This window comes from Rhizocola hellebori (assembly GCF_016862955.1).
In the GTDB taxonomy this organism is placed as follows: domain Bacteria; phylum Actinomycetota; class Actinomycetes; order Mycobacteriales; family Micromonosporaceae; genus Rhizocola; species Rhizocola hellebori.
In genome coordinates this window covers 1-54,641 of the sequence record NZ_BONY01000062.1, presented here as the reverse complement: position 1 = coordinate 54,641, position 54,641 = coordinate 1, and the positions used below count along the sequence as shown (strand labels likewise).

At 67.6% G+C, this 54,641-nt stretch carries 50 protein-coding genes and 1 pseudogene; 22 read left to right on the top strand and 29 right to left on the bottom strand.

Translation table 11 applies throughout. From position 1 onward, the window contains the following. Positions 1 to 18: 18 nt before the first annotated feature. Positions 19 to 582, bottom strand: a complete 564-nt coding sequence (locus Rhe02_RS35900; RefSeq protein WP_203912907.1) for a superoxide dismutase family protein — start codon at positions 580 to 582, stop codon at positions 19 to 21. A 190-nt stretch (positions 583 to 772) separates the two neighbouring features. Here Rhe02_RS35900 and Rhe02_RS35895 point away from each other — a divergent pair, with 190 nt between their 5' ends. Genes Rhe02_RS35895 through Rhe02_RS35885 form a run of 3 tightly spaced genes read left to right on the top strand, consistent with a single transcriptional unit; the run spans position 773 to position 3,769 of the window. Then, positions 773 to 1,450, top strand: coding sequence for a response regulator (locus Rhe02_RS35895; RefSeq protein WP_203912906.1), 678 nt, complete (start codon positions 773 to 775; stop codon positions 1,448 to 1,450). A 1-nt stretch (position 1,451) separates the two neighbouring features. Beyond that, on the top strand, positions 1,452 to 2,885 hold the full coding sequence (locus Rhe02_RS35890) for an ATP-binding protein (protein ID WP_203912905.1): 1,434 nt from the start codon (positions 1,452 to 1,454) through the stop codon (positions 2,883 to 2,885). Beyond that, a complete protein-coding gene (locus Rhe02_RS35885) occupies positions 2,882 to 3,769 on the top strand; it encodes a Gmad2 immunoglobulin-like domain-containing protein (RefSeq protein WP_203912904.1) in 888 nt (295 codons plus the stop codon). The genes Rhe02_RS35890 and Rhe02_RS35885 overlap by 4 nt, the downstream gene beginning before the upstream one ends. Here the strand turns inward: Rhe02_RS35885 and Rhe02_RS35880 are convergent. Next, entirely contained in the window at positions 3,697 to 4,536 is an 840-nt protein-coding gene (locus Rhe02_RS35880; RefSeq protein ID WP_203912903.1) for an AraC family transcriptional regulator, read from the bottom strand. The genes Rhe02_RS35885 and Rhe02_RS35880 overlap by 73 nt on opposite strands. A gap of 103 nt (positions 4,537 to 4,639) precedes the next feature. Between Rhe02_RS35880 and Rhe02_RS35875 the strand changes: the two genes are divergently transcribed. Continuing rightward, positions 4,640 to 5,905 carry an alpha-L-fucosidase gene (locus Rhe02_RS35875; RefSeq protein WP_203912902.1) on the top strand — a complete coding sequence of 422 codons (1,266 nt, stop codon included), beginning with the start codon at positions 4,640 to 4,642 and terminating at the stop codon, positions 5,903 to 5,905. Here Rhe02_RS35875 and Rhe02_RS35870 read toward each other — a convergent pair whose 3' ends face one another. Beyond that, positions 5,906 to 7,366 carry a PhoX family protein gene (locus Rhe02_RS35870; protein WP_203912901.1) on the bottom strand — a complete coding sequence of 487 codons (1,461 nt, stop codon included), beginning with the start codon at positions 7,364 to 7,366 and terminating at the stop codon, positions 5,906 to 5,908. It abuts the gene before it with no gap. Between the two features lie 128 nt (positions 7,367 to 7,494). On the opposite strand from Rhe02_RS35870, the gene Rhe02_RS35865 reads away from it, so the two are divergent. The 5 genes from Rhe02_RS35865 (at position 7,495) to Rhe02_RS35845 (ending at position 12,094) form a co-directional block, all read left to right on the top strand. Then, positions 7,495 to 8,289: a class I SAM-dependent methyltransferase gene (locus Rhe02_RS35865; protein WP_239124271.1), complete on the top strand. Its 795-nt coding sequence runs from the start codon at positions 7,495 to 7,497 to the stop codon at positions 8,287 to 8,289. Between the two features lie 11 nt (positions 8,290 to 8,300). Next, positions 8,301 to 9,020 (top strand): M23 family metallopeptidase, encoded by a 720-nt coding sequence (locus tag Rhe02_RS35860; protein ID WP_203912900.1) that lies wholly within the window; start codon positions 8,301 to 8,303, stop codon positions 9,018 to 9,020. An 81-nt stretch (positions 9,021 to 9,101) separates the two neighbouring features. Further along, positions 9,102 to 9,887 carry a hypothetical protein gene (locus tag Rhe02_RS35855; protein ID WP_203912899.1) on the top strand — a complete coding sequence of 262 codons (786 nt, stop codon included), beginning with the start codon at positions 9,102 to 9,104 and terminating at the stop codon, positions 9,885 to 9,887. A gap of 9 nt (positions 9,888 to 9,896) precedes the next feature. After that, positions 9,897 to 11,510 (top strand): Hsp70 family protein, encoded by a 1,614-nt coding sequence (locus Rhe02_RS35850; protein ID WP_373320760.1) that lies wholly within the window; start codon positions 9,897 to 9,899, stop codon positions 11,508 to 11,510. Beyond that, positions 11,507 to 12,094 (top strand): hypothetical protein, encoded by a 588-nt coding sequence (locus Rhe02_RS35845; protein WP_203912897.1) that lies wholly within the window; start codon positions 11,507 to 11,509, stop codon positions 12,092 to 12,094. The genes Rhe02_RS35850 and Rhe02_RS35845 overlap by 4 nt, the downstream gene beginning before the upstream one ends. Here Rhe02_RS35845 and Rhe02_RS35840 read toward each other — a convergent pair. The 4 genes from Rhe02_RS35840 to Rhe02_RS35825 are packed head-to-tail and all read right to left on the bottom strand — an operon-like array spanning position 12,091 to position 16,496. Next, positions 12,091 to 13,851 (bottom strand): aldehyde ferredoxin oxidoreductase C-terminal domain-containing protein, encoded by a 1,761-nt coding sequence (locus Rhe02_RS35840; RefSeq protein WP_203912896.1) that lies wholly within the window; start codon positions 13,849 to 13,851, stop codon positions 12,091 to 12,093. The two genes, Rhe02_RS35845 and Rhe02_RS35840, sit on opposite strands and share 4 nt — an antisense overlap. After that, complete coding sequence (locus tag Rhe02_RS35835; RefSeq protein ID WP_203912895.1) at positions 13,848 to 14,354, bottom strand: LutC/YkgG family protein; 507 nt, start codon at positions 14,352 to 14,354, stop codon at positions 13,848 to 13,850. Before Rhe02_RS35835 ends, Rhe02_RS35840 begins: the two co-directional genes overlap by 4 nt. Further along, positions 14,347 to 15,834, bottom strand: coding sequence for a lactate utilization protein B (locus Rhe02_RS35830; RefSeq protein ID WP_373320759.1), 1,488 nt, complete (start codon positions 15,832 to 15,834; stop codon positions 14,347 to 14,349). Before Rhe02_RS35830 ends, Rhe02_RS35835 begins: the two co-directional genes overlap by 8 nt. Then, positions 15,831 to 16,496, bottom strand: a complete 666-nt coding sequence (locus Rhe02_RS35825) for a (Fe-S)-binding protein (protein WP_203912894.1) — start codon at positions 16,494 to 16,496, stop codon at positions 15,831 to 15,833. Before Rhe02_RS35825 ends, Rhe02_RS35830 begins: the two co-directional genes overlap by 4 nt. A 115-nt stretch (positions 16,497 to 16,611) precedes the next feature. Here Rhe02_RS35825 and Rhe02_RS35820 point away from each other — a divergent pair, with 115 nt between their 5' ends. Then, entirely contained in the window at positions 16,612 to 16,857 is a 246-nt protein-coding gene (locus Rhe02_RS35820) for a hypothetical protein (RefSeq protein WP_203912893.1), read from the top strand. Between the two features lie 49 nt (positions 16,858 to 16,906). Here the strand turns inward: Rhe02_RS35820 and Rhe02_RS35815 are convergent, their stop codons facing one another. Both Rhe02_RS35815 and Rhe02_RS35810 read right to left on the bottom strand, forming a co-directional pair. Continuing rightward, on the bottom strand, positions 16,907 to 17,320 hold the full coding sequence (locus tag Rhe02_RS35815; protein WP_203912892.1) for a VOC family protein: 414 nt from the start codon (positions 17,318 to 17,320) through the stop codon (positions 16,907 to 16,909). Between the two features lie 58 nt (positions 17,321 to 17,378). Next, positions 17,379 to 19,046, bottom strand: coding sequence for an NAD-binding protein (locus tag Rhe02_RS35810; protein WP_203912891.1), 1,668 nt, complete (start codon positions 19,044 to 19,046; stop codon positions 17,379 to 17,381). A 159-nt stretch (positions 19,047 to 19,205) separates the two neighbouring features. Between Rhe02_RS35810 and Rhe02_RS35805 the strand changes: the two genes are divergently transcribed. After that, entirely contained in the window at positions 19,206 to 20,135 is a 930-nt protein-coding gene (locus tag Rhe02_RS35805; protein WP_203912890.1) for an anti-sigma factor RsbA family regulatory protein, read from the top strand. Positions 20,136 to 20,168: 33 nt separating this feature from the next. On the opposite strand, the gene Rhe02_RS35800 is transcribed toward Rhe02_RS35805, so the two are convergent. Next, positions 20,169 to 22,694, bottom strand: a complete 2,526-nt coding sequence (locus tag Rhe02_RS35800) for a DUF2637 domain-containing protein (RefSeq protein WP_203912889.1) — start codon at positions 22,692 to 22,694, stop codon at positions 20,169 to 20,171. A gap of 82 nt (positions 22,695 to 22,776) precedes the next feature. Between Rhe02_RS35800 and Rhe02_RS35795 the strand changes: the two genes are divergently transcribed. Both Rhe02_RS35795 and Rhe02_RS35790 read left to right on the top strand, forming a co-directional pair. Next, a complete protein-coding gene (locus Rhe02_RS35795; RefSeq protein ID WP_203912888.1) occupies positions 22,777 to 23,574 on the top strand; it encodes a maleylpyruvate isomerase family mycothiol-dependent enzyme in 798 nt (265 codons plus the stop codon). 99 nt (positions 23,575 to 23,673) lie between these two features. Next, positions 23,674 to 24,291, top strand: a complete 618-nt coding sequence (locus Rhe02_RS35790; RefSeq protein ID WP_203912887.1) for a hypothetical protein — start codon at positions 23,674 to 23,676, stop codon at positions 24,289 to 24,291. Between the two features lie 14 nt (positions 24,292 to 24,305). On the opposite strand, the gene Rhe02_RS35785 is transcribed toward Rhe02_RS35790, so the two are convergent. From Rhe02_RS35785 to Rhe02_RS35765, 5 genes are read right to left on the bottom strand one after another with little or no spacing between them, the layout of a single operon-like run. Next, the gene (locus tag Rhe02_RS35785; RefSeq protein WP_203912886.1) at positions 24,306 to 24,716 is read right to left on the bottom strand and encodes a PPOX class F420-dependent oxidoreductase; all 411 of its coding nucleotides are present in this window, start codon (positions 24,714 to 24,716) and stop codon (positions 24,306 to 24,308) included. Positions 24,717 to 24,759: 43 nt separating this feature from the next. Continuing rightward, positions 24,760 to 25,131, bottom strand: coding sequence for a hypothetical protein (locus Rhe02_RS35780; protein ID WP_203912885.1), 372 nt, complete (start codon positions 25,129 to 25,131; stop codon positions 24,760 to 24,762). Between the two features lie 6 nt (positions 25,132 to 25,137). After that, positions 25,138 to 25,542, bottom strand: a complete 405-nt coding sequence (locus tag Rhe02_RS35775) for a roadblock/LC7 domain-containing protein (protein ID WP_203912884.1) — start codon at positions 25,540 to 25,542, stop codon at positions 25,138 to 25,140. Positions 25,543 to 25,580: 38 nt separating this feature from the next. Continuing rightward, positions 25,581 to 26,531, bottom strand: a complete 951-nt coding sequence (locus Rhe02_RS35770) for a hypothetical protein (RefSeq protein WP_203912883.1) — start codon at positions 26,529 to 26,531, stop codon at positions 25,581 to 25,583. A 10-nt stretch (positions 26,532 to 26,541) separates the two neighbouring features. Further along, entirely contained in the window at positions 26,542 to 26,925 is a 384-nt protein-coding gene (locus Rhe02_RS35765) for a hypothetical protein (protein WP_203912882.1), read from the bottom strand. 123 nt (positions 26,926 to 27,048) lie between these two features. On the opposite strand from Rhe02_RS35765, the gene Rhe02_RS35760 reads away from it, so the two are divergent. From Rhe02_RS35760 to Rhe02_RS35750, 3 genes are read left to right on the top strand one after another with little or no spacing between them, the layout of a single operon-like run. Continuing rightward, positions 27,049 to 27,585, top strand: coding sequence for a hypothetical protein (locus tag Rhe02_RS35760; protein ID WP_203912881.1), 537 nt, complete (start codon positions 27,049 to 27,051; stop codon positions 27,583 to 27,585). Continuing rightward, complete coding sequence (locus tag Rhe02_RS35755; RefSeq protein ID WP_239124270.1) at positions 27,582 to 28,124, top strand: NUDIX hydrolase; 543 nt, start codon at positions 27,582 to 27,584, stop codon at positions 28,122 to 28,124. The genes Rhe02_RS35760 and Rhe02_RS35755 overlap by 4 nt, the downstream gene beginning before the upstream one ends. 9 nt (positions 28,125 to 28,133) lie before the next feature. Then, positions 28,134 to 29,030 (top strand): aldo/keto reductase, encoded by an 897-nt coding sequence (locus tag Rhe02_RS35750; RefSeq protein ID WP_203912880.1) that lies wholly within the window; start codon positions 28,134 to 28,136, stop codon positions 29,028 to 29,030. Between the two features lie 59 nt (positions 29,031 to 29,089). Here Rhe02_RS35750 and Rhe02_RS50180 read toward each other — a convergent pair whose 3' ends face one another. Continuing rightward, positions 29,090 to 31,177 (bottom strand): M4 family metallopeptidase, encoded by a 2,088-nt coding sequence (locus tag Rhe02_RS50180; RefSeq protein WP_239124269.1) that lies wholly within the window; start codon positions 31,175 to 31,177, stop codon positions 29,090 to 29,092. 253 nt (positions 31,178 to 31,430) lie between these two features. Here Rhe02_RS50180 and Rhe02_RS35740 point away from each other — a divergent pair, with 253 nt between their 5' ends. After that, positions 31,431 to 31,928, top strand: coding sequence for a hypothetical protein (locus Rhe02_RS35740; protein ID WP_203912879.1), 498 nt, complete (start codon positions 31,431 to 31,433; stop codon positions 31,926 to 31,928). On the opposite strand, the gene Rhe02_RS35735 is transcribed toward Rhe02_RS35740, so the two are convergent. From Rhe02_RS35735 to Rhe02_RS35710, 6 genes are all read right to left on the bottom strand, one after another. After that, positions 31,915 to 32,640, bottom strand: coding sequence for a FadR/GntR family transcriptional regulator (locus Rhe02_RS35735; RefSeq protein ID WP_203912878.1), 726 nt, complete (start codon positions 32,638 to 32,640; stop codon positions 31,915 to 31,917). The two genes, Rhe02_RS35740 and Rhe02_RS35735, sit on opposite strands and share 14 nt — an antisense overlap. A gap of 48 nt (positions 32,641 to 32,688) precedes the next feature. Next, positions 32,689 to 33,552, bottom strand: a complete 864-nt coding sequence (locus Rhe02_RS35730; RefSeq protein WP_203912877.1) for a sugar phosphate isomerase/epimerase family protein — start codon at positions 33,550 to 33,552, stop codon at positions 32,689 to 32,691. 76 nt (positions 33,553 to 33,628) lie between these two features. After that, complete coding sequence (locus tag Rhe02_RS35725) at positions 33,629 to 34,813, bottom strand: substrate-binding domain-containing protein (protein ID WP_203912876.1); 1,185 nt, start codon at positions 34,811 to 34,813, stop codon at positions 33,629 to 33,631. Between the two features lie 34 nt (positions 34,814 to 34,847). Next, the gene (locus tag Rhe02_RS35720; protein WP_203912875.1) at positions 34,848 to 35,834 is read right to left on the bottom strand and encodes an ABC transporter permease; all 987 of its coding nucleotides are present in this window, start codon (positions 35,832 to 35,834) and stop codon (positions 34,848 to 34,850) included. Beyond that, positions 35,831 to 36,805 (bottom strand): ABC transporter permease, encoded by a 975-nt coding sequence (locus Rhe02_RS35715; protein WP_203912874.1) that lies wholly within the window; start codon positions 36,803 to 36,805, stop codon positions 35,831 to 35,833. The genes Rhe02_RS35720 and Rhe02_RS35715 overlap by 4 nt, the downstream gene beginning before the upstream one ends. Continuing rightward, complete coding sequence (locus Rhe02_RS35710; RefSeq protein WP_239124268.1) at positions 36,802 to 38,280, bottom strand: sugar ABC transporter ATP-binding protein; 1,479 nt, start codon at positions 38,278 to 38,280, stop codon at positions 36,802 to 36,804. The genes Rhe02_RS35715 and Rhe02_RS35710 overlap by 4 nt, the downstream gene beginning before the upstream one ends. Positions 38,281 to 38,615: 335 nt before the next feature. Here Rhe02_RS35710 and Rhe02_RS35705 point away from each other — a divergent pair, with 335 nt between their 5' ends. Together Rhe02_RS35705 and Rhe02_RS35700 are read left to right on the top strand one after the other, a co-directional pair. Beyond that, positions 38,616 to 42,173, top strand: coding sequence for a ThuA domain-containing protein (locus Rhe02_RS35705; protein WP_203912873.1), 3,558 nt, complete (start codon positions 38,616 to 38,618; stop codon positions 42,171 to 42,173). A gap of 101 nt (positions 42,174 to 42,274) precedes the next feature. After that, complete coding sequence (locus tag Rhe02_RS35700) at positions 42,275 to 42,949, top strand: SHOCT domain-containing protein (protein WP_203912872.1); 675 nt, start codon at positions 42,275 to 42,277, stop codon at positions 42,947 to 42,949. 246 nt (positions 42,950 to 43,195) lie between these two features. Here the strand turns inward: Rhe02_RS35700 and Rhe02_RS35695 are convergent, their stop codons facing one another. The 4 genes from Rhe02_RS35695 to Rhe02_RS35680 all read right to left on the bottom strand — a co-directional run bounded on the left by Rhe02_RS35695 (position 43,196) and on the right by Rhe02_RS35680 (position 49,515). Continuing rightward, entirely contained in the window at positions 43,196 to 44,485 is a 1,290-nt protein-coding gene (locus Rhe02_RS35695) for an IolE/MocC family protein (protein ID WP_203912871.1), read from the bottom strand. A gap of 19 nt (positions 44,486 to 44,504) precedes the next feature. Then, positions 44,505 to 47,816 (bottom strand): ThuA domain-containing protein, encoded by a 3,312-nt coding sequence (locus Rhe02_RS35690; RefSeq protein WP_203912870.1) that lies wholly within the window; start codon positions 47,814 to 47,816, stop codon positions 44,505 to 44,507. 253 nt (positions 47,817 to 48,069) lie between these two features. Further along, positions 48,070 to 48,924, bottom strand: a complete 855-nt coding sequence (locus Rhe02_RS35685; protein WP_203912869.1) for a P-loop NTPase — start codon at positions 48,922 to 48,924, stop codon at positions 48,070 to 48,072. Between the two features lie 39 nt (positions 48,925 to 48,963). After that, complete coding sequence (locus tag Rhe02_RS35680; protein ID WP_203912868.1) at positions 48,964 to 49,515, bottom strand: G5 domain-containing protein; 552 nt, start codon at positions 49,513 to 49,515, stop codon at positions 48,964 to 48,966. 152 nt (positions 49,516 to 49,667) lie between these two features. On the opposite strand from Rhe02_RS35680, the gene Rhe02_RS35675 reads away from it, so the two are divergent. From Rhe02_RS35675 to Rhe02_RS35665, 3 genes are read left to right on the top strand one after another with little or no spacing between them, the layout of a single operon-like run. After that, positions 49,668 to 50,669 carry a Bug family tripartite tricarboxylate transporter substrate binding protein gene (locus tag Rhe02_RS35675; RefSeq protein WP_203912867.1) on the top strand — a complete coding sequence of 334 codons (1,002 nt, stop codon included), beginning with the start codon at positions 49,668 to 49,670 and terminating at the stop codon, positions 50,667 to 50,669. Next, positions 50,666 to 51,181, top strand: coding sequence for a tripartite tricarboxylate transporter TctB family protein (locus Rhe02_RS35670; protein ID WP_203912866.1), 516 nt, complete (start codon positions 50,666 to 50,668; stop codon positions 51,179 to 51,181). The genes Rhe02_RS35675 and Rhe02_RS35670 overlap by 4 nt, the downstream gene beginning before the upstream one ends. Before the next feature lie 3 nt (positions 51,182 to 51,184). Then, complete coding sequence (locus Rhe02_RS35665) at positions 51,185 to 52,684, top strand: tripartite tricarboxylate transporter permease (protein WP_203912865.1); 1,500 nt, start codon at positions 51,185 to 51,187, stop codon at positions 52,682 to 52,684. A 197-nt stretch (positions 52,685 to 52,881) separates the two neighbouring features. Here the strand turns inward: Rhe02_RS35665 and Rhe02_RS51065 are convergent. The 3 genes and pseudogenes from Rhe02_RS51065 to Rhe02_RS35650 all read right to left on the bottom strand — a co-directional run. Then, a pseudogene (locus Rhe02_RS51065) lies at positions 52,882 to 53,097 on the bottom strand (SDR family NAD(P)-dependent oxidoreductase); the annotation flags it as partial. A 205-nt stretch (positions 53,098 to 53,302) separates the two neighbouring features. Beyond that, complete coding sequence (locus tag Rhe02_RS35655) at positions 53,303 to 53,734, bottom strand: S26 family signal peptidase (protein ID WP_203912864.1); 432 nt, start codon at positions 53,732 to 53,734, stop codon at positions 53,303 to 53,305. 108 nt (positions 53,735 to 53,842) lie between these two features. Then, positions 53,843 to 54,577, bottom strand: a complete 735-nt coding sequence (locus Rhe02_RS35650; protein WP_203912863.1) for a DUF4240 domain-containing protein — start codon at positions 54,575 to 54,577, stop codon at positions 53,843 to 53,845. Positions 54,578 to 54,641 lie beyond the last annotated feature (64 nt).

Here is a 54,641-nt window from a genome sequence, read left to right as displayed (position 1 = left end):
GCCAGCATGACAGTCTGGTTACCGCTTGATGATGCCGCAGGCGATGCGGCCGCCGGCGTCGCCGGTGCCGAGGGTCGCTGCGTCGGGGCCGGGGATTCCGGCGGCCGAGTAGCGGGTCGGGATGTTTGCGTAGTTGTCCGGCAGTGCGTGGATGATGATTGCCGAGCCGTCGGCGTCGAAGATGTCCGCGAAGGTGACCGAGTCGGTCTCCGTCACGGAGGTCGCCCTGCCGTCGGCTGCGACCTTGAGCAGGGGCAGGTCGCCGGCGTGCTGGCCGTGTCCTACCCCGGCCGGGTTGAGGTGCCCGCCGGCCGTGGTGAAGGGCGCTTCGCAGAGGCCGACCGCGTGGATGTGGAAGCCATGGAAGCCGGCGGTGAGACCGGACAACCTGCCCGCCACGACGATCTTTCCGCCAGACGATTGAAGGACAACGGTCCCGAGTGATGTGCCGTTCACATCGCGGACCGTTGCGGTCGCCCCCCTGCTGTCGTCGTAAGCGACGGCCGAAGCCGGGACGACCGCTACTGCCAGGCCGGTAACAGCCAGTCCTGCCAGCATCCGATGGATTCGTGGAATGCGCATAATTGCCTCCCAGGCAAGGGTTTGCGCGCGCCGCCGAGGGCCGGGCGGCGTATCAGAGCCATTGTCATACGTTGATGTCTTGGGGGCAAGCAATCCACCAAGAACAGGTCTAATTGGATTCATTCCATCATCAACGCAAAACGTACAAGGTCTGTTACTAATCGCATTGGCGTGTCACGCTGACGCTGCCATGGAAGGCCGAGTGCTGATAGTCGAAGACGACGCGTCGATCCGCGAGGTCATCGCCCTGGGTCTGACGCGGGCCGGGTTGCGTGTCAGCACAGCCACCAACGGAACAGACGCCCTCGCCGCGTGGCGCGCCCACGACTACGACCTGGTCGTGCTCGACGTCATGCTGCCCGGACGCGACGGACTTGAGGTGTGCCAAGAGATCCGGCGGACCAGCCAGCAGCCCATTCTGATGGTCACGGCGCTGTCGGACACCATCGATGTCGTGGTGGGGCTGGAGGCGGGCGCCGACGACTATCTGCGCAAGCCGTTTGAGATGCCCGAGTTGGTGGCGCGGGTGCGCGCCCTGCTGCGCCGCGGGTCGGCCCCGGCCGAGCAGGAAATCGTGGCCGTGGGCGAGCTGCGGCTCGATCCGCTGCGGTTCACCGCACACAAATCCGGCCGGGAGCTCGTGCTGACCGCGACCGAATTCCGTCTCCTGCTTGAGCTTGCCCGCCGTCCGGGGCTGGTGTTCACGCGTGAGGTGTTGCTGGAACGGGTCTGGAACTACCCATTCCTGGGCGACTCACGGCTGGTGGACGTGGCGGTGCAACGGTTGCGCGCCAAGGTGGAGGACGATCCGGCCAGCCCGCGTCTCATCAGGACAGTGCGCGGCGCCGGCTACAAACTGGCGCTGTGAGATGGCCGGCCGCGCGGTTCAGCCCGGCCGCCTGCGCCGGCGGCTGACCGTCGCCTTTGTGGCGGTGGCGGGTTTCTCCATGGCGGCGCTGGCCACCGGCTCGTACGCGATGGTCAGCCGCGCCCGCTTCGCCGACTCGCTTTCGCGCGCCGCCACCGATGTGCGCTATCAACTCGTTCTGGCGCACCAGTTTCTGCCCCTCGACCAGACCCGTACGGCCAACCTGCTGGACAGTTTCGAAGGCAGCGGCCGCCATGTCGTGCTCGTCACCGCGCAGAGCGTGACCGCGTCGAACGTGGCCTTCCGCGCCGAGCCCGGCGATAGGACGCGTTCGCTGGCCGCCACGGGCCAGGTCGCCTTCGAGCGGACCGGCCGCCAGCTGGTGGTGGGCGGCCAGATCCCGGGCTCGACCGATCAGCTCTATGTGGTCTATGCCGAGGAACGTATCTACGAGGACCTTGCCCAGCTGCGCACGGCCATGCTGGCGAGCTGGGCCGCGGCCGTGCTGCTCGCCGCCCTGGTGGGGCGGGCGCTTGCGCGGCGCACGCTCGAGCCGGTGGGCCGGGCCAGCGAGGCGGCCCACGCCATCGCCGAAGGACTGCTCGCGACACGGCTGCCGGTGCGCAACCGGGACGAATTCGGGGCGTGGGCGGAGTCGTTCAACCGGATGGCCGAGGCGCTGGAGGCGAAGATTGCCGCGCTGGCCAGCGCCCAGGCGCGCGAGCGGCGCTTCACCGCCGATGTGGCACACGAGTTGCGGACCCCGGTGACGGCTCTGGTGGCGGCGGCGTCGATGCTTCGCGAACACCTGCAAGCCCTGCCCGACACGGCGCGACGCCCCGCCGAGATCGTGGTGTCGGACGTGGTGCGGCTACGGCATCTGGTCGACGAGTTGCTCGAAATCTCCCGTTTGGACGCCGGTCAGGAGCTGGTCAGCGCCCGGCCCACCGAGCTGGTGGCGCTGCTGCGCGCGATCGTGGCCAGCCGCGGATGGCAGGCCCAGGCGAAGGTGGAGGGCGAGGCGGTGACCGTGCACACCGACCCGCGCCGGCTGGAACGTGTCCTGGCCAACCTCGTCGCCAACGCGGTGGAACACGGCGGCGCCGGGGTGCACGTTCGGGTCGGTCCGGGCCCGAGCGTGCAGGTCAGCGATCGCGGGCCGGGCATCCCCGCCGAGCACCTGCCTCGCCTTTTCGAGCGCTTCTACAAGTCCGATCCCGCGCGGGGCGGCTCGGGCAGCGGGCTCGGCCTGGCCATCGCGCTGGAGAACGCCCGTCTCCTGCAAGCGGATCTGCGCGTGGAAAGCGAGGTTGGGGTGGGCACCCGCTTCCAGCTCACGCTGCCTGTTACCTACCGGTTACCCGACGGTGAAGCCACTGTGGGGTCGGCCGGGCACGGTGAGGCTCACGACACCTTCGAGGAGGGACCATCATGAGACGCCTCACCGCTATCACCGCCGCGTTGCTCGCCGTCGCCGCGGCAGGATGCGGCCCCACCGGTTCCGGCTCGCTGGGGGCCGGACCGACCGGTGAGCCACCCTCCCCCGCCGTCTCCGCGCAAACGTCGCCGTCGCCGTCGGCTCAGCCGTCGTCCACACCGGACGGGACGAGCAGCACCACCGTCACCATCCAGACCTGGTTCGCACGGAGCAACAGAGTCGTTCCCACGCAACGGATCCGGCCGGCGACCCAGGCAACCTCACGGCTGGCCCTCACCGAGCTGCTGGCCGGGCCGACCTCGGTCGAGGCCGGCTTGGGGATGAGCAACGCCATCCCCGCCGAGACCACCTTCGACGTCAGGGGGATCGCCGACGGGGTGGCCATCGTCAGCTTCTCGTCCGGGTTCTTCGCCGGTGGGAAGGACATCGCGCGGCTGCGCCGGGCACAGGTCGTCTTCACCCTCACCCAGTTTCCCAGCGTGCGCCAGGTGGGATTCCTGATGGGCGGCAACCCGACCGGGGAACCCTTCGGCCGCGCCGATTTCGCCGACCTGCTGCCGCAGATCGTCGTGATGAGCCCTGTGATCGGCCAGCGGGTCTCCAGCCCGATCACCATTTCCGGTACGGCCGATGTCAGGGAGGCCACCGTAAGTGTTCGCCTGCTCGATGCCTCCGGCATGGAGATCGCTACCAAATTCGCCACTGCCACCTGTGGCAACGGCTGCCGTGGCGATTATTCGCTGCAGTTGCCCTACTCGGTACCCAAAAAACAGCCATGCACGGATCAGCAGGGCAGGCTGCAGGTATTTCAGGTGTCCGGTGAGGACGGCTCACGGATCAGCATCGTCGAGATTCCCCTGACACTCGTTGTCTGCGGGTAGTTTCGCACGGCGCGCGGTGACGCGCCCAGCTCGCGACGGCAGGACTTGTTGAACGCCTGCAGATCCGGGATGCCGACCGACGCGGCGATCGCGGGAATCGGCAGCGTCGTGCGGCGCAGCAGGTGTTCAGCGCGGGCGAGACGGCGACGGCGCAGGTAGGCGACCACGGTTGAGCCGGTGTCGGCGCGAAACAGGCGGGTCAGCTGGTTGTGCGAGACGTCGGCGTGCCGGGCGATCTGCGGCACGGTGACCGGCTCGGCGAGCCTTGCCTCGATGAAGTCCATGGCTCGCACCACGGCCAGGTGACGTCCGCCGGGGCTGGGGCGGGGAAGCTGGGCTATCCGCCACAACGCGGCCCACACCTCGGCCGCGGCCTGCTCGGGACGGCTCGGCGCGGCGGCCACCGCCCGGCGCAGCAGCTCCGCCAGCGGCTCGGCCTGCTCGCCCGCGTCTTGCATCACCGGAACGGTCTGCGCGCCACCGGCCGGGTCGAGCCGCAGGTGCACGAAGAGGTGCTCGGAACGGCCCAGGTAGCGAAAGCTCACTGTCTCGCCCGGCGGGACGAGACTGATGTGCCCCGGCCGGATCGGATGGTGCAGGCCGCCGAGGGTCAGCTCCCCGGAGTAGGCGTAGAGGTGAAGCTGCCAGAGGTCGGGCAGCAGAAAGGTGTCGTGCAGGCCGGTCGTGCCATGCAGGGCGGCGCCGGCGTTGGCCACCCGGGGTGGCCGGTGCAGGCGCACCGACACCTTCCCCTCGGGCAGCAGCATGGTGAAAAGTTACCAGTAAAGGTGAGCAGAACCCACGCGTTGGCTGGGAGCTTGGCTTTAGCCTGATCCAGCCAGGACCAGCACGCCCGCAGAGGAGAACCCCATGCCCATGCAGCCCTGGTTTCCCAGCGCCAAACTTGGCATCTTCCTGCACTACGGCATCTACGCCGTCGACGGCGTCCCCGAGTCGTGGGCGTTCTACAACGGCGACGTCCCGCACGACCGCTATATGGCACAGCTGTCCGGGTTCACCGCCGCGAAGTACGACCCGGGGGCCTGGGCCGATCTGTTCGCCCGCTCCGGTGCGCGCTATGCCGTGCTGACCGCGCGGCACCATGACGGTTTCGCGTTGTGGGACACCGAATATGGCGACTTGAACGTGCGGCACACCCCGGCCGGGCGCGACCTGCTGGCGTCCTATGTGGAGGCACTGCGCGAGCGCGGGCTCAAGGTGGGCTTCTACTATTCCCACTCCGACTGGAACCATCCCGAATACGCCAGCGTGCGCAGCCTGGGTCAGGCCGGCTGGGTCAACGAAAACCGTTATGTGACACCGCTGGAGGGGCAGGAGGATCCGGCGGCTTGGCAGCGGTACCTGCGCTACCGGGACGGTCAGGTCGGCGAGCTGGTCGACCGGTACCACCCCGACCTGCTCTGGTTCGACGGCGAATGGGAGCGCAGCGAGGAGCAGTGGCAGCTCGAGCCGCTGGCGCGGCGCATTCTCGACGCCAACCCGGAGACGATCCTCAACGCCCGCATGCTTTCCTACGGCGACTACGCCACGCCCGAGCAGGGAGTGCCGATGACCCCGCCATCAGGCCCCTGGGAGCTGTGCCTGACCGTCAACGACTCGTGGGGCTATCAGCACGGCGATGACAACCACAAGTCGGTTCGGCAGCTGGTGCGCTACTTCACCGAAACCATTGGGGCAGGTGGAAATCTGCTGCTCGACGTCGGCCCGATGGCCGATGGCACCATCACCGCGCCGCAGACGCAGCGGCTGGAGGCCCTCGGCGGCTGGATAGCCAAGCACGCCGAGGCGGTCTACGACACGCAGGCCGGCCTGCCGCCCGGTCACCACTACGGGCCGAGCACCGTCTCGGCCGACCGGCGCACCCTCTACCTGATCTGTTTCGACATCCCGCGCGAGAGCATCGGCCTGCGCGGGCTGCGCAACAAGGTGCTGCGGGCGCGCGTGGTCGGCAGCGGCGCCGAGCTGGCGCACCGGGTGACCGGTGGACACGGCGAGGTGCCGGGCGTGCTGTGGATAGACGCGCCCGGCCCCGCCGATATCGACGAATCCGCCATCGTCATCGCCGTGGAGCTCGATGGCGAGATGGACCTCTATCGCGGGACCGGGCGCGAATGATCACACGCCGAGGCGCCGCCACGGACCCCAGATGGCGAAAGACATTCCCGCACTTGCCTGGATGTTGACGAAGAGCGTCTTGCCGTCCGGGCTGAAGGTCGAGCCCGCGAACTCGTCATTGGACCGGTCGGCTCCGGTGCTGCTGCGCAAGCGGTTCAGCGCGATGTCGAACAGCTCCCCATCGGTGGTCAGCCCGCGCACGAAGTTGTCGTTGACGTTGTCCTCGCACAGCACGAGCGTGCCGCGCGGGCTGGTGGTGATGTTGTCCGGGAAGTCCAGCACCGCCGCGCTCGGCGACTGGAAAATCAGCTCCAGCACCTGCGACCGGGTGTGGTAGGCCCACACCTGGCCGGTGCCGTTGCCGTAGCCGTTGGCGATCGGGCCAGGCCCGTCCTCGGCAGCGCCGCCGCCCTGGGTGGAGCAGAAATAGACGACGCCGTCGTGGTAGGTGGCGCCCTCCAGACGGGAGAAGTGCGCTGCCCCCTGCGCCCGGCCCTGGTTGCCCACATAGGTCAGTGCGGTGTCGTTGGTGGTCAGCGCGGGAGTCCCGGGCACGTAGGGGAAGGTGGGCGCCGGGTCGTCGATGTCGACCCACTTCACGCGGTATCTGGCCCCCGGCGTCTGCTGCGCCGCCAGCTCCGCGTTGGGTGTGCCCCGCACGGCGAGCATCTGCAGCCGGCCGCCGTCGGCCAGGCGCCCGGTGTGGCAGGGGTTGCGCGGCGGCAGGTAGCGGTAGAACCCGGAGGCGAATCCGAAGTTGTCCTCGGTCTCGTAGATCGCCCCGTCGTGCGGGTCACACGCGACCGACTCGTGGGCGAAGCGGCCGGCGGCCGTGATCGGCTGGCGGTTGGACTGCCCACCGGCCGGCACCTCGAAGATGAACCCGTGCCGCTGCAGCAGCGGCGTGTTCGGCACGCCGGTGAAGTCGGCGGCCACATCCGGGCCGTTGACCGTCTCCTCGCAAGAAATCCAGCTGTCCCATGGCATCGGGCCACCGGAGCAGTTCATCTGGGTACCGTTGAGGCTGGTGTAGGAACGGATGACCTCACCCATGCCGGTGACCTGGATGGTGGTCGTGCCACCACGGGCCATGGCGTCATAGGGCACGCCCGGGCCGAAAGCCGCCCCGGGTCCGTTGATTTCGTGGTTTCGCACCAGGATGATGCTGCCGCGCGGCCCGCGGAAGGCGGCCATGCCGTCGTGCCTTCCCGGCAGGATGGTCCCGTCGTTGAGCAGGATCTGTGTTTCGGTGTCGTGAAACGACCGGTACTGGAAGTGGGGCGGAAGCCAGAGCCGCACCTGGCCGTCGCGCATGTCGGGCACCGGCTCCAGCGGCGGGCGCTCGATCCTGTCGACCTCTGCCGCATTTGCCGCTCTGGCCACAAGTCCGGCAAACGGCCCGCCCACAATCGCGCCCGCGGCCGCGCCCCGCAGCAATGTTCGTCTATCTACTATGGTCATACGATCCTCCTTGATCCAGGCCACTTCGCCCCCCGGGGTCACGCTAGCGTTCATCCGACAGTCCAGCGAGGTAGCCAGGACCTGCGGCGTGTTGGCCTCTACCGGGTCGATGGCCGTATTCTCGCTGTGTGCTGAAGGACGTGTGGGCGGTCGGCGATGCCTACGAGGCCTATGTCGGCCGGTGGAGCCGCCGGGTGGCGGTGGGTTTCCTTTCCTGGCTGCAGTTGCCGACACGGGGCCGGTGGGCCGACATCGGGTGCGGCACCGGCGCGCTGTCGGCGGCCATCCTCACCCAGGCCGACCCGGTCGAGCTGGTCGGTGTGGATCCGTCGGAGCAGTTCCTGATGGACGCCCGCGCCAGGATCCTCGACCCGAGGGTCCGCTTCCGGGCCGGTGATGCGCAGGCGCTTCCCTTGGAGGACAGGCAATTCACCGCGGTGGTGAGCGGGCTGGCCATCAACTTCGTGCCCGATCCGGCCCGCGCTGTGGCCGAGTTCGCCCGCGTCGCCGCGCCCGAGGGGGTGGCCGCCGCCTACGTGTGGGACTACGCCGAGGGCATGCAGATGATGCGCTACTTCTGGGACGCCGCAACGGCAATCGACCCGGCCGCGGGCGAGCTCGACGAGCTGCGCCGGTTCGCGATGTGCCGCCCGGAGCCGCTGCGTGCGCTGTGGACACAGGCCGGGCTGCAGGAGGTGGCGGTGGAGGGAATCGAGGTGCCCACGGTCTTCAAGGATTTCGACGACTACTGGGGCCCGTTCCTCGGCGGCCAGGGGCCGGCGCCCGCCTATGTCAAGACGCTGACCGACGAGCATCGCGACACCTTGCGCGAACAGCTGCGGGCCAGCCTGCCCTGGGCCGAGGACGGATCGATCTCGCTGACCGCACGGGCGTGGGCTGTCAAGGGGATCAATCCCGGCTAACGTAGGTCGGCGTGACGAGACTTTCGGGGACCTCGCGAGCACTGCTGGTCGCGATCCTAGCCTTCGCCCTGGTCGCGGCGGTGACCTTCCTGGTGCTGCGCAGCCGGGCCGGCCAACCCTCCGCCGCGCCCACCCAGCAGCCGACCACGTCGGCGACGCCCGCCCCCGCGACGTCGAGCTCGCCCACCGCCGAGGCGAGCACCCCGGCCCCGATCCGCTATGTATTTCCCGTGGCGGGCAAGGCCAGCTACGACCCGGACCACCACGACTATCCGGCCAGCGACATCATCGCCGCGTGCGGCCTGGGGTTTGTCGCGCCGATCGACGGCGTCATCCTCGAGGTCACCCGGGTCGACAGCTACGACGCGAAGATCAACGATGGCGCCACCCGCGGCGGGCGCAGCATCTCCCTGCTGGGCATCGACGGCGTCCGCTACTACGGCGCCCACCTGGACGTCATCGAGACCGGCATCAATCCGGGCGTGAAAGTCGAGCACGGCCAGCGCCTGGCCACCATCGGCAAGACCGGCAACACCACCGTGTGCCATCTGCATTTCGGCATATCTCCGCCGTGCGCGCGGTCGGCTGACTGGTGGACCCGGCGCGGCGTGATCTGGCCCGCCCCCTACCTGGACGCCTGGCGGCGCAACGAAACCCGTTCTCCAGCAACGGAAATCGCCGCGTGGCAAGCCAGCAACGGCTGCCCGGCCACCCCGCAGACCGATCCATAGATCCACTTCGCACAAGCAGACAGCGACAAGTGTCGAATCAACTGCCTACCCGGCGGGCGGTTCGGCTCATAGCATCGTGACGTGACGATGACCGACCTTTACCGCACCTTCTCGCGGGACCCGCTGGCGGTCTTCCTTCACGTGATCGAAAGAGCGGGCACCCCTGTCACCTTCGAAAACATCATGGCCCACCTGGTCGGCAGCGGCTTGCCGGACTATGTGGTCAGCTCGCGCTGGAGCCGATATGAGCGAGCCATCAAGGATGATCCACATATCTATTTCGTACCCGAGACAAGAACCTACGCGTGGGGATCCCCTCCGGTTCTGCCCGACGCAGAACAGGCCGTGAAGCTGCTGGCCTCCGGAAAGGCGCAGATCAACCCCGATCGCAAGGTGCTGGGCGACATCATCCTGGCCGCATTGCAGCTGGGGATCCCGCCCGAGCCCGTCGTCATCCACGCCGAACCGGTCATCATCCACGCCGAGCCCGTGGTCATCCAGGCCGAGCCGGTGGTGATCCAGGCCGACCCCGCCGAGCAGGCCGAGCGGCAGAAGATCTTCGAGGATCGACTCAAGGCCGACAGCGCCCGCGCCTACGCCAAGGTGGCGATGGAGCTGGAGGAGCTGATCGCCAGCGGGGCCAGCGCCCGGGTGCTTCTGCAACGGATACACGCTGCCGCCCAAGCACACGGCCTCAAACCTATCGAGAGCGCGGGCGCAACGATAAAATTCGATCGCCTTCGGCACGAGTCCGTCGTCGCCACCACGCAGGAAGGAACCGAGGTGCTGGTGATCAGGCCGGGTTACTTCTGGCAGATCGGCAGCGAGGAGATTCTGGTGGCCAAGGCCGTGGTTATCGAGCAGTAGCGAGGCGAGATGGTCGAGCAAGGCGGATCAACGGTAGCTATCGATTTTGGCACGACCACGTCCTTTGTGGCTCGGCGGACAGGTTCAGGCCCGGCCATGGTCGTGCCACTCTCGCCCGGCACGCCCTGGCTGAGCTCGGTCGCCGCGCTGAAAGGAAACGATCTTGTTGTCGGTGACGAGGACGGATTTCCCGCCGAACAGCTGGTGAGATCGGTCAAGCGGGCGATCACCGAGAGGTGGCAGACGATTCCGGTGGGGCCACCCGACAGCGGGGTCGAAGTCGAGGTCGACGAGGTCATCGCCGCCATCTTCACCGAGATCCGCAAGCGGGCGGGCAACTCGCTCAACGGTGGCGAGATCCGGCTCGGGTGCCCCGCGATGTGGGACGGCGCGCAGCGCAAACGCCTAATCCGAATAGCCAAGAGCGTGGGGCTGTCGGTGACCGACGCGACGCTCATCGACGAGCCGGTCGCGGCCGGGCTGGCCTGGATCGCCGATCATCAGCTGACCGGCGACGACCCCATCTCGGGCCGGGTGCTCGTTTTCGACATGGGTGGAGGCACGCTCGACGTGGCGGTGCTCGACATCGCCAGCGAAAGCGTGAAAGAGGTCTCGGTGCTGTCGAGCCGCGGCAACCCGCTGGCGGGCGATCAGCTTGACGAGGCCATCACCGCGGACCTGATCGGTGAGATCGAGGGCGCCGGGGTCGACTTCGCGGCGCTTCGGCAACCGGCGCAGGCCCGAGCGCTCATCGCCCGGATGGCGCGCGAGACGAAGATCGCTCTGTCCACGCAGGAGCTGCACACCCTCGTGTTGCCGATGCTGGTTTTCGGCCGCTATGTAGAGATCGACTACACCCGGCAGCGGGTGGAGACCGCTTTCCATCCGCTGATGGTCCAAGCCGAGAAACTGGTCGAGGAGGCGCTGGTCGAGGCGCAGCTCAAGGAGCGTTTCCGCGACGTGCCTGGCTTCCTGCCCCGGGTCACCACCAACGACCTCGACTACATCATGCTGGTCGGTGGCATGAGCCAGATTCCCTATGTGAGGCAACGGCTTGCGGCCCGCTTCCCCGAGGTCGCCTTCGTGCGGCGCGAGCAGGCCGACCCGGTCGAAGCGGTGGCCAAGGGCCTGACCGACAACACCGGCTATGAGCACATCAACCTGCACCGGCCCGCCTTCGACTTCGTACTCGAGTGGGACGGCGGCTCGCAGCGCCGGCTGCTCTACGAGGCCTACACACCGCTTTACCGGGAGTGGCAGGCGGCTTCCGGCCGGGCCCGCCTCAACTACGAGCGGCGCGGCCGGGGAATGCGGTTGCCGCGTCAGGGCCGCGGCCATCTGCGGGTGGTCTCGCCCTCGGGCAAGCCGGTGCGGCTGGCCGTCGACGGCGCGGCGATCGACAAGCTGCCGGTCCGGTTTGGATTGCACGAGCTCGTATTCAAGATCTACTGTGATGGGCAGCTGCTGCTCACCGATGGCACCGGCAAGCAGACCGCGATGCGGGTCGATCGCTGGCCCATCATCAAGAACCGCGATGACGCCTCGCTGGAGCTCAAAAAGCTTAAGCGGAAGCCCATGGATGCCCCGCCCATCTGGTTCGTAGGAAACGGTGCCCAGGCATGAGCTCGTACCACGAAATACTGGTTCTGCGCAGCGACAGCGGCTGGGCGAAGCTGCCCTACCTGGACGTCATCGCGGCCGATCCGACCCGTCGGGTGACCGAGCTTCTCGACGGCTGGATGCTGTTGGTCGTGGCCGACTCCGCGCCGGACGCCGATTGGCTGCCGGCCCTGGCGCAGGCCACCGGCGCACCGGTGATGTGGTGCACCATCACCGCGCTGGAGTCCACCTATGTGCGCGGGCTGACCAAGGCTGGGGCGTGGGCGGGCTGGCTCAACTCCGGCGATGTGGAAGAGGAGCTGGGCGCGGCGATGTTGCAGGAGCTCGATGTGGACGAGCTCTTCGAGCAGGGCGGCCAGGAGGCCATCGACGAGGCGATGGAAAGGCTTGGGGCCCAAGCGGTCGACGAGATCGTGACATCGGCCCCGGTCCTCACCGCTTCCCTGGTGAGCTGGGCCCACGAGGCCGGCCTCGCGCCGGATGCCGAAAAGGTGCAGGCCCTGCTGGAAGAGGGCGACAGCTTCGGGTCGCGGCATCTCAGCAACCTGTTCACGCTGCTGGGCCTCACCCGGGAAAGGGTCCTCTAGCCGCGCCAAAGTTGTTGCAGCGCCAGCACAGCAGCCTCGAATTCGGTGCGATCCAATACCGCGCCCGCGAAGACGCCCGCCTGGACCGGCTCGTCGAAGAAGCGGTCGGGCAGGCGCCCGGCCGCCACACCCAGCAGGTCATTGATTTGTTGTTGCTGGGCAAGGCGTTCGCGGCCCAGCGCCAACACCTGCTGCGGCGCGATGGCCACGCCGGTGACCGCCTCGACTAGCGCGCACACGCCGTCCAGCGAAAGCGGGCGGGTCGGGGTGCTGGCATAGGGGCACACCAGCAGGGCGTCGAGCCCGCTCCACAGATCGGCCAGCACCACCGTGCGCGCAAAGTCCAATTGGGACGCAGGGTTGGGCACGGTGAGCCCGATCCGGCGGCTTTCCTCGTAACAGAACTCCAGGCCGTAAACCGGGTCGAAGTCCAGATCGTGCTCGATGGCGTCATAACGCGGGCCGATCGGGTTCGCCGCATACATCAGCCCCAGCCCGCGCTGCACCCGAGGGTCGAACGGGGGCAGCTCCACACCGCGGCTCACCATCGCCGCCTCCGGCCTGCCGTGCCGTTGCGCCAGCGCCGCCGCCCCCTGCCCGAACGGATGTCCCGGCTGCGCCGCCAGCTCGATCGCCTCCAGCAACCACCGCTCAGGCTGCCCGCCACCCGTTTCCCCTGCCACCGCCCCGAATTCTGCGCCTGCCACCACTGCGGCGGCGTGCTGGCCGGGCGGAGCTAGCTGCCCGGTTTCGAGCAGATAGCCGAGGGTGCCGCCGAGGGAGACCGGGTCCAGGCCGAGCTCCTGGCAGCGTGCGTTGGCCGCGAGGATCGCCGCCAGGTCGCCGATGCCCAGGTTCGGGCCGAGCATGGCGACGGCCTCCTGATGCAGGCCCGCCCCGGCGTATCCCTTGATGCAGTCGTTGGGGCAACCCGGGCAGCCTCCCGCGCTCCAGGTGAGGCTGGGCGCGAAATGGGCCGGGGCCAGGCCCGGCCACTCGGCCGGCGCGGTGCCGGTGTCCGCGAAGTTGCGCACGCTCGCGCGGCCCGGCTCGGTGACCTCGCCCGGCCACGCGCCGAAACCGGGCACGGCATGCTGCCAGCCGGCCAAGCCGTGCGAGGGCATCTGGGCGGCGTAGGCCGAGGTCAGGGCCGACAACGCGGCCGGGTCTGCGGGCGGGGGTGGCTCACCCGGTACACAGACGATGGCTTTGATGTTTCGGGCCCCGAGGATCGCACCGAATCCCAAGCGCGGCAGAGGGAACGACCGGCAGGTGACGACGTTGGCGTAGCGGGCGCCGGCCTCACCCGCGGGGCCGATGACGGCTACCGCCGCGTCGGGGCCGTGGCGGTCGAGCAGAATGCCGGTGGCTTCACCGGTGCCCAGGCCCCAAAGCTCCGTGGCGGGATGAATGCTGGCGCGACCGGAGTCGACCACCACATAGGACGGTGAGCCGGCCGCACCGGTCAGGCCGACACCCACCACCCCGCTGGCGCGAAGCCCTGCGGCGAAAGGACCCTCGGCACGTGTCTCGGCCACCGCGCCGGACAGCGGCGAGACGCCGACGGCAGCGCAGCGGGCCAGCCCCACCCCGCCCAGACCCGCCACCACACTCGTGACAAACGCCACCGGAACCGGCTCAGCGTGCGCCAACGCTTTCCGCAAATGGTGCAGCGCAAGCAGTGGACCACCCCAGCCGGTCACCGGCTCGGTCGCCTGCCGCCCGCTGGACAGGTCCAGGTGAAGGTAGACGCTCATTTATCAATGACACAGACGATGTCAAGCCGGCGCGGGCCGTGCACGCCCTCCACGCGGTTGAGCTCGATGTCGCTGGTCGCCGACGGGCCGGAAATCATGGTGAGGGGCCGGGTGGGATCGGGCAAGGCGGTGAACATGTCCGGGACGTCGGCGACGATCTGGTGGGCGAAGACCACGCACACATGGTGGTCGGGGACAAGGGTCAGCAGCCGCCTTCCCTGCCCGGGACCGCCGTCAAGGACCAGAGTGCCGGTCTGCGCGATGGCGACCGCGCAACCGGTCAGCACCGAAAGCTGCGGGCGGTCGAGGTCTGCCGGGCTGAGGCCGTCATCGACGATCGTCGCCAGCCCGGCCACCCACTCGGGCGGAACTCCCTGCGGCAACACCACTTCTTTGCCTAACAGTCCACTTAGGACTCCCGGCAGCTCGGCTTGCGAGCAGAGGCGGACGTCGGCCCGGTAGTCACCGGCGCGCTCGGCGAAGCGGTGCAACAGCTCACTCATGGGTGCGCCGCCACCAGTCACGGAAGGACTCCTGCGCGGGCAGGGGCGCATCGCGATGAGCCGTCCAAGCCGACAGCGGCCAAGGCGCGCGGCGAAGCGTGTGCCCGCGGCGCCGGGTCATCAGGCGCAACGGCGCGCTGCCGGCCCGGGCCGCGCGCAGCGCCGCCTTCCACCTTCGCCTGTCCCGCATGACCCAGCTCAGCGCCGACATGAGCTGCCGCTCGGCCAGCGGTTTGGGCCCGGTCTGGCGCAGGTGCACCAGGATCTCCGGGATGTTTATCTTGACCGGGCAGACGTCGTAGCAGGCGCCGCAAAGCGTTGACGCGTAAGGCAACGACCGGTTGTGCCCGGCCTGCTGACCGGTCAGCTGCGGCGACAGGATCGCCCCGATCGGCCCGGGATAGACCGAGCCGTAGGCATGGCCGCCCACACGCTCGTACACCGGGCAGACATTGAGACAGGCCGAGCAGCGGATGCAGCGCAAGGCCTGCTTGCCCACCGGATCGGCGGCGACCGCGCCGCGCCCATTGTCCAGCAACACAATGTGCAGCTGCTGCGGGCCGTCGCCGGGCGTGACGCCGGTGAATATTGACGTGTAAGGGTTCATCCGCTCCCCCGTCGAGGAGCGCGGAAGCAGCCGAAGGAAATCCCCAAGATCAGCCATATGGGGTACCAGCTTCTCGATGCCCACGACCGCGATAAGTGTCCGCGGCAGGGTCAGGCACATCCGCCCGTTGCCCTCGGACTCCACGATGACCAGCGAGCCCGTTTCGGCCACCGCGAAGTTGGCGCCGCAGACCCCGACCTGGGCGCTGAGGAACTGCTCGCGCAGGTAGCGGCGCGCCGCACCGGCGAGCTGGGCTGGATCGTCGCTGTCGGCGGCGAAGCCGGGCATGCGAAGGGCGAACAGGTCGCGGATCTGCGACCGGTTGTAATGGATGGCCGGCACCAGAATGTGCGAGGGCTTGTCGTGCGCCAGCTGAACGATGAGCTCGGCCAGATCGGTCTCGATGGCGGCTATCCCGGCCGCCTCCAGCACCTCGTTGAGCCCGATCTCCTGGGTGGTCATCGACTTGACCTTCACCACCCGGTCGGCCTGCTCCGCCTGGACCAGTCCCAGCACGATGTCGTTGGCCTGCTGGGCATCCGCGGCGTGGTGCACGGTGGCACCGGCGGCCGTGGCGGCGGAAGCGAAGCGCGCCAGCAACTCCGGCAGCCTCGCGATGACGTCGTCCTTGACCGCCGCCGCCCGGTCGCGCAGCGCCTCCCAGTCGTCGACCTCGGCCACCACCGCTGCCCGCTTGTCGCGGATGGTCCGGGTGGCATGCCCCAGGTTGGCGCGAAGCTGCGTGTCCTTGAGCTTTCTCGCCGCCGCGTCGGCGAACGGCTCCGGCGCCGTAATCGGCGCGGCCAGCGGCCCGGTGGCGTGCCTTGGCATGCCGAGCGCGACCACGCGCCGGGGCTGGGCCGAGCCGGTCATGACGCGAGGATTTCGGCGTAGTGGATGGGTTTGGGGGCGCCGGGGCGGCGGGCCAGCCCGCCACCGATGTGCGCCAGGCACGAGTTGTCCGCCGCCGCAAGGTATTCCGCGCCCGTCTCGGCGGCGTTGGCGCACTTGTCGTCGAGCATCGCCCCGGAGACACCGGAGTTTTTCAGCGCGAAGGTGCCGCCGAAACCGCAGCACTGGTCGGCATCGGGCAACTCCACCAGCTCCAGCCCTTCCACAGCGCGCAGCAGCCGCAACGGCTTGTCGCCCAGGCGCAGCAGCCGGAGCCCGTGGCAGGTGGGGTGATAGGTGACCCGATGGGCGAAGCGCGCCCCGACCTCGGTCACGCCGAGCACGTCGACCAGCAGCTCGGACAGCTCATAGACGGGAAGCGCGGTGTGCGCGCGCAGGTGCGCGACACAGGACCCGGAGGGCGAGACGATCGCGTCGGCCCCGCCGAAGACGCTCGAGGTGAGCTGCTCCAGCTGACGAGCCGCCACCGCGTAGCCGCTGTTGGCGTGCATCTGCCCGCAGCAGGTCTGCTCCTGCGGGAAATGCACCTGGTGGCCCAACCGCTCCAGGAGGGTTACCGTAGCGATGCCCGCTTTGGGGAACATGGCGTCGTTGAGACACGTGATGAACAGCGCTATTCGCACTCATCCTCCCCTCCGACGCCCGATGATCCTAGATCCTATAGGAACCGCGTCGTTTCGGGTATGGCCGGCCGGGGGTAAAGCAGGCGCACTCACCTGTCATAAGGAGATGCAGTTCATGAACCAGCCGGTGCCAACCCGTGGCGACGGGCATGACGAGATTCTTGCCCTCGACACCAACAACGACGGCAAGCCCGACCTGTGGGCGATTGACACGGACGGCGACGGCAAAGCCGACCTCTTCCAGTCAGACGCCGACGGTGACGGCCGGATAGATGTGACGATGGTCGACCTCAACCAGGACGGCACCATGGATATCACGGTCGAGGGCGACGGCGGCCATCCGCCGGTGCTCGAAGACTGAGCAGACAAAAGGCGGGTGGGCGCGCCACGCGCCCACCCGCCCAGCGGTCTCATTTGGCCGCGGAGATGTTCACCATCCACGCCACCCCGAACTTGTCGGTGACCATGCCGAAGGTGTCGCCCCATGGCGCCTTCTCCAGCGGCATCACGACGGTGCCACCGGCCGAGAGCTTCTTGTAGTAGCCCGACAGGTCCTTTTCGTTGTCGCCACTGAGCGACATGCTCATCGTGTTGCCGGGCTTGTGGTCCATGCCGTTGGGTGTGTCGGCTGCCATGAAGACGATGCCGTTGTCCGCCTCCAGCTGGGCATGCATGATCTTGTCGTCCTCGGCCGGATCCTGGGAGGCCTGATATTCCTTGAAAGTATTCATGTCGAGCTTGCCGCCGAAGACACTCTTGTAGAATTCCATGGCTTCACGGGCGTTGTCCTTGAAGCTGAGATAAGGATTCAGTCTGGTTGGCATATGTCGACCATATCAATGCGGTCATCGGCCAAGCGGTGAAAACCAGCCTCACTCAGCCTCACGTGCGCGCCGATCGGCTGACAAGGTTGCTGAGACCATCGCGACTGGCCACCACGGTCAGCATGTCGCGGGCCCCGATGCGCCTGCCCGCGGCCGGCCGCCACAGCGGGCGGGGCTCACCGAACTCGGTCAACGCGATGACCCGCAACATGCCCGGAGTGTCGACCTCGCCGATAGTCTTTCCCTCCAACGCCGATCCCGGCACGACCGAAGCCTCGGCCAGCAGGAGCACACGCCGGCCCACCGAGAAGGTGCCGATCACCTCGCGGTCCATCAAAGCCTCCGCGAACGCGGGTGCGGCGAGGTAAGAGACGCTGCGCGACAGGGGAAGGTTGAAGGTGCGCCGGACCCGTGCGGCCAGGTCTCCGTCGAAAAGGCGCAGCACCACATGCAGCCGCTCCTGCAGATTGCGGCCGTGCAGTGCTGTCTCCAAATTGGACACATCGGCCCGCTCCACCGCCATCAGCGCTCGGCAGCGCTCCACACCGGCCATGCGCAGCGTGCTCTCCCGGCTTGGCTCGCCGATGATGAGCGGGATCTCCAGCTCGCGCGCCAGGGACACCCCGCGCGCCTGCTCGCTGGCGGCGATGGCCACCACCTTGATGCCCCGGTCGTGCAGCAGCCGCAACACGCGTGTGCCCACGCCGCCCAGTCCAACCACGACAACGTGATTGACGTGTGGCTGCTGCAACCTCACCTGAGCCACCGCAAGCCGGGCGCGCACCGAGCCCTCCACGATCACCGCGGTGATCAGCGGGATGAAGGCCAGCCCGGCGATGCCGAGCACCAGCTGAAGCGCCTGCTGCCAGGTCGTGTACCCGGCATTGGGCTGAGGACCGGTCAGCACCGTGGCCGCCGCCGAGTAGAAGCCCTCCCACCCCGGCAGGCCAAGGCTCATCCCCAGGGCCACCCCGGCGGCCGCGATGATGCCCAGCACCACCGTCACGGCTATCCGGGTCTTGCGGGAGGCCACCGCGCTCACGAAGGTGAGCATCAGGCCGAACCACGAGGCGCGTTTGGGCTTGGTGGCCCCGATGCGCTGAGTGGACTCCAAATTGGACTTCTCGTCGCCCTCGGCCAGGACCAGATCGGCGATGTCGTCGCTGGCCGGAAGAATCGACGGCCCCTCCTGGCCATCGGTGACCGCTAGACCGCACACCACCCTGTTCGGCGCCACATCGGCGCGCCGCGCCACGATCAGGGTGCGCCGTCCGACCCGGACCGGGTTGGCCGCCACCTCCCCCAGCGCCGAGGCGACCAGGGCCGGCGCGGCGATTTCGGCGTCGGAGAGCACCTTGCAGTCGCCCAGCAGCGTCTCGATGTTGTGGCCCAGGTTGGTGTTGTACATCCGCACCACGAGCCGCAGGCCCGGCGCGACATCGCGCGCCTGAAGCGCCACATGGATATTGCCGACATCGTCCTGAACGGTCAGCGCCAGCCCGGCCGCGGTGGCCAGGTTCGCCTGGCCCAGGGCGGCCTCGTCGAGGCGATCCACCACCACCGTCCGCACCCCGGGTAGGTCTTCGAAGTCCAGCGCGGTCAAGCGTTGCTGGCGGGTCATCAGCACCACCACCGGCGAGCCGTAGCGACTCGACAGCTGTTCGGCCAGCCGGTAGGTCAGGCCGTCGGCGCCGTTGATCACGAAGTGGTTGCTAGGGGCCGTCACGCCCCGGATGGTATCGACGGCCGCCACGCGAAATCGGTGGCAAGTTGGGGAACATTGGGCGAACCAACGGTGCTCGCGGGTTCGGCTCAATAGCACAGCAGTGGTAGTTTTGACCTAAATCAGAAATTTTGTCGCCGGGAGGGGGATCGGTGCAGCGATATGGGCCAGGCCGCTGAACTCACCCACGACGCTTTCCTCTACGGCAGCGACGAAGAATTCGTCAGCACGATGACACCTCTGCTCCAGGACGGCCTGGAGCAGGGCCATGCCGCGATCGCCGCGGTCACCCGGCACAACATCGGCCTGCTGCGCGAAAGCCTCGGCCGGCAGCGCGATCTGGTCACCTTTATCGACCGTGACGACTGGTACAGGCGTCCGGCCACCACCGTCGCGGGCTGGGAAAGGCTCCTGGCACAGGCCCTCGCGCGTGGTCACAGCCACGTCCACATCATCGGCGAGGTGGCCTTTGGCGAACGTCACACCACCTGGACCCGTTACGAGGCCGCGCTCAACGACGTCTTCGCCGGCAGCCCGGCCTGGATCACCTGCCCGTACGACATGCGCGCCCTTCCGCATTCGGTGATCGCCGACGCGGGCCGCACCCATCCCGTCGTCCTTGGCCGGCAGCGTTCGCCCAGCCATTCGTACCAGCGGCCAGAGGAGCTGTTGCGAGCCATGAGCGAGCCGATGCCGCCGGTGATCGGCGAGCCGGTGGTCGCAGCGGAACTCACCAGCGCGGCAAGCGTCGCCGCCGCCCGTGGCCTGCTACGGAATTTGGCTGTGCGCCAAGGCTTCCCGGCGGAACGGGTGGAGGAGGCCGTGATGGTCGTCAGCGAGATCGCGGGAAACAGCCTGCGCCACGGCGCGGGCGAAAGATGGCTGCGGGTCTGGGTGACCGGCGGCTCGGTGGTCTGCGAGGTCACCGACGAGGGCGACGGAGTCGACGACCTGCTCGTCAGCTACCGCCCGCCCAGCCCCACCGCCGACGGCAGCCGCGGTCTGTGGCTGGCCAACCAGCTCAGCGACGCGCTGGCCATCGCCCGCGAAGCCGACATCACCCGCGTTCGCTTCGTCATCCATCCTCAGTGACCCCGCATCGCGTCCACAGTGGACAGCGGCGGATCAGGTTTTGAGCAGCTCGGCCTGGCCCAGCGCGATCTCGTTGGCGAGCACCTCACCCACCCGTTCCGAGCCCAACCCGACGATCGGCCAGCGCTGTCCGCACCCGCAGCTGGCGTCGACCGGCCGTCGCTTGTGCTGGCCGGAGAACATCAGGCTCTCTTCCGTGCCGCACTCGGGACACGCCACCGCGCGATGGTTGATCACGACCTGCTGCAGGGTCAGCACCGCGAACGGATATTCGAGCTTCTGCCCGAACGGACGCGCGGCCTGAGGCGCCGGCCGCGGCCCGTCCAGGTAACCCCGGCTGCCTTGCTCGATCTGGGCGACCCAGGCCCGCACCAGCTGCGCGACCTCATCCCGGTTGGCGGGCACCGCCAGCGCGCGCAACGCCACGTTTGTCAATCGCACCACACTCAGATCATCGCCCGGACGCACATGGGCGTCGAGGATCTGCGGCACCCGCTCGGGCAGCACAGCCCGGCTGCTAGCCGCCCCGAACAGCAGGGGCACCCCGGCCCCATCCGCGCCCAGCCCCGCCAGAGCGCCATCGGCCGCCTCCCCGATGCGCTGCCACCCCGACTTGGGCACCTCCAGCCGCCACCGCTCATGCAACGCATCCCCCGCCGCCACATCCGTCTCAGCCCTCGCCGCACCCTCACGCTCAGCCGAAGCCGCCTGCTCAGCAGCCACCGCACGCTCAGCCGCAGCTTGCGCCGCCGCAACACCCGCCGCTTCCCGCTCAGCCTCAGCCACACGCTCGGCCTCAGCCACGCGCTCAGCCGCCGCCTCCCGCTCAGCCGCCGCCACACGCTCAGCCTCAGCCGCCCGCTCAGCAGCCACCGCACGCTCAGCCGCAGCTTGCGCCGCCACGACAGCCGCCGCCTCCCGCTCAGCCTCAGCCGCCCGCTCCGCCGAATCCGCTGCGTGCGCCGCGACAACAGCCGCCGCCTCCCGCTCGGCCGAAGCGGCATCCGCTTCGGGCGCGGGTGGCTCAGGCGGCAATGCAGGCGCGGCCTTGGCGCGCCTCTTGCCACGTTCGGTCGCCGGCGGGTCCGCTGGTGCCACCGGTGCCTCGGCCAGCATCGCGGCAGCCGCCGTCGCGGCGGCGGCCAGATCGGCACCGCCAGCCTTCGCGCTGCGCCGTTTTCCCTTCACCGGCTCGGCAGCCGCCGGGACCACATCAGCCACGGCCGATGGCCCCTCCCCTGGCATCATCTCCGGCCGCACCGAAGCTATCTGCGCCGGCTCCACGACGACCGGCTCGACCACCGCCCGCGAAGCGGCCGCGGGTGAGGCAGCTGCGACGACGTCCTTGCCCCGTCGCCGTCGCGGCGTGGTCGCCTGATCCAGCGCATCCGCCGGCTCGGTCTCCGCCGCCTGCGCCATGGCAGACACCGGCTCAGAATCTGCGGCAGGCATCGCTTCCGCGCCCGCCCGATTCACCGACGTGGGCAGGGTCACCGCATCGCCTACGGCGACAGTGTCACGCCGCGCGGTCGCGGCAGCGGAGTCGCGACGCAGAGCCGCAACAGAGTCACGGCCCGGAGTCCCCGCGGCAGAGTCGCGACGCTGAGTCCCGGCAGTGTCGCGAAGCGGGATGGTGGCGGGGATTGCTTCGACGGGGTGGGCTGGAGGGCGCTGGGACAGGGGTGGCAGGGGTGGCAGAGGTGGCAGCGGTATCGCCGACGGATCGGCGGGGTCTGCGCGTCTGGCGGCCTTGACCTGCATCCGGGCCTGGAGCTCGACCAGCCGTGCCTGCTGTTCTTCGCGCACCCGGCTGGCGCCGCCGAGGCGATAGAGGCGGCGTTCCTCACGCACCTGCTCGAGGTGTTCCAAAGCGTTGCGGATGCTCGGCCGTAACGGTTCGCGGGGCGGGTTGACTATCCACGCCCGGCGGGCCGCGAAGGTGGAAAACGGGGCATAGAACCATCGCTGGCCGAAACGCGGATAGCGCGTGCGCAGCGCGGTTTCTTCGTCGTAGGCGGCCATGAACTGCTCGAGGAGCTCGTGGAACATCGCCATGCCGGTGAAGGAGAGGAATGCCAGGTAGATCCCGGCCCACAGCGACCATTCCTCGTGCCCGTGCACGAAGTTGAGGATCGCGCTCATCGTCGCCGCGGCCAGCACGATCTTGTAGGCGCGACCTGGATGCCGGCCACGTTTGACCGCCACGAACGCCCACGCGCCGAAGCTGACCGAGATGCCGTCGAGACTCAGCGGTACGAGGGTGTTTGTCCAATGGGTCCAGTTCATCACTCGCGCGGCGAAACCGGTCAGGCCGATGAAGGAGACACCCATGACCGCGAGCCACACCAGCACCGACGGCACCAGAGCCGCGAGGAACAGCGCGGTGTCGGCGGCCTTCTGCCGTTTCGAGGTGAGCAGCTCCGGGTGGGCCAGCCGCTTTCCGCGCCGATGCCCGGCAGCGCGCGCCAGCGGCACCCCGATCACCAGGCTGATCGTCAGCACACCGACCACAAGCACCATGACCCAGGTCGGTACCTGCCAGTCCGCGAAAGTGTCCATTCCGTACTTCACCCCTGGAATAGCAGATCGGTAGTTCAGGTTGCTCCCCGGGAGAATAACCGTCAGCAGGGAGACACCATCTATGACCGCCACCGCGGACGCCAACATCGCCGCTCTGAGATCCGGCTTCGACCAACTCGCCACCTTTGTCCGCGGATTGAGTGATGAGCAACTCACCGGGCCCTCGGGAGCGTCCGAGTGGGACATCTCTCAGGTGCTGAGCCACCTGGGCAGCGGTTCTGTCATCAACCTGGCCGTGCTGGAAGCGGCTTTGGCCGGAAACCCGAACCCGGGCAACGACTTCAACAAGCAGGTGTGGGCCCGCTGGGATGCCATGGCGCCCGCCGAGCGAGCGCAAGGTTTCCTGGAGCACAACGAGATTCTCACCACCCGCTATGAGTCGCTCGACCCGGATACCCGAGCCAACCTGTTGGTGGACATGGGTTTCCTTCCCGCGCCCGTCGATGTGGCCACGGTTACCTCGTTTCGGCTCAGCGAGTTCACGCTGCACTCGTGGGATGTGAGGGTGGGTCTGGACCCTTCCGCCACGCTGCTCCCGCAGGCCACGACGCTGCTGGTGGAGTCCTCGCTGTCGCGCCTGGGCTGGCTGGCCAAGCCGGAAGCGTTGCAAGGCAAGCAGTCCACCCTGCGGCTGCAGACCAGTGAGCCCGACCTCACCATGGCGCTGCACCTGGGCGACCAGGTCACCGTTTCGCCCGGTGCGCCGGAGCGCTCCGACGGGGTGCTCACGCTGCCCGCGGAATCCTTGCTGCGCCTCATCTCGGGCCGCCTTTCCGCCGAGCGCACGCCGTCTTCCGTCGTGCTCGACGGCGGTCCGGTGGACCTGGCTGACCTGCGGCGGGTGTTTCCTGGCTTCTGAAAATCGGTAGCCGATTTGCCTTGTATGAGGGAAATGCCGAGGTAAGGTTGCGGTCCGAAGATCGGGTTGAAAAATCGCCATCGGGGGAGCGCGATGTTCATGAGATCAATGCAAGTGGTGCCGATGGTCGCCTTGTTGGCGGCCACGGCCATGGCAGCGCCAGCACACGCTGCCGTTTCGCGAGACCCTAGCCGGGAAGACCTGCAGCAGCTCCTGCTGGACACGCAGGATCTGCCTGAGGCCACCGGAAAGACCTGGAGAGCGGGCGCCCTCGTCACCACCGGACCTACGGGCCCGGCCGGTACCACCGAGAGCAGCGGCTGCGCCGCGTTGGACAACGCCGTCCTGGCTCAGAACACCGGATTGACCGATTCGGGTGTTCAAGCCTTCTACGCGGAATCAGGCGATTTTTTGGAACAAACGGTCGTTTACGACCCTGCGGCCAGCGAACACCTAAGGGAACTAAGCGGGGCAATCATGCAGTGCCCGGCCATGAAGTTCTCTGACGGACCTGCTGTCACCCTCAAGCCGTTCGACCTCGGCCCGGCGGTGGCCGGTTTCCGGTCCTTCGTCGGCGACCAGAGCCAGTCGGCAGTCCTGCTCGCCCAACACGGCGACCACATCGTCGAGTTCGTGATGAGCGACGGCGGTTACACCGACGCTCAGCTCCAGAGCCTGCTTCGGGCCGCCTTTGCTCAGATCGACCATCCCAACTAGACAGTCTTTCACCCTCAGCCGTGAAAGTCGGGTCCCACCCGAGTCACGTCCACCTGGACCAGGAGCCGTTGGTCGCGCACCATCGCTTGCCGGTATTCATCCCAGTCGGGATGTTCGCCGGAGATCGAGCGGTAGTACTCGACCAGCGGCTCCAGTGCGTCCGGCAGCGCAAGCAGCGTCGCCGTCCCGTCCACCTGGATCCAGTCTCCGAAGAAGCGATCGGTGAACACGCAAAGCGACACCCTGGGATCGCGGCGAAGGTTGCGGACTTTCACCGAGGTTTCGCGGGTACTGACGATCAGCTGGCCCGCCTCGTTGACCCCGACGGTCACCGGGGAAAGCTGCGGCTGGCCGTCTCGGCGGTAGGTGTGCATGACGGCATGGTGATGGCCCCGCGCGAAGTCGCTCGCTTTTGACAACTGCATGCCCGCATCCTTTCAGACGCGGGCGTAGCACAGTGGTCTCGGCTCACATCTGCAGATCCTCCTCGATGGACTTGAGCTTGTGGCGGGCCATCGCGAGGTTCGCCCGCGTCCGGATCAGCACCAGGTACAAGAAAAGGCCCTGGGTGTTGCGGCTGGTCAACGGGCGGATGACGTGATACTGGCTGCCCAGCGTGATGAGGATGTCCTCGATGGAGTCCTTAAATTTCAACATTTCCAGGGTACGAAGTTTCGCCCTGACCACGTCGGTGTTGCCGGCCGCGGCGATCGACAGGTCGAAGTCCTTCGTGCTGCCCTGGGTGCCCAGAGCCATTCCGCTCATGTAGTCGACCAGGGCCACGCCGATGGCGCCCTCGATCTGCATGGCCTCTTGCAGTGAGTTTTCCATGTCTGCCATAGCTTTTCATTCTCCTAGCTGGGTGAGAGGTGAAGACGGCAACAGCTCGCCGATCCTGGCCGCCACCGGTCGTGCCTCGTGGTGGAGGCGGCCCACATTGAGTTCCGGCCCAGCGATCACGCTGAGCAAGGCGGACGGTCCCGCCGCAAATGTCGCCACGTAGCCGTCGGTGCCGGTGGTGACGGTGTCACGGAAGCCGCCCGAGTTGACCGCGGCCACCATCTGCTGACCGAGGCCGAGCTGGGCCGCCGACATGGCGGCCATGGTCTCTGGCTCGACATCCGGCGTGTCCTGGGCGATGAGAAGCCCGTCGATGCTCGCCACCAGCACGCCCAGGATGTGTGGCAGGCGCACCCGCAGCTCGCGGAGTTCCTCGACGACGGGACCCTCGGTGATCAATTGACTGGTCATTCTCCTTGTCTTCCATCGGGTGATGATGCCGAGCCTGATCACAGGGCACCTATCCCGTTGATCAGGCGGTGCAGGACGTGCTCGGGAACCCAGTTCTCGGCGGTCTGCCCCGCCTGGCTCGCCGGCTGGCGCTTCACTTCGCGGCGCGGCAACGCCGGCAGCTCTTCGGCGCTGTCGGCGGTTTCGGCGGCGAGACGAACCCGGGCGGGCATCGCCGGCGGTTCCTCGGCGGGAGCGGGCCGCGCCATGACCGGTGGCGGCTCGGCGGCGCGGGCGCGCACCGCGGCGAGCGACTCGGCCGCGGCGGAGCCGCCGGGCCGGCCCGGTTCGACCAGTCCCGCGCGCACCAGCCGGCGGACCTCGAGCATGACGGTGTAGGTATCCCGGCCGAGCAGACGCGCAAGGTCGACCGGGCTGCGCCGGCGATCGGCGTTGGCCACCACCTCCCACTGCAGCGCGGTGAGCGCGACGATCTGTGAGCGCAGCCGCCGATGCGGCAGCACCGCCGCGGTGTCGCTGGACGGGTCGTGCCACGCTTCGGCCAGGAACCGCTTGCGCCGATCCACCTCCTGGCAGACGGTGCGCAACTCGAAGCTGCACAGCTGGCCGACCGGCTGGCGGGCGCCCGGCTCGAATTGCACCGGGGTCGCCAGATCGAAAAGGAAGAAGGCCGCGTCGTAGAGGGCAAGCACCCCCGCCGCTTCGATCTCCGCCTGGGTTATCAGTCCACTTTGGACTAATTCGGCGCCTATCCGATGGTGGTTGCGGCCCACGTTGGCAGCGGCCCGCCAGGCCTCCCCGGGCAATCGACCGGAGGCGGTGAGCAGCCGCTCCACGCCACACGCGGCGGGACATTCGGCGTAGGCGATCCTTCCATCCGACAGGTAGACTGTGCCGCCCGGATTTTCCAGCAGGCGCAACGCGCCGGTGACACCGGCCGCGCACCATGGCTCCAGCGCGTCACGCAACAACGGGGCAGGCGGAGTCATCTGGACGCGGTCAGTTCACCGAGAACTGCGCGGCTATGGAATTCACCCGCCGCTGGGTGACCGCAAGATTGCCGATCCCGCGATCGAGCCAGACGTAGAGCATCATCCGCGTCTGGGTGCCACCGGCCAGCGGATGCAGCAGATGGAACCCATTGCCTGCGGTGATGACGATCTGCTCCACATGCGCCGGGTTGCCGACCGTGGCCAGCGCGGCCGCCTTCATCGTGGTGTGCATCATGGTCGTGACACCGGCGCTGTAGGACTCCTGGTGGCTGGCCGGGCCGCGCCCGGCCGCCCCAAGCGTCGACCCGCTGGCATAGTCGATGATGCTGGCGCCCAGTACGCCGTGCAGTGCCATCAGATGATCGAGGCATTTGCCTATACCCAGCATCATTTCTCCTTGAAGCTCCCGCGCAGCCTCCACCCGGTGACTGGCACGGTACGGATCGCCGCCGCCCTCAAATCGCACACCGTGTCCGTCATGGCGGCCTCAGTTCTGCGGCGCTTACGATGAGCCGTGGAGATTCTCAACATCTCGATCGCGGCGCTTGCGGTCATCCTGTCGCTGGTCACCGTCCTCATCGGACGACGTCAGCGACAGCTCGATGCCCTGATGAAAGTGCAGGACCTCCTGCTCGGCACCGACGTCCAGGAGGGCCGGCGCCTGCTCTATCAGGCCACCCGCGAGGGTGAGCTCCCCGCCGATCAGGCTCGCTTCGACCTGGCCAATCGGGCGCTGGCCAACTTCAACACGGTGGCCATCCTGGTGCGCCGCCGGGTGGTGCCGCGAAACTGGCTGCTCGAAGACTGGCACCACACGCTGCGGCAGATGCGCGTCGGTTACGACTCGGTGGTCGCCTACTGGCGGCGCAACGCCGGCTCGCCGAACTACTGGTTCGATCTGGGCTGGCTGATCTCGGCCGCGGAGGCCTATCAGAGCAAGCTGGCGTGCTGCACCGGGCAGGCCGACGACCCGGGGCCGGAGGCGATCGTCCTGCTCGGCGGGCCGCCTGCCGCGTCCCGGGTGCCGGTAACCGCGAGCGGTGCCGAATGACGCCCGACGAAGCCATGCGCTGGAAGGTTTTCGGCGAGCGGCCGGTCTACTCCGACGAGTGGATGCGGCTGGTGCAGGTCGACGTTCAGGTGGGCACGCAACGGTTCTGGCACGATGTGGTGCGCCTGCCCGCCGTCGCGGTGGGAGTGATCCTCGACCAGCAGGAGCGGGTGCTGTTGTTGCGCCGGCACCGGTTCGCGGTGGATCAGATCGGCTGGGAGCTTCCCGGTGGCCTGCGCGAGCTGGGTGAGACCGGGGCGCAGACGGTGGCCCGCGAGGCCGTGGAGGAGACCGGCTGGCGGCCGATCGGGGAGTTCGAGCTGCTTTCCCGGTACCAGCCGATGCCAGGAATGATCGATTGTCTGCACGAGATCTATCTGGTGCGCGGGGCCGAACTGGTCGGCACACCAAGCGATCCGCACGAGGTGGGTGAGGTCGCCTGGGTCGAGCTGAGCGAGGTGCCCCGGCTCATCGCGGAGGGCGCCTTCCTCGGCTCCGGCCCACTGGTGGGGCTGCTGGCGGTGCTCGCTCGCCGCTAAGCTCGCCGGATGCGTTCCGATGAGATCACCGCGGCAGCCGCGGGCACCTGGACCCTGGGCGACCTCACCGTTAACCGCATGGGCTTCGGCTCGATGCGGCTGACCGCCAACCCCAATCGTGAGCTGGCGATCACCGTGCTGCGGCGCGCGGTGGAGCTGGGCGTGAACCACATCGACACCGCGGCGTTCTACTTCTCCCCCGGCGGAATCCTGGACGTGGGTTCCGGGCAGACGCGCTATGCGACGGAGCTGATCCGTGACGCGCTTACCCCCTACCCGTCCGACCTGGTCATCACCACCAAGGTGGGCCCGGGTTTCGCCGATGACGGCACCTTTTCCATGGCCTCCACCGAGGCGCAGCTGCGTGCCCAGGTGCAGGAGAACCTGCGGCGGCTGCGCCGCGATCACCTCGACGTGGTGAACCTGCGGATAGTCAAACGCCCGGTGCCCGACTCGATCGCCGAGCGCTTCGGGGCGCTGGTGAAGATGCGCGACGAGGGGCTCATCAGGCATCTTGGCCTGTCCAACGTCCGTGTGGATCACCTCGATGAGGCCCAGCAGATCGCGCCGGTGGTCTGCGTTCAAAACGGTTACGCCATCGACACCAATCGCGGCGACGATGGTTTGCTCAAGATCTGCGGTGAACGCGGGGTGGCCTTCGTCCCGTTCTTCGCCATCGCCGGCCCGCAACGCGAGGCGGGCCCGGCCGAGTCGCACAGCGACCCGGTGCAGGAGATCGCGCGCGCCCGCGGCGTTACCCCACAACAGGTTCGCCTCGCCTGGACGCTGCACCAGGGCCGGCACGTGCTGGCCATCCCCGGCACCGGCAACCCGGCCCATCTCGCGGAGAACATCGCGGCCGGCGCGCTGAGCCTGTCCCCCACCGAGCTGGCGCAGCTGGCCTGACCAATCACGATCTCGGGCCGGGCGAGTGCGCTCGCCCGGCCCGAAAACTGGTGCAGAACTTAGCTTTGCGTGATGGTGACGTTGTCGACGCCGGCCTCGATGAGGCTACCCGTCGCCGCGTCCGCCGCCTCGAACCGGATCCTGATGGTCTGGCCGGCGAAGCTGCTGATGTTGACACTGCCCGCCGTCCAGGCACCGGCCCGGTTGGCCGCGGAACCAGCCTGTGTGAACACGACCGTCGGGGTGGTCCCGACGACAACGCTCACCCTGAAGAAGTCAGCGCTGCTGGCGTTGTTCAGGTGGGCCAGGTACCACGAGTAGTTCAGTGTCAGCGTTCCGGTGGCAGGCAAGGCGATCGTCGGCGACTGGATGGACGTGGTGCCACCGTCGACGTCGAAGTCACCGGCCGCGGCGCCAGCCGCTGCCCCTGTCACGAGATCATTGGTGCCGCTGACCGTGGTGCCCAGCTGCAGGCCCACGCCACCGCTGGTGGTGGCGGCCGGGTCGCCGCGCTCCCACGCGCCGGTGGTCGCCGTGTCGCCGCCGGCGGTCGCCCAGCCGGTCGCCGTCTCGAACGTGTCCGAGTAGATCGTCGTGCCGCCGCCGCCACCGCCGCAGGTGGGCTCGCCCGCCTGGACCGGTACCGAAATGGCGTTCCACGCGGCCTTGGTCTGGGTGCACTGCGCCGAGTTGGCGCCGAACAGGTTGACCGCGGCGTTCAGCGAAGCGAGCCGCACGTTGGCGTAGCGCCACGTGGAGGTCTTGGCCAGCATCGCGTTGTAGTAGATCCGTCCGGCATCCTGGATGCCGACACCGGTTACCGTGCTGCTGTTGCAGGTCGGGCTGACCGGGCCACCGGCCGGGTTGCTGCCGCGGGCCAGCAGATAGAACCAGTGGTTGATCGGGCCGGCCGCCGCGTGTACCTCGGTGTTGGGGATCGCGGTGGACCAGCAGTTGGGGTCGCCCTCGGCCGACGGGTTGAACATGTTGCGGATCTCGCCGCTGCCGACCAGGTTGACCTCTTCGCCGACGAGGAAGTCCGGCGGGTCGTTCACGTTGTTGGCGTAGGCCTCGGTCAGCGCGCCGAAGATGTCACCAGTTCCCTCGTTGAGGCCGCCGTTCTCGTTGCCCGAGCCCGCGCCACCTGGCGTGGTCTGGAAGATGGCGTGACCGAACTCGTGTGCCACCACGTCGATCGAGGTGGCTTGCTGAGTGTTGGCCGAGTTGTGGCCGAAGCTGGTGTTGCTGCCGTTCCAGAACGCGTTGGCGTCGTTGAGGCCGACGCGGATGGGGAAGCCGCTGCCGCTGCCGTTGATGCCGTTGCGGCCGAGCCACGCGCCGAGCATGTCCCATTCCCGCTGCACGGCGTAAAGCGCGTCTACACAAGCGGTTTCGAGGTTGGTGCCGGAGCCGTTGCCCCAGCTGTCATCTGTCCCGGTGAACGTGGTGCCGTTCTGGCCGCCACACCGGATGCCGGGACGGGTGCCGTCCTGCATCGACCAGGAGGTGCCCGAGCCGGAGGTGTTGATGTTCACGGTGCCGACGTAGAAACTGACGCCGGTGCCGTCGCGAACGAGGTCAACACTGTCGGCGATCTTGCCGGTCATCGCGTCGACGTAGACGCTGGGCACGCTCTCCGCGCCGTTGGCCTTGGTGCCGGTCAGCTTGACCTCCCAGGCCAGACGCGGGGTTCCCCACGCCAGCACGACAAGGGTGGGGGTGCTGGCCGTTTGCACGGTGGCCAGCTGCGTCCGCGCCGTGGCGGCGGCTTGCGCCGCGCTGATGCTGGGCGTGGTACCCACGGAGATGACCTGGTCCTGAGCGGCCGTCGTGTTGAGCACCTTGCCCGACGCGTCGGTCGTGATGACGGCGTCGCCACCGACCACCTGCAGACCGCGGTACGTGCGTTGGTACGACACGTAGTTGAGCCCGTGCGTCCCGGTGGTGACCGCTTCGCGGATCATCACGTCGTCCGGGCTCTTGAACAGCGCGGCCGTGTTGCTGGCGGCGAAGGCATCCGCGGCCGCCGTGACGCTTATGTCACCGGCGGGCGCGGGGACGGCCACGGCCTGGGGGGTTGCCAGGACGGCGCCGATCACTGCCGCTGTTAATACGGCCAGTGACGCAATAGGGGTTCTGCGATTCACGAACCCACTTCCTTCCAAGGAGGGGAGGCATCGTTATATCGATGCTCGTCACACTTTTGCAGGTCGGAGCCCCCTCGTCAATCCACGGATGCCGATGGATTAACTAACCACGATGATGAGCTTATTGTTCGAGCCCTGTAAATATCTTGTCCATTGTGGACCCGGGCTTGATATATTGCCGATCGTCGTTTTCCGGCGGTGCGCGCCAAGGCTCGACTTTGCCCCTAAACCCTAAATAGAAAGGGAAACGACGATGAAAATCTCACGTCTCTGGCTGGTTCTGGCCGCCACGATCGGCATGCTCGCCCTCCCCGCGACCGCTCACGCGGACGTCACCATCAGCCAGGCATTCGCCGCCGACTCCGGCGACTCATGCCGTTACGGGCTCACCAAGGGCACGCTCACCTGGCGTCTCGTCTCACCCCCGACGCACGCCGTCGCGGTTTCGGTCGCCGGCCGCCTGGCCGATCGCCCGCTGCCCGCCGATCCCGGCGCCATCTGCCCCGACGATCGCCGCTTCAGCATCGCGAACTTCGCCGTCTACGCCGGAACGGTTGTCGTGGACAGGCAGGCCCGCCGGGTGGACAACGGCGTGGTGAGCTTCCAGTTCATCCTCGGCAGCTCATCGACGGTCGCCCGCATCGATCGGCTCGTGGTCCAGGTGTGCCGCCAGGCCGCCAATGGCAGCACCGTTCCCCCGGCCTACTGTGGCCGCGCCGTGGAATACCGCCCGATCGTCACCACGCCGTGACCGCAGCCGCGTCGATGGCATCGAGCAGCGCGCTGGTGGTCGGGCTGAGGATCTGAGTGGCCGCGGCGCGGGCCGCCTGCGGATCACCCGCCTCGACCGCATCAATCAGCGCGTCATAGTCACCGGCCTGGCTCGCCTCGTGCTGCATGACGACCGCCATCGCGGCCAGCAGCGGCTCGTAGGCGAGGCGCAAGCTGTTGAACATCAAGCGAAACACGATCGAGTCGGACCCGTCGACGAGCGCTTCCCAGAACTCCAGCGCCACCCGCTGCCTGGTCACCGGGTCCGCGTCGCCGGCCAGCTTCGCCAATGTCTGCCGAAGCTGGCCGGCCACCTCTCGCCCAGCCTGCTTCGCCGCGAGCGCCGCCACCTCCGGGCCGATGATCTGGCGAGCCTCCACAATGGAGCGTGCCACCGCCAGGTCCACCCCGCCGTCGGCGAGCAGCAACTGCGCCAACAGGTTCAGCCCACCATGCCGCTTGAAGTCCAGCACGGTGGTCGACCCACCCTGACGCACCTCGACAAAACCCGCGTGCGCCAGCCGCTGCAAGGCCTCCCGCACCACCTGGCGCGACACCCCCAGCACCTCGGCCAGCTGCCTCTCGCTGAGCAGGCTCTGCCCCGCCTCCACCTCGCCGCGCAGGATGTTCCCCGCCAGCTGGTCAAAGACCTGATCGGACGCGGACCGGCGCGCCACCGCCCTCAACTCCACGCCGCAACTCTGCAATCAAACCAGGCGGTGGTCAAGTGGTCCTACCAGCTAGGCGCGAAGGCCCGCGATGATGGTGCGCAGGTGGGTCAGGCCGTCGCGGGCCAGGGCGTCCTGGGTGGGGGCGAGCGGCCGCCAGATCGCGGCGGCCACCGCTATGGCCTCGTTGTCGCCGGTGAACGACTCCAGGCACAGCGGCCCGGCGTACCCGGCGCGGGAAAGGGCCGAAAGCCAGCTGGCCCAATCGATGTGGTCGGCGCCCGGGGAACCCCGGTGGCTGCCACTGACTTGGACGTGGACCAGGCGCGGCCCGGCCTGGGCGATGGCCGCACAGGGATCGGCCTCCTCGATGTTCATGTGGTAGCTGTCCAGCATGATGCCGATGGTCGCCGGCAGCGAATCGATCGCCTCCAGGGTCTGCGCGACAGTGTTGAGAACGCTTGTCTCGTAACGGTTCAGCGCCTCCAATCCGAGCCGGACCCCGCGTTCGCCCGCGTAGTCGGCCAGCGGTTGCAGGTTGGCGCGCAGCTGGCCGTAGACGTCAGCACGCTCGGCCGGCGACATGCGCCAGGTCCGGCCCACCGAGGCGTAGAGCGGCCCGCACACCGAGGGTGCGCCGACCTCGACGGCCAGGTCGACACAGGCGCGCACATAGTCCTGCGTCCGCTTGACCGTCTCGTCGTCGGTGGCCACCAGCTCGCGGCCCGGAGAGGTCACCGCGATCACCGCGGCCGCGCTGAGCCCATGGGCCGCAAGCAGATCGCCCACCGCGCCCGGCGACCAATCACCCAGGTTCTCCACCGGAAGCTCGACGGCGTCGAAGCCCCACTTGGCGAACTTCGGCAGCAACGAGGCCAGGGCCTGGTCGGTGATCGGCGAGGTCCAGATCCAGGGGTTGACCCCGATGGCGAACATGGTCCGTGTTCCCTTCCCCAGCGGCAAGGGTGTGCCGTACTCGGGTACGGCACACCCTGTAAAGCTTCCTAGGTTGCTAGCTCTTGCCGCCCCAGTTGGCCGGGTAGCCGGGCAGCATGGTGCAGCCGCACATGGCGTAGTGCAGCGGCGGCATGTTGGGCTGGACGTACTGGCTCAGGTTGGCGTCGGTGATGGTCGGCTGCGGAAGCTTCCACGGGCTGGCGACCTGCTGGCCGCCGAGGATCCGCAGCGCGGCGATCACCGGGGTGCGCCACTGGAAGGTCGGGTAGGTGGGCGCGATCGCGGTGAGTTTCTTGTCCTGCCACATCTTCAGGAAGTCCTGCTGGTCCTCGCCATTGATGGGCGGGATGGGCTTGCCGGCGTCCTCGAAGGCCTCGGCCGCGGCCACCGCGGTCGCCCCGGCGTCCATCCAGATCGCGTCGATGTTACCGAAGCGCTGAATGTAGTTGGTGACAATGGACTTCGTCTTGGCCGGGTCGCCGTCGGTGAACTCCACCCCGGCCACGTCCACCCCCGACTTGTCGAAGATGACCTTCGCCGCGGCCCAGCGGGTCTCCAGCACGTCGACGCCGGGCAGGATGCGAAGCGCGAGCACCTTGCCGCCGGACTTCATCTTCTGGGTGAGGAACTCCGCGCCGTCGGCGCCGAAGGCGTACCCGCCGATGGGGTTGATGAAAGTGACCGCGCACTGGGTGTTGACGCCGCGGTCGAAGACGATGACCGGCACCTTGGCGCAGGCCTGCTCGACGGCCGGGGTGAGCGTCGCGGTGGTGTTCGGCGACACGATCAGGGCATCGCAGCCCTTGCCCAGCAGATCGGTGATGTCAGAGATCTGCTTGTCGTCCTTGCTTTCCGCATCGGCGACCGTGAACGTCTTGATCTCGGGGTGCAGCGCCACCTCGGCCTGCATGTTCTTGAAACCGACCTGACGCCAAGGGTTTCCGACGCCCGCGTTGGAGAAGCAGAGGTGATACGGCCCGGCCTTCTTGTACTTGGCGGTGTCCACCAGCTTCGGGTCCAGCGCCTGTTCCCACGGTTTGTCGCTGGGCCCGGTCGGGGTGACCTTGCGCAGCGCGATCTCGCGGTCGTAATCGGCTTGGACAAAGAACTTCGACTGCTCGCCGGTGCCGGCGCCCTTGCTCGCGCTCGGGTTGGTCTGCGGGATGTCGCTGGAACATCCGGCGGCCGTGAGCAACGTGACCGCGGCTATCGTCGCCGCGAACGCTGTGGATATCTTCACGTCGATGCCTTCCTCATTGAATGCGTGATGTCGTTCAGCTCCGGCGGCGGATGTTGCCCACGGCCACGGCGGCGATGATGATCAGCCCTTGCACCGCGGATTTGAGAGCGCCGGAAACTCCCAGCAGATTGAGCAGGGTGAACAGGATTTCCAAGGTGAGCGCGCCGAGCATGGCGCCGGTCACCGAGCCTGCGCCGCCACCGAGCACGACCCCGCCGAGCATCACCGCGGTGATCGCGGTGAACTCCAGGCCCGCCCCGACCTGAAACGAAACCCCACCGAAGCCGCCCAGCAGGACCGCGGCGATGGCGGCGAACAGTCCACTGAGGACGAACGCCACCGTGCGCGCCCGTGCCACCCGCGCCCCGGACAGCGCTGCGGCGCGAGGGTTGTCGCCGATGGCCAGCAGCACCTTGCCGAAATCGGCCCGCATCAGGGTGATGGCGAAAACGGCGACCCCGGCCAGCACGAGCACGGCGTAGGGCAGCTGCTGAAGGTAGGGCACGCCTTCGATCCCGCGCCGGCCGAGCATGCGGAACTCCTCGCTGAGCGCGCCGCGCGGCGAACCGCCGGTCCAGGTGTAGACCGCGCCCACCAGGATCAGGTACATGCCGAGGGTGGTGATGAACGAAGGCACCCGAAGCATCGTCGTGATCAGGCCGTTGACCAGCCCGACCATCAGCCCGAAGCCGGCCATCACGGCGATCACCGGCCAGGTCAGGGCCGGGTCGCCGTCGATGAGCCGGGCCGCGATGACGACCTCGGCGGTCACCAGCGACCCGACCGACAGGTCGAAGTCACCCGCCACGATGACGAAATACTGTCCCGCGGCCAGAATCACCAGCGGCGCCGCCCGTTTCAGGAAGGCCAGCAGCGAAGGCGGGTCGTAAAATTCCGGCTGCCTGACGGCGATCGCCGCCAGGAACACCGCGAGAATCACCAGGATCGGCCCGATTCCGGTGAGCCCACGGCGTGCCTCGCTGCGCACCGGCACCGCATTGCCGGTCTCTGTCGCGCTCATGGCCTGCCCGCCTTTCGCCGCCGAAGGGCGTAGATGGCCACCGCGGCGATGATGACCACACCGCGGACCACCTGCTTGAAGAACGGGTCCACGGCGAGCTGGTTGAAGATGGTGTCGATCGCGGCCAGCAGCGCGACTCCGCCCACGGTTCCGGCCACGCCGCCGCGGCCACCGGCGAGCACCGTGCCACCGAGCACCACCGCGGCGATCGACTCCAGGTCGTAGCCACCCTCGCTGCCCACCCGGGGCGCGCCCGCCCCCAGCCGGCTGGCCAGATAGAGACCCGTGATCCCGGCACAGATAGAGCAGATTATGTGGGTACCAATGAGCACCCGATCGGTTCGCACCCCGGAAAGCCTTGCCACGTCCAGATCCCCGCCGACCGCGATGGTGTGGTGCCCGAAACGGGTGCGCTGCAGCACCACCCAGGCGGCCACCGCCACGGCGGCCATCAGCAGGAAAGACAGCGGCACCGGTCCGATCCGGTCATAGCCGAGCCGCTGCACCGAGGTCGGCACCGACCCGGCCGGCCCGGCGTAACCCTGTTCCAGGTATCCCTTGATGAGCAGGCCCACGCCGAGCGTGGCGATGAACGCGTTGATCCGCAGCTTGGTGATCAGCAGCCCGTTGGCCAGGCCGATGCCGGCCGACACCGCGAGCACGGCGGCGATCGCGACCGGCACGTTGCCTTCGGACCCGGCCATGGTTTCGGCGGCGATCAGCGAGGTGAGGCTGATGACGTAGGCCACCGACAGATCCAGCGACCCGGCGAGAATGGCGAAGGTCTGTCCAATCGCGACGATTCCCAGCCCGGCCGCACGCTGCAGCATGCTCACGATGCTCGACTGATGGAAAAGCGACCCACCATCGGCGTAGACGAGCACCCCGCCCACGGTGAGCGTGATGACCAGCGCGACCCATACCCCTCGCGTGGAGTCGATGGCCGCAAGCCGTTGCCGCAGAAGGGTCATGGCGCCGCTCGCGTTCCGGTGGCCAGGCCGACGACGTCCTCCTCGGAGGCGCCTGCGGGCAGCTCTCCGGCGATCGCGCCATCGCGCATCACGACTATCCGATCACTCATGCCCAGCAGCTCCGGCAGCTCGGAGGAAATCATCAGCACGGCCGCGCCGTCGCTGGCGAGGCGGCGGATCAGATCGTGCACCGCGGCCTTCGCGCCCACGTCGATGCCGCGGGTGGGTTCGTCGAAGAGCAGCACCCGCGGCGTCATCGCCAGCCAGCGGGCCAGGATCACCTTCTGCTGGTTGCCACCTGACAGGTAGCGGATCTCCTGATCCTCACCGGCCGCGTGCACCTCGATTCCGGCGAGCAGCTGACGCGCGTTGGCCGCTCTGGCCCGTTGCCCCAGCCACTGCGGCCGCACCGCGCGGGTGGCGAGCAAAGCGTTGTCCAGCAACGACTGTCGCGGCGTAAGGCCTTCGGCCTTGCGGTCTTCGGTGACGTAGGCTATCCCGGCGCGCACCGCCGAACGCGGCGAGCGCAGCCGGATCGGGCGCCCGTCGAGCAGCACCTGCCCGCTGGTGAAAGGCTGCGCCCCGAACAGGGCACGGGCCAGCGCGGAGCGCCCGGAGCCTTGCAGGCCACCGATTCCGGTCACCTCGCCGGAACACAGCCGCAGCTCGATCCCGCGCAGCTTGGCGTTGCCGCCCCCGCTGACCGACAGCCGCTCGGTGCCTGCCTGAGTGGCCCGCGGCGGGTAGTAGTGCGCCAGCTCGCGGCCGACCATGTGCCGCACCAAGGCTTCCGGTGTGGCCTGCGCCGTGTCCAGGGTGGTGACCAGCCGCCCGTCCTTGAGCACGGTGATCCTGTTCGACAGGTCGAACACCTCGGCGAGCCGGTGTGACACGTAGACGATGCCTATGCCGCGCTGCTGAAGCTTGCGTACCAAGGCATAAAGCACCTGCACCTCGTGGTCGGCGAGGGAGGCGGTGGGCTCATCCATGATCAGCACTCGCGCGTCCAGCGCCAGCGCTTTCACGATCTCGACGATCTGCTGCTGAGCCACGCCAAGTCTGCCGACCGTGGCGTCGGGCGAAAGACCATCGGCGCCGATCGAGGCCAGCAGTTCCGCGGTGCGTGCGTGCATCGCACCGCGGTCGACGAAGCCGCGACGCGACGGCTCGTGTCCTAGAAAGACGTTCTGGGCCACGGTGCGCTCGGGCAGCAGGTTGAACTCCTGATGGATGATCCCTACCCCGGCCGCCTGCGCCTCGCGCGGGCCACGGAACGAAACCGCTTGCCCGGCAAGCCGAATGGCACCGGCATCGGGCTGATAGGCACCGGAGGCGATCTTCATCAGGGTGGACTTGCCGGCGCCGTTCTCGCCGACGACGGCGTGCACCTCACCGGCTTGCAGGCTCAGGCCGACCTCGTGGAGCACCCTGACCCCGAAGAAGGATTTGCTCACTTCGCTCAGTTCCAGCAGCACGCCGCCCCCTCGAACTTTTGCAGCCGTCGCGGTTACTTTTGCTCAAATCGTCGAAACTCCGTGGGCTGGACGGTAGGCCATTGGTCACGGAATTGACAAGGCCGCAACGATCGGGAAATAGTCACGTTTTAATAATGCGAGGTTGAGCTGCAGAAATATGGCTATTGATTGATCTTGTTCGGTTTTGTTTTTTGCTCAAACAAACCGAAGTTCTGTCGATTCCATCAAAAGTTGGCATTGACTTGAGTGATTCCGTAAGCAAGGCTGCCAATCGAACGGCTTACCGCGGCGGGTGTGCCGGCTAACCCAGCCCCCATCCTCAGGAGGAGCTTCCTATGGGCCGCCGCCAAGCTGTCCTAAGTGGATTCATTGCCCTGGTCATCGCGCTCGCCCAATCGCTGGTGAGCACACCGGTGGCAGCCGCACCCGCGTTCCGGGCCCTGATCTTCAGCGAGACCGCCGGATTCCGGCACGACTCCATTCCCGCCGGACTGACCATGTTCAGCCAGCTGGCCACCGCCAACAACTTCGAGATCGTCACCTCGGAGAACTCGGCCACCTCGTTCACCCCCGCCAACCTGGCCACCTTCGACGTGCTCGTGATGTTCCAGGCCTCCGGCATGGTCTTCGACAACACCGCGCAGCGCGAAGCCGTGCAGAACTATCTGCGCAGCGGCAAGGGAATCGTGGCCATCCACAACGCCACCGACATGGGCATCGACACCGACTTCCCGTGGTGGGACCAGACCATCAACGGCGGCGCGCACATGCCCGCCCACTCCCCCGGCTCCCTACAGGGCACCGCCAAGGTCGCCGACAAGGTGCACCCGTCCACGGCCGGGTTGCCGGACAACTGGGTGCGCACCGAGGAGTGGTACAACTTCGACCGCAACGCGCGCGGCGATGTGCACGTGCTCGTGACCGCGGACGAGCGCACCTACAACCCGGGTGGCTCGGCCATGGGACCGGACCATCCGATCTCGTGGTGCCGCGACACCGAAGGCGGCCGGGTCTGGGCCACCGCCATGGGCCACGACATCGCCTCGTACAGCGAGACCAACTTCCGCAACCACATCCTCGGCGGTGTCAAGTGGGCAGCCGGCAACGTGGCCGGTGACTGCGGCGGCACGGTGTGGTCCAACTTCGACAAGATCAGCCTCGATCAGAACACCGTTGACCCGATGGCACTGGACATCGCGCCGGACGGACGGGTCTTCTACGTGCAGCGCGGCGGGGCGGTGAAAATCTACAAGCCCAGCACGGCCTCCACCGTGACCGCGGCCCAGCTCGACGTCTACACCGGCGGCGAGGACGGTCTGGTCGGCATGGCGCTGGATCCCAACTTCGCCACCACCAACTGGATCTACCTTTACTGGTCCCCGCGGACCAGCCCGACCGACATCAACCGGCTCTCCCGCTTCACCGTCAGCGGCGACACCGTCAACCTGTCCAGTGAGGTGGCCGTGCTCAACGTCCCGGCCTACCGCGACCGCACCTTCAGCGAACCCGGGCACACCGGCGGGTACGTCGCGTTCGGCCCCAACGGCAATCTCTACCTGAGCGTCGGCGACGACACACCGCCCAATTTGGACCCCGCCTGGCAGGGATACGCGCCGCTGGACTGGCGTGCGGGCAAGAGCATGCTCGACGCGGCCCGCACCGCGGGCAACACCAACGATCTGCGCGGCAAGGTCCTGCGGATCCACCCGGAGGCCAACGGCACCTACACGATCCCCAGTGGCAACCTGTTCGCGCCGGGCACGGCTCAGACGCGGCCCGAGATCTACGCCATGGGATTCCGCAACCCGTTCCGGTTCGAGGTCGACATGCAGACCGGATGGCTCAACCTGGCCGACTACGGCCCGGACCGCAACCCGCCCACCACCAACCGTGGGCCCGAAGGTCTGGTCGAGCTCAACGTCATCAAGCAGGCGGGCAACTTCGGCTGGCCGTTCTGCCATGGCAACAACCAGGCCTACGCGCCCTACAACCCGGACACCGGGGTGGTCGGCGCCAAGTTCAACTGCAACGCCCCGGTCAACGACTCGCCCAACAACACCGGCCTGCGCACATTGCCGGCTCTGGTGCAGCCGCAGATCTGGTACGGCTACCCGGCCTCGACCACCTTCCCGGAGATGTCCAGCGGCGGCTCGGCCCCGATGGGTGGACCGGTGTATCGCTACAACGCGGCCAGCACGTCGGCCACCAAGTTCCCCGCCTACTACAGCGGCGTGCACTTCTTCTACGAGTGGTCGCGCAACTTCGTCAAGGAAATCCACTTCGACTCGTCCGGCAACCTGGTCAAAATCAACCCGTTCCTGCCGGGCGGGAACTTCATCAAACCCATGGCCATGCGCTTCGGTCCGGACGGCTCGCTTTACGTGCTGGAGTGGGGATCGGAGTTCGGTGGCGGCAACAACGACTCGGGCCTGTACCGCATCGACTACGTACCGGGCGGAAGGGCACCCGCGGCACGGGCCACGGCCAACCCCACCAACGGTTTGGCCCCGCTGACGGTCGCCTTCTCCAGCGCGGGCTCGTTCGACCCCGACGGCAACCCGATCACCTTCGCCTGGGACTTCGACGGCAACGGCAGCACCGACTCCACCGCAGCCAACCCGTCGCGGGTCTACACCGCCAACGGCAACTTCAACGCGAGGCTGACCGTCAGCGACAACACCGGGCGCTCGTCGAGCACCACCATCCCGATCACGGTGGGCAACAACGCGCCGGTGGTCACCATCACCGGCCCGCCCAACGGCGGCATGCTCGACTTCGGGCAGAACGTCGCCTATGGCATCAGCGTCACCGATGCCCAGGACGGCACCATCAACTGCGCGCAGGTCTTCCTCAACCCGGCGCTCGGCCACGACGACCACGCCCACCCGACCAGCGATCTTCCCGGCTGCTCGGGCACCATCAACACCTCCGTGCTGGGCGGGCACCCCGACGGGGCCAACCTTTTCTACCTGCTCAACGCCCGCTATCAGGACAACGGCAACGGGTCGGTGGGCAGGCTGACCGGATTCGCCAACGCCACCCTGCAGCCCAAGCACAAGCAGGCGGAGTACTTCACGTCTCAATCGGGCATCCGGGTGATCGCGCAGGCGGGTGCCGAGAGCGGCAACCGCATCGGCGACATCAGCAACAATGACTGGCTCATGTTCAGCCCGATGAACCTGCAGAACATCAACTCGATCAGCTACCGGGTTTCCTCGCCCAGCGGCGGCGCCACGATCGAGCTGCGCGCGGACTCACCGACCGGGCAGCTGCTCGCCACCGCGGCGGTGCCCAGCACCGGCGGCTGGGACAACTACCAGAACCTGGCCTCCGTCCCGGTGAGCGCCCTGAGCGGCACGCACAATCTGTACCTGGTGTTCAAATCCAGCGCCGACAACTCCTTCGATGTCGACGCGTTCACCTTCGGCGGCGCCGGGGTCGGCACCAACCCGACCGGGATAGCCGGGCGCACCTACACCATGGCCGCCGTGCACAGCAACCTGCTCGCCGATGTCAGCGGAGTATCCACAGCGGACAATGCGGCGGTCGTGCAATGGTCGGCCACCGGTGGCAACAACCAGAAGTGGCAGGCCGTCGACGCGGGCGGCGGGCTGGTCTATCTCAAAGCGGTGCACAGCGGCAAGTGCCTTGCCGCCTCGGCCGGATCCACCGCCGACGCCGCCACCATGGTCCAGCTCACCTGCAACAACCAGGACAACCAGAAGTGGCAGGCGGTCACGACCAGCACCGCCGGGGTCTACCAGCTGCGCGCCGTGCACAGCGGAAAGTGCCTCGACGTCAACGGTGCCGCCACCACCAACGGCGCCGCGCTGATCCAGTGGCCCTGCCACACCGGCGCCAATCAGCAATGGAGATTGACCGTCACCTCATAGCACACCTCATGGTGGGAGGAAGGAGGCGCGGCGCGGGCCCGCACAGCCCGCGCCGCGCCTCATCTCCCCCCGGGCTCGACACGATCGGTCATCATGTCCACATGACACGGTGGGAGCGGCCCTACTCTTTGGACTTGGCCACGGTGAAGGCCATTTTCGGCCTGGTGGTCGGGATCGTCGCCTGCGGCGGGATCGGCTACGAGATGGTGGCGAACGACGCGCCGAGCTGGCTCGTGGTCCTGCTCGCCGCCATCGCGACCGCCGGCATTCTCGTCGGCGGGCGCCGGAGCATGTTGGGCGTCTATGTCAGCGATCAGGGCATCAAGAGCCGCTCGCTGCTGAACACCACGATGGTGCCGTGGGAGAACGTGCGCGAGATCGGCAACGGCCTGGCCACCATCGGCGGTCTCTACATGGGACGCGACGCCATCGTCATCCACCGGCTGGACGGCCCATTGGTGCAGACCCCGGTTCAGCGCGGGGATTTCATGCGGCCCTTCACCTTTCGCCCCGAGCTGGGTCGCCTCGCGACCGGGCCGAAGCACTACGACGACATCCTGACCAGCCTTCGCCGCCATCACGAGTCATGGTGCGAGCGCCACGGCAGACCGGTGCCGGCGCCGATGCCGCAGCTGGTGATCGCGCCCGTTCAGCCGGCGCGGATCTCTGAGCCGCGTCAGCAGGTGAGCCAGCTGCACGTGCTCAAGCGGCTGCACGAGCGCGGGGTGCTGACCGACGCCGAATTCGAGCGGCAGAGCGCGGACCTCGAGGCATAGCCCGAAATCGTTGAATCCACAACTGCGCTCGCCTAGGCTGGTATCGAGACTTGGCAATAGGGCGACAACGCCCCGACGCCAACGGCCTAAACACCACGAGGCGGCACGGCCGTCGCAGGTGCGGCGTTGGGGTTCGGGAAGGTGCTGGGCTCGGGAAGGGATCCTCCCGCGCCGGCGCCGGCCCACCGAACAGGAAGCATGCCGCCCGGCGTGGCCACGCCGGGCGGCATGCACCCGTTTCCCGCACTATCCGCGCAGGCCCTTCATGCCCGCGGCGCTGATCGCCGAATGGCGCAGGGACTGCCCCGGGTCGGCGCTGCCGCCGGGAGCGTTGTCCTGCTCGTAGTTGGAGTTGTGGAAACCCTTGGCGCCGATGTTGCGGTAGAAGTGTTCGAAATCGATGTCGCTGCGCGGATCACCGAACGGGATGAACGTGTAGCCGTTGCCGACTCCCAATGGCTCGCCGGTGCTGTCGCCGTCCTTCGCGTGGAACAGGGCGTAGCGCTTGGTTTGGCGCGCCACCTGACGGGTGGGGTCGAAGATGTCCTCGACCCGGTTGCCGTCCCAGTCGTAGCGCCAGCGCCACTGGTGCTGCGCCACGTGCGACCAGTAGACGTCCAGCTCCACCACGCATTTGCGGCTGGTTATGTCGAGATAGTGCTGCATCAGGCGTTTGCCGGACTCGCCGCGCACCACGGTCGGGGCGATCGGCGCGCCGGTGACCCGATCCTGGGTGACGGTGACCATGGGACCGTCCTGCAGGAAGTTGTACGCCGGCGAATGGTTGTGCGGATACAGCTGGATGCACGAGCGCATGCTGATCTCGTTGAGCGCTTCCCATTTCTCTCCGGCGATGGTCCACGGTTCTATGTTGCGGTCATTGGCATTGGTGGGGTCGTTTCCGGTACCCATATAGGGCATCCCCAGAATCGAGGCGAACTCAAGCTCGGTTTGGAAGCGGTCGTAATCGGCCGGGGTCATCGCGCCGCCCGGGCTGTTCGGGCCGGGCCAGGTGCTCGGAATGAAGCCGTGATTGCCGATCGCCTCCAGATCGAAGTCGTCCAGGAAGCCCCGAAGCGTTCGCGCATAAGCGAGGTAGGCGGCACGCGATTCCGGGGTGGTGACCCCACCGGGCGCCGGGTTGGGCGCGGCCCCGCCGGGATTGGCGGCGTTCTGGCCGTAGCCGGCGAATTCGATCTGCCTGAAACCCAGACCGGCCAGGTAGTCGAAGAGCTCCAGCCAACCGCCCGGCAGTGGCACCAACGGCCCGAGATCGGTGGGATCGTGCGGGAAGTTCGGGCCACCGAGGTAACCCATCGTTGGTGCCACCCCGAGGGCGGCGCTGGCCGCGATGCCGACCCTGCTGGGGACATCGCGCTGGGTGAAGGTGATCGTTCCCATCTTGCCAGCCGGGATGAGCCGCCCATTCGCCGCGCTCGCCGAAGACGCGGCAAACACCGATGCGGGGCCGATCGCCGCCGCAGCGGCCGTGCCGGTCAGTAACCGGCGACGACTTATCTTGCCGTGCAAAGCCATGTGCTTCTCCTTTATGGGTTTAGGGGGCGAACTCGACCCAGTTGAGGTTGAAGAAATTGTTCGCAGGCCCGCCGGTCACCGGCCGGAAAACCAGGTAGATCCGGTGGGTGCCACCCGGGTCGGCGATCGGGAAAGGCTGACTGACAAAGGTGTTCGCGTCGGCCGTGGCGGCGATCGTCACCGTGCTGAGCAGCGGCCCGTCGACCGCGTCGAGGTGAACCTCCACCCCGCCGGTGCCGCCGGAGGTGCGGAAGGTGAGCGTGTCCACCCCGGCCAGGCGGTAGGAACCGTTGAGCGCCAGCCAGTCTCCGTTGCCCAGACTGCCCCGGTGCAGGCCACCCCCGACATCGGCGGTGGGCGCGGTGTTGGTCCCCGCCTGGTCGACGGCGAACTCCACCTGCTGCCGCTTCTGCAGGATGCTCACCTGGTCGACCGTGGTCAGCGGCGGGATTCCACCCGGGCCGCCCAGATCGGTGTAGGAGGCGACCACGCTGCCGAAGACATTGCCGCCGTGGGAAACATCCTCGGCGAAGGTGGGCAGGGTGCCGCTGCACCCGTGCACGGTGGTCTCGGCGTGCCCGTGCGAGTCGTGCCCCAGGACGAAGGTGACCTCGACCCGGCCACAGTCGATCGGGCCGTCCTGCGGATCGGAGACGGTGACCGCGAACGGGATCGTGTCACCGAAACTGAACAGGCTGCCGTCGGCCGGCAGGGTGAGGTCGACCGTGGGCGAGGTGTTGCCGACCGTGATGGTGGTATTGGCCGACGCGCTCTTGCCGCTGGAATCGGTGACGGTCAGCCGTGCTGTGAAGACACCATTTGTGGGGTACGTAAACGACGGGTTCGGATCCATCGAGTCGACCGTGCCGTTGCCATCGAAGTCCCACGCGAAACGGATCGAGTCCCCCGGGTCGGGATCGCGGGAGCCCTCGCTGGAGAAGGCGACCGTCAGCGGCGCCGTCCCATCGGTCGGGGTGGCCTTCACCACCGCGATCGGCGCCCGCAAACCCTTGACGTAGCTGAACTTGACGAGCGCGGCGTCGGGGTTGATGGCGAAGAAGCCGTCGCCGTAGGTGAGCAGATAGAAGTTCCCGTCGTCGCCCCACATCATGTCCATCGGGTTGTCGCACAGGAACGGCTTCGCGGGCGTGGTAGGGGCCGCCCCACAGTTGAGCACACTGTTTATCTTGAATACGTTGCCCTGCGAATCGAAGCGGATCTCCCGCAGATAGTCGCGGGTGAACTCGCCGAAGAAGACGGCGTTGTCGAAGTATTCGGGGAACTTGGTTGGGTTCGGGTTGCGCGGGTTGTAGTCGTACTTCGCCGCGCCGTGCGGGCCGACGCCGCCGGTGGCCAGCTCCGGGAACAGCTGCGGACACGTCCCGGGCGGGTTCTGCGTGTAGTTGGCCACGCAGGGGGTGCCCAGCGGGTTGGCGGCATTGTTGTCCTGGTACGAGTACCAAACCTCGGAACGCGAAACCGGCGGCGAGTAGGTCAGGCCGGTGTTCCAGCGCGACAGGTTGGCCGGGCCACGCGCCGGGTTGTCGCACTCGTGGGTCTGCGGCGGGTCCTCCAGCGGCGTGCTGGTGTTGAAGTTCCATCGGTAGTAGGGCAGATCCGGTTGCACGCACAGGGGCCAGCCGTAGTTCGCCGGCCGGTCGACGACCATCATCCTGCCTGTACCGGGCGGGCCGCGGAACACCGTAGGCGTCTGCGAGTCGGGCGAATAGTCGGTGATGTAAGCGATATCGTCGTCGTCGACCGTGATCCGGAACGGGTTGCGGAACCCCATCGCATAGATCTCGCGACGTGTCTTGCCGCCGCCCTCCTCGGCGCCGGTGAACAGGTTTCCGGCCGGGATGGTGTAGCTGCCGTCGGGCTGCACCGTGATCCGCAGGATCTTGCCGCGCAGATCGTTGGTGTTGAGCGCGGAGCGGCGCGCGTCCACATGCGGGGCGTTGTACAGCCCGGTATCGGTGATCATGTCGTTGTGCGGGGAGAAGCCGCCCGAATTGCCGCCACCGGAAGGGGTGTCGTCCCCGGTGACCATCATCAGATTGTTGTGCGAGTCGAAGTCGATGTCCCCCGCGACGTGACAGCACGCGCCGCGGTTGACCGGAACCTTGAGAATCTTCTGCTCGGTGGACAGGTCGAGGGTGGGCGTCGTCCCGTCGACGAACTTGAACCGGCTCAGCTGGAAGTAGCCCAGCCACGGATCCCACACGCTCGGATCGGTCCCGGTGTTGGGGGCGTTGGCCACCGGTGTGCTCGGCGGGAAGGGCGCCTCCATCTCCAGCGGCGAGTAGTAAAGGTAGACCCAATGGTTGGTGGCGAAGTCGTTGTCGACGGCGGGGCCGTACATGCCGTCTTCGCTCGCCTGGTAGACAGGAATCTGGGCGAGCACGTGCGTGGTGTTGGTGGCCGGGTCGTGCAGCCGCACCCCGCCGCGCCGGTCGGTCTGGACGACCCGGCCGTCGGGCAGCACGTCAAAACCGATGGGCTCGTTGACATTCGGCGGCGCGGCGATGAACTCCATCTGGTAGTTGGCCAGCACGGTCGCACCGCAGTCGCCGTTGGTGACGCCCGCCGCCCACCGGATCGCGCCACCGAGGTGGGCGCGCAGATCGGTGGTGGCGAACCCGGTCGGGGTGTCGCCCAGGCCGGTGTAGAAGGAACGCCCGCCCTGGTAGTCCTTGCACCAGGTGATGGGGTGGTCGAAGCCCATGGCGCCGCCGGTGTAGCTGCTCTCCTCGACCGTGGCGAGCACGTGGGACACGCCGCGCACGTTGGTGCCGAAGTTGTACCACTGATCGATGCGCGGCCAGTATTCCGGCAGCGGCTTCGAAGCCGGGTGCACCCGGTCGGCCACTTTGATTCGCGCCGGCGTCACCGCCGACGATCCGGTCGCCCGGGCGCCGAGCACATCGGTGAGGAACTGCCAGTCGGGCTCGGCCTCGATCGCGGCGTGGATGCCGACGAACCCGCCGCCCTCCCGGAAGTAGGCCTCGAATGCGGCCTGCTGCGCGGCATCGAGCACGTCCCCGCTGGTGTTGAGGAACACCACCACGCGGTACTGCTTGAGGTGCCGCTCATCGAACTTGCGGGCATCATCGGTGACCTGGGTGCTGAAATGCAGTTTCTTGCCCAGCGCTTTGATGGCGGCCACTCCGGCCGGGGTCGAGGGATGTTGCTGGCCAACGGATTTGGTGAAGACCAGAACCTTGAAGGACATGCCGCTGAGGTCGGGCGCGACAGCGGCAACCGCCGGTGCGGGGGTCACGGCACCGGGAATCGCGCCGCCGAGGAGTGCGAACACCCCGAAAATGAGCATGGGTAGGCGACGGTAACGAGAGCTGCGCAAGGGAACCTCGCTCTGGTCGGGCGGGCACCAGCCCGCATGCCGTCCAGCAGCTGGGATCCTGAGCTGCGCGACGTTGATGGAGTGCGATGTGGATGAGGGACGGACGCACTAACTTTGGCCTGTTGGGGACCATACCCCTTCCGGCAGGAAGATTTGAAGAGTTACATCAACGAAAGTCTCGATCCCGCGAGCCCAACTTTTGCTCCAGCCGCCAAAAGCGGGTCTAGAGGGTGGCGCGGATCGCCGTGGCGGCGGCGCGTAGCGCGAGCGCACGCACCGATTCGGGGCGGGTCAGCACCACGGGCTCGGCCAGCGCATCGTCCTTGGCCGGCTCCATCGGTACCGTCCCGAGCCGGGTCACTCCGGCAGACCAGATCGAGCGGTGCTCCGCCACCGGCGGGAACAGGTCTATCCGCTCCCCGCAGCACGGGCAGATCAGGCCGCTCATGTTCTCCACCCCGCCGGCAATGGTGATCTTCGCGGCGTTCAGCGCGGTGATCACGCGGCGGGTGTCCAGATGCGCGGCGTCCTGCGGGGTGACCACCAGGACCGCGCGGGCGGCCGGGATCAGCCGGAGGATGGCCTGGGTGATGTCGCCCGTGCCCGGCGGCAGGTCAAGCACGAGAAAGTCCAGCTCGCCCCAGACCGTGGACCAGAGCATCTGATTGAGCAGCGCGCCCACCAGATCCGCCGTCCAGGACACCGGCTGGTCCTCGCCCACGATGAACCCGGCGGACATCAGCCTGAGCCCGTGCCGTTCGACCGGCTCGAGCGGAGTGCGGGCCAGCCCGCCCGGCCGGGCGAGCGTCCAGTGCTTGGCGGTGGCCCTGCGGGCCAGCCCGAGCATCAGCGGGATGTCGGGCGCGTACACGTCCGCGTCGAGCAACCCGACCCGGGCACCGTCTTGCGCCAGCGCCGCGGCCAGGTTGAGGGCCACCGTCGACTTGCCCACGCCACCCTTGCCGCTGCACACCGCGATCACCTCGGCGGCGGGAGGTTTGAGCCCAGCCTGCTCAGCCGGCTGGGCGCCCGGCACCGGCGGTTGCCAGGCCGGGCCGAGCCGCGGCACACCTGTCACCGGGCAACGATGACACACCGCGCCGCTGAAGTCCGTCCCCTACTCACAGGCGATGCCGTCGTGGTCGCGGTCGAGGTCGTAGATGTCCTGCCCTATCACGTTGATCGGACCCTCGACGTAGGCCGGCCCGTTGCCGCTGCCGCCCGCGCAGTCCACGTCGCTCGCGATCGGCACGCAGCCGGAGTAGTTGGGATCGCAATTGCCGCCCGGCTTCGGCTTCGCCGGCGTCGTCGCCACCTTGGTGCCGACGAGGGTCACCTCATCGATCGCGGGCGTGGTGACCTTGCGCTCCAGCAACTCCCGGCCGGTCTCCTGGCCGTCGACACTGGTCACCTTGTAGGTAAAGGTCTCCACGCCGGCCACACCCGCCGTAGCTACCTTGGTCTGCCCCTTCGGCAGCGACGGATCATCACGCGTCAGGCGCTGAAACGCGATGGGCTTGGTCTCGGTGACCGTCGTCGTCACGCTCGCCGGGGCACTCGACGTGGAATTCGCCGGGCCCGGCTCGGCCGACGGCACGGTCCCGGCGCACGCGCTGAGACCCATTAGGGCCGCGATGGACACCGCCGCAAGGCGATTGCTGATTCTCACTTCGCCGAGTCTAGGAACGCCTTGTGCCGAGGGTAATCAGCTCTACTGACTAGGTATGCATCCGCTTGGCCGACCACGGAAGAGGTTGGCATGCAATCTGCATATCTCGATGTAACATAAGGGGTCAATCGCCACAGGAGGTGTGATCCAAAGTGGACAATCTACTCTCCCGCCGCGACATCATGCGGGCCGGCCTCGGGCTCGGCGCCGCCGCCTTCGTCACCGGTTGCAGCGTCAAGAAAGAGGAACCCGGCCAGGCCGGAACCAGCTTTCCCACCCGCTCCATCGAGTGGGTGGTGCCGTTCGCTCCCGGTGGCAGCACCGACCTCATCGCGCGCCAGATGGCCAGAAGCCTGGAAAAGCCGCTCAAGCAGCCGGTCGTCGTGGCCAACCGGGACGGCGCGGCCGGCGCCGTCGGCACCAAGGACGTCATCACGAGCACGCCAGACGGCTATCGCATGGTCTTCTCGCCTTCGTCGCTTTTCGCGATCACCCCGCACCTGCAGCAGAGCGCGACAAAGATCTCTCTGGACGAGCTGCGCATCATCACCGGGCTGACGGTGGAGAACATCTGTCTGTTGGTGCACAAGGATTCCAAGTACAAAACAATTGATGATCTACTCAATGACAAAGGCGCCAAGCTTACCTACGGCCATTCCGGCGTGGGCACCGGGCTTTACCTTTCTCAGACGCTGTTCTTCAAGTCGGCCGGGTTCAACGCCACCGATGTGCCGTTCGGCGGCACCGGCCCCAGCCTCACCGCCCTGCTCGGCAAGCAGGTCGACATCGGGGCATCGCACCTGGCCGAGACTCATCGGCAGGTGGCCGCCGGGGAGCTGCGGCGGCTGGCGATGTTCACCGAGCAGCGCAGCCCGCTGCTGCCCGATCTGCCGACGATGAAGGAGAAGGGCTTCAACATCGTGGTGGACCAGATGCGCTTCGTCGCGGTGCCGCCCAAAGTGCCCGACGACGTGGCCGGCGTCCTCGCCAACGCGTTCAAGGAGGCGGTGAAGACGCCCGAGCACGAAAAGTTCCTGAAGGACAACTACATCGAGCGGCGCGAACTGCCCGGCCCCGAGCTGACCAAGCAGATCCAGGCCGACGGTGACCGCTACAAGCAAGCCTTGGCGGCACTGGGAATCGCCAGTAAATGACCGATCCCGGCCTCGAAGAGCAGCTACGGGCGATAACCGACGAGCCGCCGCCCGCCTCCGTGCCGGCACGCCTGATCGCCGCCGCGGTGCCCCTGCTTGTGGGCACCGCGGCCCTGGTCAACTCGCTGCTGCTGGGCGTGGGCACGCTGACCGATCCGGGTGCGGGGCTCTGGCCGGCCGGGGCGAGCTCGCTGATGATCGTCGGCTCGGTGATCCTCATCGTCAACGTGCGATCGGTGGTGGACGGCGAGCGCTTCAGCGCATCGGGGGTGCGCACCATCGGCCTCTCGCTGGTGTTCATCGCCGTCTTCCTGATGATGTTCGGCGGTTTCGGGGCCTGGCCGGGGACCGGTTTCGAGTGGGCGACGCTGGTGACACTCGCGCTGTGGCTCAAACTCATCGGACGCGAGTCATGGTGGATGACCGCGGCGGTCAGCGTTGGCGTCACCGTCGCCCTGCACCTGCTTTTCATCGAGTTGCTCAACGCGCCAATCCCCCACACGATTGGGTAGCCGATGGATTTCTTCGACTCGGTGGTCTCCGGCTTCGAGGTCGCCCTGGCCCCCCGGAACATTCTTTGGGTCTTCCTAGGCGCGCTGATCGGCATGATCATCGGGGTGCTGCCCGGCATCGGCCCTGTCCCCACCATCATGTTGCTGCTGCCGATCACCTATGAGCTCCCGCCCGATTCGGCGATCATCCTGCTGGCCGGGGTCTATTACGGGGCCATGTACGGCGGCACCATCACCTCGGTGCTGCTGCGGGTACCCGGCGAGGCAGCAAGCGTCATCACCGTGATCGATGGCTATCAGATGGCCAAACAGGGGCGGGCAGGCTCCGCGCTGGGCATCGCCGCGATCGGCTCGTTCATCGGCGGCACCGTCGCCATCCTCGGCCTCACCTTCGGCGCCCCGGTGCTGGCTCGCAACGCGCTCAGCTTCGGCCCGCCGGAGTACACCATCCTTGCGCTGCTTGGCATTCTGATGGTGGCGACGCTGACCACCGGCTCCACCCTCAAGGCGGTCATCGCCGCGGCCGCGGGCCTGCTACTGGCCACGGTCGGGCTCGACCAGTTCGTTGGCTCGGAACGCTTCACCGGCGGAATCCTTGAGCTGTCAGACGGGCTGGACTTCGTCGCGCTCGCCATGGGCCTGTTCGGGCTCGGCGAAATCTTCTACGCACTGGACCATCGCACCCGGCAGACCTTCACCGCGTTGCCGTTCAACAACGTCTGGCCCTCGCGCGCGGACATCCGCGAGTCGCGCTGGGCCATCCTGCGCGGATCGGTGCTCGGGTTCGGCCTGGGCGTGCTGCCAGGCGGCAGCGGCACCCTCTCCTCGATGGCCTCGTACACGTTGGAGCGTAAGGTTTCCAAGTCGCCGTGGCGCTTCGGCCGCGGCGCCATCGAGGGTGTCGCCGGGCCGGAGACCGCCAACAACGCGGCGGCCACCGCGGCCTTCGTCCCGCTGCTGACCCTGGGCATCCCGACCAACGCGGTGATGGCGGTGATCCTGGGCGGCCTTATGCTGCAAGGGGTTGCGCCCGGGCCCAATCTCATCAACGAGCGGCCGGACATCTTCTGGGGCGTCATCGACTCCATGTATCTGGGCAACCTGCTGCTGCTCATCATGAGCATCCCGTTGGTGGGACTGTTCGTGAAGCTGGTCGCGGTCCGCGAGTCGATCCTGGCGCCGATCGTCGTGATGGTGGTGATGCTTGGCACGTACACCATTTCCAACAGCGTGTTCGACATGTGGATTGTGATCGTGTTCGGCATCCTCGGGTACCTGATGCGCAAGTCCGGATTCGATCCCGGGCCGCTGCTGCTGGCCTTCGTCCTCGGCTCGATCCTGGAGAACAGCTTCCGTCAGTCGCTGCGCATGTTCTCCGGCGACCTGCTCGGCTTCGTGCAGCGGCCCATCTCCGGCACCCTGGTGGCACTCATCGCCCTAGTGATCGTGGTGCCGATCGTGCTGCGCCTAGTCCGCGCGCGCACCCGCACCCCCGGCGTGTGACCAATAAGCCGTGTTTCCGGGTCGGCGAGCATGCCGGTCATCGGCGACGGAAAGAACCCGGGGCGATCGCGTTGACCCGGATGCCGTCGCGGCCCCATTGCGCCGCCAGCTCCCGGGTCAGCCCGGTCAGCGCCCGCCTTGCCGGTGGCGTAGGTGCCCAGCTGGTATTTGTCCATACTGCGGTGTGCCGCCGACGACCGCACGCCCGCGTTGTTGACGAGCACGTCGATGCGTCCGGTACCGGTCAGCGCCGCCTCGATGAGGCGCTCCCGATCGCTGTCGACGCTCACGTCGCAGGCCACTACCAGCGCCCGCTCGCCCAGCTCGGTGGCCAGTTCACGCAGATTCTGTTCGTGCCGCGCCGCCAGCACGAGCTGGGCGCCGGCGGCATGCAGCACACGGGCGAAACGCATCCCTAGACCGGAGGAAGCACCGGTCACCACCGCGGTGCGCCCCTCCAGCCGGAACCTGTCGATCGCCTTGTCGGCTGCGATCGTCTCGGTCATCGCCATGTCTCCCATCGAGCGATTCGTTTAGGTAGTTAACGTGCATACCTAGGAACGTCTCGCGGCAAACGTGGCTCATGTCGTATTTCGCATAGAAATATGGCGATAGGCGTTACTCGCCAAGCCTTCTGACCGCCCGGCCGACAACCTGTTCATCGCGTACGTAGCCGTAGCGCCGTGAATCCCGACGCTCGTAAGGATTGTCGCCGAGGATCAGGATGGCGCCCTGCGGCACCACGCCTTCACCCTCCCGCAGAACCGGCGGCAGCGGATCGCCGGCCACCGCCACCGCCCGCTTGACCAGGAGCCGGTACAACGACGGCCCCTGCTGCACCGAGACGTCTGGCGAAGGCGACTCGCGCACGACCACAATGTCTCCGCGCCGAAGTTTGGTGAGCGGACAGCGGCGTACCAGCAGCCGATCACCCGCCCACAGGGTGGGCTCCATGCTGCTGCCGTCGACGATGGCTATGGTGTACCGCCACACCAACCTGGCCACGGCAAGCACCACCAACGCCCCAACGGCTACCGCCACATAGATCATCGCGCCCCCCAGCATTAGCGATGGCAGTCATAGATGCGGCCAGCTTGATTGTTGCGGAGCCGGTTTGCCATCCAGTTGCCATCGGCTTGCCCGTGGGACACCTATCTATCAGTGTCTATTTTCTAGCGCTCGGCCGATCAACGCGATCACCGCCGCCGCCAGCAGAATCACCGCGAACAACACGGTCCAGCCGACGGCGCCCAACCGCTGAGTGCGCGCCATCACCTGTTCGGCTTCGGCCGTGCGCGCCGCGAACATGGCGCTCAGTTTGGGCAACCTGTTCTGCACCTGGGCCGAATCGTCGTCCCACGGCCCCTCCTCGGCTCCGCCCTCGTCGTCGTCATACGCCTCGTCCGTACTCTCTTCGGGATAGAGACGCGCGCTGACCAAGCGGTAGAAGACACCGTTCGCGTCGCTGCGACTGGCGTAAACCTCGGCCGCCAGCGCCGCGATGTCCCCCAGTAACAGCCGATTGGCGGGCAGCTGATCCTCCGCGACAGCCCGCAGAATCGGCTCCCAGTAAAGCGAATCCGCGTCGACCAGCGCCCGCTCAAACGACTCCCGGCCGAGACTGACCAACCCGGACAGAAACGCGTCCGACGGCTGCGACAACTGCCCCACCTCGGTATCGACCATACGATTGACCGCACGCAACCCCGGCCTGTTCGCCCGCTGATACAACTCATGACGCCGAGCGTCGAAGTCGATCACCTCCTGCAGGGTCAGCTCGTCAAGCCGCGCCCCCAGCGCAGCAAGAAACCGGCTGGGAAACTGCGGGTGCACCCGGTCACCCGCCTCCGCCCGCGCCGACGCGATCAGAGACCAGAATTGGTCAATATTCACGCCTGGCAGTATGCCACCTATCGGCGGAAAAGCGACTCATGCCAGACCACGTTCACCCGTTTTT

Excerpts from the sequence above, each read along its gene's own strand:
- Rhe02_RS35900 (WP_203912907.1), bottom strand. The coding sequence starts at position 582 with ATGCGCATTCCACGAATCCATCGGATGCTGGCAGGACTGGCTGTTACC.
- Rhe02_RS35895 (WP_203912906.1), top strand. The coding sequence starts at position 773 with ATGGAAGGCCGAGTGCTGATAGTCGAAGACGACGCGTCGATCCGCGAG.
- Rhe02_RS35890 (WP_203912905.1), top strand. The coding sequence starts at position 1,452 with ATGGCCGGCCGCGCGGTTCAGCCCGGCCGCCTGCGCCGGCGGCTGACC.
- Rhe02_RS35885 (WP_203912904.1), top strand. The coding sequence starts at position 2,882 with ATGAGACGCCTCACCGCTATCACCGCCGCGTTGCTCGCCGTCGCCGCG.
- Rhe02_RS35880 (WP_203912903.1), bottom strand. The coding sequence starts at position 4,536 with ATGCTGCTGCCCGAGGGGAAGGTGTCGGTGCGCCTGCACCGGCCACCC.
- Rhe02_RS35875 (WP_203912902.1), top strand. The coding sequence starts at position 4,640 with ATGCCCATGCAGCCCTGGTTTCCCAGCGCCAAACTTGGCATCTTCCTG.
- Rhe02_RS35870 (WP_203912901.1), bottom strand. The coding sequence starts at position 7,366 with ATGACCATAGTAGATAGACGAACATTGCTGCGGGGCGCGGCCGCGGGC.
- Rhe02_RS35850 (WP_373320760.1), top strand. The coding sequence starts at position 9,897 with ATGGTCGAGCAAGGCGGATCAACGGTAGCTATCGATTTTGGCACGACC.
- Rhe02_RS35845 (WP_203912897.1), top strand. The coding sequence starts at position 11,507 with ATGAGCTCGTACCACGAAATACTGGTTCTGCGCAGCGACAGCGGCTGG.
- Rhe02_RS35840 (WP_203912896.1), bottom strand. The coding sequence starts at position 13,851 with ATGAGCGTCTACCTTCACCTGGACCTGTCCAGCGGGCGGCAGGCGACC.
- Rhe02_RS35835 (WP_203912895.1), bottom strand. The coding sequence starts at position 14,354 with ATGAGTGAGCTGTTGCACCGCTTCGCCGAGCGCGCCGGTGACTACCGG.
- Rhe02_RS35830 (WP_373320759.1), bottom strand. The coding sequence starts at position 15,834 with ATGACCGGCTCGGCCCAGCCCCGGCGCGTGGTCGCGCTCGGCATGCCA.
- Rhe02_RS35820 (WP_203912893.1), top strand. The coding sequence starts at position 16,612 with ATGAACCAGCCGGTGCCAACCCGTGGCGACGGGCATGACGAGATTCTT.
- Rhe02_RS35815 (WP_203912892.1), bottom strand. The coding sequence starts at position 17,320 with ATGCCAACCAGACTGAATCCTTATCTCAGCTTCAAGGACAACGCCCGT.
- Rhe02_RS35805 (WP_203912890.1), top strand. The coding sequence starts at position 19,206 with ATGGGCCAGGCCGCTGAACTCACCCACGACGCTTTCCTCTACGGCAGC.
- Rhe02_RS35800 (WP_203912889.1), bottom strand. The coding sequence starts at position 22,694 with ATGGACACTTTCGCGGACTGGCAGGTACCGACCTGGGTCATGGTGCTT.
- Rhe02_RS35795 (WP_203912888.1), top strand. The coding sequence starts at position 22,777 with ATGACCGCCACCGCGGACGCCAACATCGCCGCTCTGAGATCCGGCTTC.
- Rhe02_RS35790 (WP_203912887.1), top strand. The coding sequence starts at position 23,674 with ATGAGATCAATGCAAGTGGTGCCGATGGTCGCCTTGTTGGCGGCCACG.
- Rhe02_RS35785 (WP_203912886.1), bottom strand. The coding sequence starts at position 24,716 with ATGCAGTTGTCAAAAGCGAGCGACTTCGCGCGGGGCCATCACCATGCC.
- Rhe02_RS35780 (WP_203912885.1), bottom strand. The coding sequence starts at position 25,131 with ATGGCAGACATGGAAAACTCACTGCAAGAGGCCATGCAGATCGAGGGC.
- Rhe02_RS35775 (WP_203912884.1), bottom strand. The coding sequence starts at position 25,542 with ATGACCAGTCAATTGATCACCGAGGGTCCCGTCGTCGAGGAACTCCGC.
- Rhe02_RS35770 (WP_203912883.1), bottom strand. The coding sequence starts at position 26,531 with ATGACTCCGCCTGCCCCGTTGTTGCGTGACGCGCTGGAGCCATGGTGC.
- Rhe02_RS35765 (WP_203912882.1), bottom strand. The coding sequence starts at position 26,925 with ATGATGCTGGGTATAGGCAAATGCCTCGATCATCTGATGGCACTGCAC.
- Rhe02_RS35755 (WP_239124270.1), top strand. The coding sequence starts at position 27,582 with ATGACGCCCGACGAAGCCATGCGCTGGAAGGTTTTCGGCGAGCGGCCG.
- Rhe02_RS35750 (WP_203912880.1), top strand. The coding sequence starts at position 28,134 with ATGCGTTCCGATGAGATCACCGCGGCAGCCGCGGGCACCTGGACCCTG.
- Rhe02_RS35740 (WP_203912879.1), top strand. The coding sequence starts at position 31,431 with ATGAAAATCTCACGTCTCTGGCTGGTTCTGGCCGCCACGATCGGCATG.
- Rhe02_RS35730 (WP_203912877.1), bottom strand. The coding sequence starts at position 33,552 with ATGTTCGCCATCGGGGTCAACCCCTGGATCTGGACCTCGCCGATCACC.
- Rhe02_RS35720 (WP_203912875.1), bottom strand. The coding sequence starts at position 35,834 with ATGAGCGCGACAGAGACCGGCAATGCGGTGCCGGTGCGCAGCGAGGCA.
- Rhe02_RS35715 (WP_203912874.1), bottom strand. The coding sequence starts at position 36,805 with ATGACCCTTCTGCGGCAACGGCTTGCGGCCATCGACTCCACGCGAGGG.
- Rhe02_RS35705 (WP_203912873.1), top strand. The coding sequence starts at position 38,616 with ATGGGCCGCCGCCAAGCTGTCCTAAGTGGATTCATTGCCCTGGTCATC.
- Rhe02_RS35700 (WP_203912872.1), top strand. The coding sequence starts at position 42,275 with ATGACACGGTGGGAGCGGCCCTACTCTTTGGACTTGGCCACGGTGAAG.
- Rhe02_RS35695 (WP_203912871.1), bottom strand. The coding sequence starts at position 44,485 with ATGGCTTTGCACGGCAAGATAAGTCGTCGCCGGTTACTGACCGGCACG.
- Rhe02_RS35690 (WP_203912870.1), bottom strand. The coding sequence starts at position 47,816 with ATGCTCATTTTCGGGGTGTTCGCACTCCTCGGCGGCGCGATTCCCGGT.
- Rhe02_RS35670 (WP_203912866.1), top strand. The coding sequence starts at position 50,666 with ATGACCGATCCCGGCCTCGAAGAGCAGCTACGGGCGATAACCGACGAG.
- Rhe02_RS35665 (WP_203912865.1), top strand. The coding sequence starts at position 51,185 with ATGGATTTCTTCGACTCGGTGGTCTCCGGCTTCGAGGTCGCCCTGGCC.
- Rhe02_RS35655 (WP_203912864.1), bottom strand. The coding sequence starts at position 53,734 with ATGATCTATGTGGCGGTAGCCGTTGGGGCGTTGGTGGTGCTTGCCGTG.